Source organism: Micromonospora sp. DT81.3 (assembly GCF_049847225.1).
In the GTDB taxonomy this organism is placed as follows: Bacteria; Actinomycetota; Actinomycetes; order Actinomycetales; family Microbacteriaceae; genus Microbacterium.
This window is the reverse complement of record NZ_JBNCNY010000009.1, coordinates 112,407-170,077: the sequence shown is the minus strand read 5'-3', so window position 1 is coordinate 170,077 and position 57,671 is coordinate 112,407. Positions and strand designations below refer to the sequence as shown.

Annotated in this window: 48 protein-coding genes and 1 pseudogene (2 of these 49 cut by a window edge); 13 read left to right on the top strand and 36 right to left on the bottom strand. The window is 65.7% G+C overall.

What is annotated here, in order from left to right; all coding sequences use genetic code 11:
• The 4 genes from pulA to ACPW96_RS18615 form a co-directional block, all read right to left on the bottom strand.
• Nucleotides 1–25 carry the 5' portion of a pullulanase-type alpha-1,6-glucosidase gene (gene pulA, locus ACPW96_RS18630; protein ID WP_425884855.1) on the bottom strand. The gene continues 5,912 nt to the left of window position 1, outside the view, so only the first 25 of its 5,937 coding nucleotides appear in the window; its start codon is at nt 23–25; its stop codon lies beyond the left edge, outside the window.
• Nucleotides 26–468: 443 nt separating this feature from the next.
• On the bottom strand, nt 469–1,527 hold the full coding sequence (locus tag ACPW96_RS18625; protein ID WP_425884853.1) for a LacI family DNA-binding transcriptional regulator: 1,059 nt from the start codon (nt 1,525–1,527) through the stop codon (nt 469–471).
• 921 nt (nt 1,528–2,448) lie between these two features.
• Entirely contained in the window at nt 2,449–3,021 is a 573-nt protein-coding gene (locus ACPW96_RS18620; protein ID WP_425884851.1) for a hypothetical protein, read from the bottom strand.
• Nucleotides 3,022–3,028: 7 nt separating this feature from the next.
• On the bottom strand, nt 3,029–3,370 hold the full coding sequence (locus ACPW96_RS18615; RefSeq protein ID WP_425884849.1) for a hypothetical protein: 342 nt from the start codon (nt 3,368–3,370) through the stop codon (nt 3,029–3,031).
• 81 nt (nt 3,371–3,451) lie between these two features.
• Between ACPW96_RS18615 and malQ the strand changes: the two genes are divergently transcribed.
• Nucleotides 3,452–5,626, top strand: a complete 2,175-nt coding sequence (gene malQ / locus ACPW96_RS18610; protein ID WP_425884847.1) for a 4-alpha-glucanotransferase — start codon at nt 3,452–3,454, stop codon at nt 5,624–5,626.
• A gap of 40 nt (nt 5,627–5,666) precedes the next feature.
• Here the strand turns inward: malQ and ACPW96_RS18605 are convergent, their stop codons facing one another.
• The gene (locus ACPW96_RS18605; protein ID WP_425884845.1) at nt 5,667–6,005 is read right to left on the bottom strand and encodes a hypothetical protein; all 339 of its coding nucleotides are present in this window, start codon (nt 6,003–6,005) and stop codon (nt 5,667–5,669) included.
• 296 nt (nt 6,006–6,301) lie between these two features.
• On the opposite strand from ACPW96_RS18605, the gene ACPW96_RS18600 reads away from it, so the two are divergent.
• Nucleotides 6,302–7,108 (top strand): hypothetical protein, encoded by an 807-nt coding sequence (locus ACPW96_RS18600; protein WP_425884843.1) that lies wholly within the window; start codon nt 6,302–6,304, stop codon nt 7,106–7,108.
• 305 nt (nt 7,109–7,413) lie between these two features.
• On the top strand, nt 7,414–7,746 hold the full coding sequence (locus tag ACPW96_RS18595; protein WP_425884876.1) for a TetR/AcrR family transcriptional regulator: 333 nt from the start codon (nt 7,414–7,416) through the stop codon (nt 7,744–7,746).
• 110 nt (nt 7,747–7,856) lie between these two features.
• Here ACPW96_RS18595 and ACPW96_RS18590 read toward each other — a convergent pair whose 3' ends face one another.
• From ACPW96_RS18590 to ACPW96_RS18560, 7 genes are all read right to left on the bottom strand, one after another.
• Entirely contained in the window at nt 7,857–8,906 is a 1,050-nt protein-coding gene (locus tag ACPW96_RS18590; RefSeq protein WP_425884842.1) for a LacI family DNA-binding transcriptional regulator, read from the bottom strand.
• A 180-nt stretch (nt 8,907–9,086) separates the two neighbouring features.
• On the bottom strand, nt 9,087–10,781 hold the full coding sequence (locus ACPW96_RS18585; protein ID WP_425884840.1) for a glycoside hydrolase family 13 protein: 1,695 nt from the start codon (nt 10,779–10,781) through the stop codon (nt 9,087–9,089).
• Between the two features lie 99 nt (nt 10,782–10,880).
• Entirely contained in the window at nt 10,881–11,840 is a 960-nt protein-coding gene (locus tag ACPW96_RS18580; RefSeq protein WP_425884838.1) for a sugar ABC transporter permease, read from the bottom strand.
• Nucleotides 11,840–13,318, bottom strand: coding sequence for an ABC transporter permease subunit (locus ACPW96_RS18575; protein ID WP_425884836.1), 1,479 nt, complete (start codon nt 13,316–13,318; stop codon nt 11,840–11,842). Before ACPW96_RS18575 ends, ACPW96_RS18580 begins: the two co-directional genes overlap by 1 nt.
• A 252-nt stretch (nt 13,319–13,570) precedes the next feature.
• Nucleotides 13,571–14,842 (bottom strand): sugar ABC transporter substrate-binding protein, encoded by a 1,272-nt coding sequence (locus ACPW96_RS18570; RefSeq protein ID WP_425884834.1) that lies wholly within the window; start codon nt 14,840–14,842, stop codon nt 13,571–13,573.
• 213 nt (nt 14,843–15,055) lie between these two features.
• Entirely contained in the window at nt 15,056–16,888 is a 1,833-nt protein-coding gene (locus ACPW96_RS18565; RefSeq protein ID WP_425884833.1) for a glycoside hydrolase family 13 protein, read from the bottom strand.
• 299 nt (nt 16,889–17,187) lie between these two features.
• Nucleotides 17,188–18,966, bottom strand: coding sequence for a glycoside hydrolase family 13 protein (locus tag ACPW96_RS18560; protein WP_425884832.1), 1,779 nt, complete (start codon nt 18,964–18,966; stop codon nt 17,188–17,190).
• Nucleotides 18,967–19,196: 230 nt separating this feature from the next.
• On the opposite strand from ACPW96_RS18560, the gene ACPW96_RS18555 reads away from it, so the two are divergent.
• Nucleotides 19,197–19,751, top strand: a complete 555-nt coding sequence (locus ACPW96_RS18555) for a GNAT family N-acetyltransferase (RefSeq protein WP_425884830.1) — start codon at nt 19,197–19,199, stop codon at nt 19,749–19,751.
• A 1,030-nt stretch (nt 19,752–20,781) separates the two neighbouring features.
• Here ACPW96_RS18555 and ACPW96_RS18550 read toward each other — a convergent pair.
• From ACPW96_RS18550 to ACPW96_RS18520, 7 genes are all read right to left on the bottom strand, one after another.
• Nucleotides 20,782–23,073 (bottom strand): TIM-barrel domain-containing protein, encoded by a 2,292-nt coding sequence (locus ACPW96_RS18550; protein WP_425884829.1) that lies wholly within the window; start codon nt 23,071–23,073, stop codon nt 20,782–20,784.
• The gene (locus tag ACPW96_RS18545) at nt 23,070–24,209 is read right to left on the bottom strand and encodes a glycoside hydrolase family 15 protein (protein ID WP_425884827.1); all 1,140 of its coding nucleotides are present in this window, start codon (nt 24,207–24,209) and stop codon (nt 23,070–23,072) included. The genes ACPW96_RS18550 and ACPW96_RS18545 overlap by 4 nt, the downstream gene beginning before the upstream one ends.
• A 107-nt stretch (nt 24,210–24,316) precedes the next feature.
• A complete protein-coding gene (locus ACPW96_RS18540; protein ID WP_425884826.1) occupies nt 24,317–25,570 on the bottom strand; it encodes an ABC transporter substrate-binding protein in 1,254 nt (417 codons plus the stop codon).
• 67 nt (nt 25,571–25,637) lie between these two features.
• Nucleotides 25,638–26,432: a carbohydrate ABC transporter permease gene (locus ACPW96_RS18535; protein WP_425884824.1), complete on the bottom strand. Its 795-nt coding sequence runs from the start codon at nt 26,430–26,432 to the stop codon at nt 25,638–25,640.
• Between the two features lie 112 nt (nt 26,433–26,544).
• On the bottom strand, nt 26,545–27,504 hold the full coding sequence (locus tag ACPW96_RS18530) for a carbohydrate ABC transporter permease (protein WP_425884822.1): 960 nt from the start codon (nt 27,502–27,504) through the stop codon (nt 26,545–26,547).
• Nucleotides 27,501–28,421: an ROK family protein gene (locus tag ACPW96_RS18525; protein ID WP_425884820.1), complete on the bottom strand. Its 921-nt coding sequence runs from the start codon at nt 28,419–28,421 to the stop codon at nt 27,501–27,503. The genes ACPW96_RS18530 and ACPW96_RS18525 overlap by 4 nt, the downstream gene beginning before the upstream one ends.
• 725 nt (nt 28,422–29,146) lie before the next feature.
• Nucleotides 29,147–30,448 carry a dicarboxylate/amino acid:cation symporter gene (locus tag ACPW96_RS18520; protein WP_425884818.1) on the bottom strand — a complete coding sequence of 434 codons (1,302 nt, stop codon included), beginning with the start codon at nt 30,446–30,448 and terminating at the stop codon, nt 29,147–29,149.
• 254 nt (nt 30,449–30,702) lie between these two features.
• On the opposite strand from ACPW96_RS18520, the gene ACPW96_RS18515 reads away from it, so the two are divergent.
• The 4 genes and pseudogenes from ACPW96_RS18515 to ACPW96_RS18500 form a co-directional block, all read left to right on the top strand.
• On the top strand, nt 30,703–31,458 hold the full coding sequence (locus ACPW96_RS18515; RefSeq protein ID WP_425884816.1) for a FadR/GntR family transcriptional regulator: 756 nt from the start codon (nt 30,703–30,705) through the stop codon (nt 31,456–31,458).
• 192 nt (nt 31,459–31,650) lie between these two features.
• Complete coding sequence (locus ACPW96_RS18510; RefSeq protein WP_425884814.1) at nt 31,651–32,418, top strand: YoaK family protein; 768 nt, start codon at nt 31,651–31,653, stop codon at nt 32,416–32,418.
• Nucleotides 32,415–33,500 carry an acetamidase/formamidase family protein gene (locus ACPW96_RS18505; protein ID WP_425884812.1) on the top strand — a complete coding sequence of 362 codons (1,086 nt, stop codon included), beginning with the start codon at nt 32,415–32,417 and terminating at the stop codon, nt 33,498–33,500. The genes ACPW96_RS18510 and ACPW96_RS18505 overlap by 4 nt, the downstream gene beginning before the upstream one ends.
• A gap of 43 nt (nt 33,501–33,543) precedes the next feature.
• Nucleotides 33,544–33,924, top strand: a pseudogene (locus ACPW96_RS18500) (AtzH-like domain-containing protein); the annotation flags it as partial.
• A gap of 239 nt (nt 33,925–34,163) precedes the next feature.
• Here ACPW96_RS18500 and ACPW96_RS18495 read toward each other — a convergent pair.
• Entirely contained in the window at nt 34,164–34,937 is a 774-nt protein-coding gene (locus ACPW96_RS18495; RefSeq protein ID WP_425884810.1) for a thioesterase family protein, read from the bottom strand.
• Between the two features lie 23 nt (nt 34,938–34,960).
• Nucleotides 34,961–35,575: a LysE family translocator gene (locus ACPW96_RS18490; RefSeq protein ID WP_425884808.1), complete on the bottom strand. Its 615-nt coding sequence runs from the start codon at nt 35,573–35,575 to the stop codon at nt 34,961–34,963.
• Nucleotides 35,576–35,681: 106 nt separating this feature from the next.
• Between ACPW96_RS18490 and ACPW96_RS18485 the strand changes: the two genes are divergently transcribed.
• Complete coding sequence (locus ACPW96_RS18485) at nt 35,682–36,134, top strand: Lrp/AsnC family transcriptional regulator (protein WP_425884806.1); 453 nt, start codon at nt 35,682–35,684, stop codon at nt 36,132–36,134.
• A gap of 31 nt (nt 36,135–36,165) precedes the next feature.
• Here ACPW96_RS18485 and ACPW96_RS18480 read toward each other — a convergent pair whose 3' ends face one another.
• The 8 genes from ACPW96_RS18480 to ACPW96_RS18445 all read right to left on the bottom strand — a co-directional run bounded on the left by ACPW96_RS18480 (nt 36,166) and on the right by ACPW96_RS18445 (nt 44,915).
• On the bottom strand, nt 36,166–37,443 hold the full coding sequence (locus tag ACPW96_RS18480) for an ATP-binding protein (protein WP_425884804.1): 1,278 nt from the start codon (nt 37,441–37,443) through the stop codon (nt 36,166–36,168).
• 10 nt (nt 37,444–37,453) lie between these two features.
• Nucleotides 37,454–38,536 carry a transaldolase family protein gene (locus tag ACPW96_RS18475; RefSeq protein ID WP_425884803.1) on the bottom strand — a complete coding sequence of 361 codons (1,083 nt, stop codon included), beginning with the start codon at nt 38,534–38,536 and terminating at the stop codon, nt 37,454–37,456.
• A 17-nt stretch (nt 38,537–38,553) separates the two neighbouring features.
• Nucleotides 38,554–38,967 carry a tautomerase family protein gene (locus ACPW96_RS18470; protein WP_425884801.1) on the bottom strand — a complete coding sequence of 138 codons (414 nt, stop codon included), beginning with the start codon at nt 38,965–38,967 and terminating at the stop codon, nt 38,554–38,556.
• Nucleotides 38,968–39,211: 244 nt separating this feature from the next.
• Nucleotides 39,212–40,216: an ABC transporter permease gene (locus tag ACPW96_RS18465; RefSeq protein ID WP_425884799.1), complete on the bottom strand. Its 1,005-nt coding sequence runs from the start codon at nt 40,214–40,216 to the stop codon at nt 39,212–39,214.
• A gap of 53 nt (nt 40,217–40,269) precedes the next feature.
• Nucleotides 40,270–41,832, bottom strand: a complete 1,563-nt coding sequence (locus ACPW96_RS18460; protein ID WP_425884798.1) for a sugar ABC transporter ATP-binding protein — start codon at nt 41,830–41,832, stop codon at nt 40,270–40,272.
• A complete protein-coding gene (locus ACPW96_RS18455) occupies nt 41,829–42,737 on the bottom strand; it encodes a sugar ABC transporter substrate-binding protein (RefSeq protein ID WP_425884875.1) in 909 nt (302 codons plus the stop codon). The genes ACPW96_RS18460 and ACPW96_RS18455 overlap by 4 nt, the downstream gene beginning before the upstream one ends.
• A 229-nt stretch (nt 42,738–42,966) precedes the next feature.
• Nucleotides 42,967–44,013, bottom strand: a complete 1,047-nt coding sequence (locus ACPW96_RS18450) for a zinc-dependent alcohol dehydrogenase (protein WP_425884796.1) — start codon at nt 44,011–44,013, stop codon at nt 42,967–42,969.
• Nucleotides 43,983–44,915, bottom strand: coding sequence for an aldo/keto reductase (locus tag ACPW96_RS18445; protein WP_425884794.1), 933 nt, complete (start codon nt 44,913–44,915; stop codon nt 43,983–43,985). Before ACPW96_RS18445 ends, ACPW96_RS18450 begins: the two co-directional genes overlap by 31 nt.
• A 416-nt stretch (nt 44,916–45,331) precedes the next feature.
• Between ACPW96_RS18445 and ACPW96_RS18440 the strand changes: the two genes are divergently transcribed.
• Genes ACPW96_RS18440 through ACPW96_RS18425 form a run of 4 tightly spaced genes read left to right on the top strand, consistent with a single transcriptional unit; the run spans nt 45,332 to nt 49,540 of the window.
• Entirely contained in the window at nt 45,332–46,522 is a 1,191-nt protein-coding gene (locus ACPW96_RS18440) for a Gfo/Idh/MocA family protein (protein ID WP_425884792.1), read from the top strand.
• Nucleotides 46,523–46,534: 12 nt separating this feature from the next.
• Complete coding sequence (locus ACPW96_RS18435) at nt 46,535–47,548, top strand: sugar phosphate isomerase/epimerase family protein (RefSeq protein WP_425884790.1); 1,014 nt, start codon at nt 46,535–46,537, stop codon at nt 47,546–47,548.
• Nucleotides 47,545–48,324, top strand: a complete 780-nt coding sequence (locus ACPW96_RS18430; protein WP_425884788.1) for an SDR family NAD(P)-dependent oxidoreductase — start codon at nt 47,545–47,547, stop codon at nt 48,322–48,324. The genes ACPW96_RS18435 and ACPW96_RS18430 overlap by 4 nt, the downstream gene beginning before the upstream one ends.
• Nucleotides 48,325–48,355: 31 nt before the next feature.
• Nucleotides 48,356–49,540 (top strand): Gfo/Idh/MocA family protein, encoded by a 1,185-nt coding sequence (locus tag ACPW96_RS18425; protein ID WP_425884787.1) that lies wholly within the window; start codon nt 48,356–48,358, stop codon nt 49,538–49,540.
• A gap of 69 nt (nt 49,541–49,609) precedes the next feature.
• Here the strand turns inward: ACPW96_RS18425 and ACPW96_RS18420 are convergent, their stop codons facing one another.
• The 7 genes from ACPW96_RS18420 to ACPW96_RS18390 form a co-directional block, all read right to left on the bottom strand.
• Nucleotides 49,610–51,085: a sugar porter family MFS transporter gene (locus tag ACPW96_RS18420; RefSeq protein ID WP_425884785.1), complete on the bottom strand. Its 1,476-nt coding sequence runs from the start codon at nt 51,083–51,085 to the stop codon at nt 49,610–49,612.
• A 110-nt stretch (nt 51,086–51,195) separates the two neighbouring features.
• Nucleotides 51,196–52,062 (bottom strand): sugar phosphate isomerase/epimerase family protein, encoded by an 867-nt coding sequence (locus ACPW96_RS18415; RefSeq protein ID WP_425884783.1) that lies wholly within the window; start codon nt 52,060–52,062, stop codon nt 51,196–51,198.
• Nucleotides 52,063–52,081: 19 nt separating this feature from the next.
• Nucleotides 52,082–53,095, bottom strand: a complete 1,014-nt coding sequence (locus tag ACPW96_RS18410) for a Gfo/Idh/MocA family protein (protein WP_425884782.1) — start codon at nt 53,093–53,095, stop codon at nt 52,082–52,084.
• 20 nt (nt 53,096–53,115) lie between these two features.
• Complete coding sequence (locus tag ACPW96_RS18405) at nt 53,116–54,066, bottom strand: sugar phosphate isomerase/epimerase family protein (protein WP_425884780.1); 951 nt, start codon at nt 54,064–54,066, stop codon at nt 53,116–53,118.
• A 57-nt stretch (nt 54,067–54,123) separates the two neighbouring features.
• Nucleotides 54,124–56,037 (bottom strand): 3D-(3,5/4)-trihydroxycyclohexane-1,2-dione acylhydrolase (decyclizing), encoded by a 1,914-nt coding sequence (gene iolD / locus ACPW96_RS18400; protein ID WP_425884779.1) that lies wholly within the window; start codon nt 56,035–56,037, stop codon nt 54,124–54,126.
• Entirely contained in the window at nt 56,037–56,963 is a 927-nt protein-coding gene (gene iolB, locus ACPW96_RS18395) for a 5-deoxy-glucuronate isomerase (RefSeq protein ID WP_425884777.1), read from the bottom strand. The genes iolD and iolB overlap by 1 nt, the downstream gene beginning before the upstream one ends.
• Nucleotides 56,964–57,045: 82 nt before the next feature.
• Nucleotides 57,046–57,671, bottom strand: partial view of a CoA-acylating methylmalonate-semialdehyde dehydrogenase gene (locus ACPW96_RS18390; protein WP_425884775.1) — the 3' portion only. The gene runs 943 nt beyond the window's last position; only the last 626 of its 1,569 coding nucleotides appear in the window; its start codon lies beyond the right edge, outside the window; its stop codon occupies nt 57,046–57,048.

Sequence of the window (57,671 nt, the reverse complement as noted above, 5' to 3'; positions counted from 1 at the left end):
CAAGGAAGGAAGTCGTCTCCGACACAGGGGCTCCAGAGGGCGCAGGCACGGCGACGTGCGGGGATGGGCTGACGTGAGACTATCGCGCGTCGTCCCCGCTTTGCAAGCGCTTTCACTCTTGGCGGGCCGACCATCTCAATATCCCAAGAGGGGTACCCCGAAACACGGGGAGCGTGGCCGTGGAAACGCTTCCGTACGCGTCACCATCTCGGGCGCCTTCTCGGAAGTAGCGACCGAGGTGGTCACCGACGCCCGCGTCGCCTCCCACACGAACTCGACCTACCCGCACCCGCGCTCGTAGCCTTGCAGCTCGGCAGAGACGCCGCTTCCCTCCAAGGAGATGCCGTCGCGGTCGTGACACCTAATGTCCCGACGCGGGATACTCCTGCCTCGACATGCTGGCGATGAAAGGAGCGAACCGCCCTGCGCGCTGCGACGCAACGGGGAGTGCGCTCGACAGATGCGATGTCAGCCGTGCGGCGGGGGCGGCGCGACCGAGCCGCGCTCAACAAGCCACCCCGGCATGAGGTGAAGGCGTCCGGGAATCTCCGTCTCGGGTCCTGCGATGCGGGACAGAAGCCGCGACATCGCCCACTCCCCCATCTGCGCGTGTGGCAGCGCGACCGTCGTCAAGCCAGGGTCAAGCGCGTCCGCAACCAAACGCAGGTCGTCGATACGTACGACGGAGAGATCGTCCGGGACACGAAGGCCGCGGCGTGCTGCGGCCTGGATGACCCCCATAGCGATCTGGTCATTGAAGCAGATGATTGCGGTCGGGATGTCGGTGGAGTCCAGGAGCTGCGCGCCTGCCACCCGGCCTCCGGCGGCGTCGGAGGCGACATGGGTGATTCGGTGATCGCCGAGGTGTACGCCGGCATTGCCGAGTCCCGAGCGGATGGCGATCAGCCGGCCACGGGCGGCCGGCGTGTCGTCCACCGTCCCCACATAGGCGAACCGTCGATGACCCGCACGCAGCAGCGGGTCGCAGGCCAGCGTGGCGATCTGCGCCTCGTCGGGGACGACCGAGTCGACGCTCCAACCCTCCTCAGGTGCAGCATTGACGAGGACAATTGGAACGTTGAAAGGCCGCACGGGTTGCGCCACGCGGCGGTGGAACATGCGGGCGAACAGCAGTCCGTCCACGCGCTGAGCGAGCAGCCGGTCGATGAGGGACTGCTCGTGTTCGGCGTCTCCCTCAGTCTCCGCGACCAGCATCAACACGTCCTGCTCGAGCCCGGCACGGCGCGCGCCGGCGATCATGGGTCCAGCGAACGGCGTTGTGGCGACATCATCGCCGATGAACCCCACGATTCCCGTACGCTTTCGTCGCAGGCCACTCGCCACTCGGTCGGGTGCGTATCCAAGCGCCTCCGCCGCGGCCAGTATCCGGGCGCGGGTGTCCGCGTTCACGGTCCGTGCTCCGCTGAGCGCGTGTGAGACCGTGGTGGTCGACACCCCCGCCGCGGCCGCGACATCACTGATCCGCGCCCGGGAGAAGGCGCCCCCGTGCTGCGACCCTTCCCTCATCGCTTCAGCGTATGGGACGCCGCTCCACCCATATGAGCCGCGGTGCACCACCGCCGGCGACGGGAGAATGGCCAATTCGGCTCCCGCTACCACGGATCCCTTCTCGTGACCTCGCCGCCGACACGCTGCCGCTAAGCCCGTGGCCAATGCCCTCCATCACCGTCTCACGCTCGGGTCGGTGCCGCCAGGTGCAAGCAATACCTGCCCGGTGCTGTCGAGAGAGATGCGAGCTGCGGTCTGAGTGATTCAAGAGGATGGCGCGCTTGCGTCAGCGCGGTACGACCGCCGGTTGCTCAGTGCTCCACGAAGTTTGGATTTCCAAATCGATTTGTGAACATTGCTCAAAACTGGTACTCGTTGTAGAGCCTGACGGAAGGGAAATGGCCTGTGACGACATCCGAACGCGATGCCGCGTGGGGCGACTACGCTCTTCGACTTGGGCTCCTTCACGTGAAAGGGGAGTCCCTCGAGACCGCGGAGTTCGATTTTAAGGCGGGATTCGACGCCGGGCGGAGAACTGTTGAACAAGCGGTCAAGCGTCCAGGGGCGGCCCCGCAGGTGAATCATGTTGCCGCGGGTCGGATTGAAGAGGGCGCCGCGTTCTCTACAGAAGTCCTCGAGATCTCGCGCACGACATTCTGACCTCGGGGCGGAACATCTTTCCGTTGGCTTGTCGGCGCATGCTGGCTCCGGTCCACTTTACCGCCGTGGACGGGCCCGGGCGCACGGAAAGGCGCGCTTGTCCTCTAGCGCGTTATCCGGCCGACCTTGTGCACGCGGACCTCAGGAGATATTGGGGCCGAGGCCCCGACTGTTGACAACGTGAGTGAGTTCTAAAGCTAGTCACACGTCGCGGACGTGAAGAATGTGCACGGGTTCTGTGTCGACGCCGGGACGTACGAAATTGTGCTCGCCCCAGCGTCACGACTCGTAGATGAACAGGTCGTGGGCGACGAATGTGTCGTTCCACCCCATTCCGAGCGTCGGCATGTCGAGGTGGATCGTCGTCTCGCTTTGGCAGTGCGGGTCGAGGTTGGCTACGACGACGATCGTGTCATCATGACCCGCGGCGCGCCAGGTTTTGGAGAAAACCAGGAAGGAGTCGTCATCGGCGCGGTGGAAGCGCAGGTTGCGGAGCCAGTGAAGGGCTGGATGGGCGCGTCTGATTTCTGCGGCGCCCGGGCGACGTGCTCGTGGAGTTCGTAGCCCGCGTAGATGCTGTAGGTCGGCACGAGCGTGGCCGCCAGCGCGGCGCGCAGGCCGCCAGGCAGTGGGGCCGCCGTATTGCATGTACGGGGTGAGGATGTCGTGCGTGGTCGGCCAAAAGCTGGGCCGCATGTAGGCGGCCGCCGGCCCGGCGAGTTCCCGACAGTACTCCTCGAGCTCTGACCTGTCGTTGCACCAGGCACAGTAGGTGTAGGACTGCTGAAATCCGATCTCAGCCAGCTTCTGCATCATGGCGGGCCCGGTGAACGCCTCTGCCAGCCAGATCACGTCCGGGTCATCCCGAGCAACATCGGCGATCAGCCACTCCCAAACTCCATTTGGTGTGGGGATTGTCCACTCGGAAGGTTCTCACGCCGTGGTCGATCCAAAGTTGCACGACCTTCCTGAGCGCCTGGTGAAGCCCCACCGGCTCGTTGTCGAAGGCGGGCCTTTGCGGTTGATTATGTCCGATCGGGTAGATCGGAGTGAGGTAGACGACGTCGAAGCCCATGTCGGCGATCGCCGGCAGCCGTTCCGCCCCGGTGGCGAAGGTTCCGCTGCGCCACCGTCCGGTCGCTTCGTCGAACGCGGCACAAGAAGATAGCGAAGCAGGTGATCTCCGGTCTGTGCCGCGCAAGACCCCGCGAATGGTCGGTCACATCCGTCCAAATCATGGCGCGGGCTGGCAGGATCGAACAAACACGCCGTTGGGAGGCGCATGGTCAACGACGTCCACACCGAAGACGCCTCGACGCCCGAGCTCACCGCGCTTGCGGAGGCGTACGGCGTCGCCACCGAGTACTGGTCGTTTTTCGGCGACCGCGTGCATGTACCCGCCGCGACACTCCGCGCGATCCTTTCCGCGATGGGCGTCGACGCGCAGACCGGTCGCGACGCCGCAACCGCACTCGCGGATGCCCAGGATCGACCCTGGCGCCGCCTGCTGCCACCATCGGTCGTGGTGCGCGAGGGCTCGGGGGCACTGCATGTGCATGTCGCGGACGGCCACGACGTCTCGCTGACGGTGACCCTCGAACACGCGTCGGTGCGCGACATCCCGATTCCGCCGCAGGATGCCGGGCCCCGCACCGTCGACGGCGAGACGGTGTGGCGCCTGCACGTGCCGCTCCCCGACGACCTCCCACTCGGCTGGCACACGATCCACGCGGCGCAGAGCGCGCACGGATCGAGTCAGGCCGATCGCACAGCGGAGTGCGTGCTCGTCGTCACTCCCGAGACGCTGCCGCCGCCGCCGTCGCGTCCGGACCGCGACGGGCGGTCGTGGGGGCTGATGGCGCAGCTGTACTCGGTGCGGTCGCGGGCCTCTTGGGGCGTCGGCGACTTCGCGGACCTCGGTGACCTGGCCTCGATCGCCGGCGAGCGCGGGGCGGACTTTCTGCTCGTGAATCCCGTGCACGCCGCCGATGTCACCTCGCCCATCCAACCGTCCCCCTACCTCCCGGCCACGAGGCGGTTCCTCGCGCCGCTGTACGTGCGCCCCGAGGACATCCGCGAGGCGGCGTACCTCACCGCATCCGACCGATCCCGACTCGACGCCGTGCGAGGACCGGTTGCCGCCGCCGACACGGACGCCGAGCGCATCGACCGTGACGCATCCTGGGCCGCGAAACGCGCGGCCCTCGAGCTGGTCTTCGCCGTGCCGCGGTCACCCGCGAGACAGGCTCTGCTCGAGGCCTACGTCGCGCGAGAAGGACAACCGCTGTTTGACTTCGCGCTGTGGTGCGCACTCGAGGAGCACTTCGCCACCACGCTCGCCGCCGGCGAGGAGCGTCCGGCCGATGCGTGGGACATCGCATCGCCGCTCGTGCAGCAGCTTCGCGTTGCGCTGACCGCGCGCATTGGGTTCCACGTCTGGCTGCAGTGGATCGTCGACGAGCAGCTCGCAGCCGCGCAATCCGCCGCGAAGGCATCGAGCATGCGCATCGGCATCATGCACGACCTCGCGGTGGGTGTGCATACGCGAGGGTCGGATGCCTGGTCGCTACGCGACATGTACGCGTCGGGCATCACGGTCGGCGCTCCGCCGGACATGTACAACCAGCAGGGGCAGAACTGGAATCAGCCCCCCTGGCTGCCTCACGCGTTGGCCGAGAGCGGCTACGCGCCCTTGCGAGACATGATCCGCACGCTCCTCCGCAACGCCGGCGCCCTGCGCATCGACCACATCATCGGGTTCTTCCGGCTGTGGTGGATCCCGGCCGGTCTCGGGGAGGCCGCCGGTACCTACGTGCGCTACGACCACGAGGCGATGATCGGCGTGCTCGCCCTCGAGGCCCACCGCGCCGGCGCGGTCGTCATCGGCGAAGACCTCGGCAACGTCGAGCCGTGGGTGCGCGACTACCTGTCGTCCCGCGGCATCCTGGGCACCTCCATCCTCTGGTTCGAATACGAGAACGACTCCTTCAAGCCGCCGGAGCACTACCGGCGCGCGGTGCTCGCGACGGTGAACACCCACGATCTGCCACCCACGGCCGGGTACCTCGCGGGGGAGCACATCGACCTGCGCGCGCGGCTGGGCCTGCTCACCGACCCGGTCGAGGAGGCCCGCGCCGAGGCGGTCGCCGAGCGGGACGCGATGCTCGCGATCCTGCGCGAACGGGGCCTTCTCGGAGCAGACGCCACGGAGCAGCAGATCGTCGAGGCGCTGCATCTTCACCTCGTGGCCTCCCCCTCGCAGCTTCTCGGAGTCGCGCTGGTGGATGCCGTCGGGGAGCGCCGCGTGCAGAACCAACCAGGCACCGAGAACGAGTATCCGAACTGGCGGGTGCCGCTCGTCGACTCCGCAGGCACCGCTGTGCTTCTCGACCACCTTGCCAAGAACGAACGGTTCCGGTCGCTGACGGACACCGTCGACTCTGCCCTACGTCTTTGAGGAGAGTGAGGGCGAAGGGCGGGCGAGGTGAACGCTTGGATCAAGACCACACGCGTGTGGGGAAACCGTCCATGCGTACCCTGATCTGGGTGGCGGCCCGGCCGTCGGCAAATCGACATGCGGTCGAGCCCTCGCGTCCAGCCGCCACCCGGGCGCCTTCATCGACGCAGACGACATTCGGCACTTGGTGCTCGCTGGCCACGCGGCTCCGTGGAGCGGCGACGAAGGCGAACACCAGCTCGAGCTCGCGGTGCGTAACGTTGCCGCGGTTGCTCGGAATCTGTCGGCCGCTCGTTTCGACGTCGTCATCGCCGACTTCCTCACTCCGGCTTCGGTTGCCGTGTATCGAAGGGAGTTGCCCGGCTGCTTCATTGTGCACCTCGGGATTTCTCTGAGCGGTGCCCTCGCGCGCGCCGCAACCCGCACGGTATATCTCCCACGACGAGTTCTTGCTGCTCCATCGAATGGTCCGAATTCCTCCTGAAGCCGATCTGGTGCTCGACGTCGAGGAGATGCTGCTCGCAGAGCAGTCGGACGCCCTGCGGTCCGCCTGGACGTTAGCATCCCGAATCTGAGAATGAGTCTTAGATATGGAAGCCCCCGTCAAGCAAACCGCAGTATGGAAGGCCCCACCGAGCAACCGCACCGCGTTCGCGTGTCCTCTAGGCTCGCGCTATGGGCGCCACTGATTCCTCTACGTTCCCCGCTGATACTGTGACCTTCGCTGAGTACACCGACGAGCTCGCGCATCGTGGCAAGGCCTCAGAAGGAGTCCGAGGAATGGTCCTGCTGGGATCCGCCAGCCGAGCGGCTGCCGCCCGGCGAGACGAGTGGTCGGATCACGACTTTTACGCGCTCTTCGAGCCCGGCAGGGCGGACGACCTGCGGCGCCGGCTTCCTTTCCTGCCCAGCCCGGAACGCATCGCTCTCGTGGCGAGGGAAGGAGCCGAGGGCTTCGCTGTTCTTTACCACGACGGTCACCTCTTCGAGTTCGGCGCCGGTACGACCGACGAATTCGGATCCGCCAGATTCGACCAGCATGAGATCCTTTTCGCCGACAACAAGATTGTGGCCTGGGCATCAGAAGCCGCCCAGCGCGGCGCCAACTTCGCGCCAGAGTCCGCCGCGGATGCCGCCGGGCTCACGCTAGTGAAGTTGATGATCGGATTCGGGCGGGCGACACGGGGTGAGGTGATCAGCGGCAGCATGTTCGTACGTGCACACGCTGTCACCTACCTCACGCTGGCCATCCGCCAGCGCATCGCCCCCGCCGCGGAGGATGCAGACGCAGACGCGTTCGACCCGTCACGGCGATTCGAGGTCGACTACCCGGAGATCTCACGTCGAATCGGTGCCGCCCTTGGGGCGCCCGTCGTGGACGCTGCCCGAGAGTTACTAACGATTCTCCGAGGTGTACTCGAGCCAGGATGGGCAGAGTTCCCCACCGCCGCCGCGGACATCGTCGCAGCGCGATTCAATTGACCGGCACTTCGCACCGCGCCGACGTGGCGGGTGCGCCCGCCACTGCCGGCTCTTGACCCGCAGAGCCGCGCCGCGGCACCGCGAGAAACTGTGGCGACGTGGTGCACCCCGCACAGACCGTGAGGGTAGCGTGAGGCTCATGAGTAGGTTCGAGAACCGCTTGCCGCTTGGGTCTCGGCCGCACTTCGCTGAGCATGTCGCAGCGCCGAAGCGGCCCAACCCTTCGGAACGCATGTGCCACCAGCACCTGCTAGAGGCGTACATGGTTGAACCCCCTGGGCGCTGGTCGGCGCTCACCGCGCATCATGCATCGGCAAACGGTTCTGATGGGCAAGTCCAACCGGTCTGACGCCGAGGTCACGCGCGCACGAATCCTCTCTTGGGCGCGGCGGCTCCTTGCCCAGGGATCGTCTGATCAGGGCACGATGAAGGACGTTGCCGACGCGGCCGGGGTCACAACGGGCGCCATTCAGCATTACTGGCCAAGCAAGTCGGCTCTCCAGCAGGAGGCCCTCCAGCCCACTCGCGATCGGACGGGCGAGTCCTTGCCGCGCGTGCGGTGGACCGCCGATGGATATGTCCGTCGGACGGGTGCGGGCGGGCCGCAACGCGGTGGCACAGGTCAGCAAGAGTCGTGATCGTCGGGGATCACCTCGTTGCCGCTCAAGGAGCTGGCATCGCCGCAATTTCAGACGTCGACTCAGTTGCAAACGGGCCCGGGGCGATGCGGCGTAGGCCTTCGAGACAGCTACGCGACACTCCTATTCCGAGGTGGCCCATTAGTCACGCGGGGTGGGGCGGTGCTCGATCTGACGATGAGGTCAAACGGGTGCGACGTGTTGCCCTCCTCGTCTTCTACACGCTCGTCCCCGGCGAGCTCGTTCAGCAGGAGCTCGACGGCTCTCGCGCCCTGGGACGCCGGATATTGCGCGACCGTGGTCAGTCCAAAAAAGCCGGCAAGCTCGTGGTCGTCAATCCCGGCCACGGACAAGTCCTCTGGCACGCGCAATCCAAGGTCCCGAGCCGCCAACATCGCCCCCACGGCCATCTCGTCTGAAACCGCGAAGATCGCTGTCGGTCGCAGGGAAGCATTGGTTAGCAGGCGCGTGGCGGCTTCGAAACCACTTTGTATCGTGAAATAGCCCGTCTCCTGAAGGGCGCCGTCCACGTCGATGCCGTGCTGCTTCAGGGCGAGCTCGTAGCCGGCCTTCCTCTTGAGCGGCATGCGGAAGTCTTTTTCCCCGGGACCACCCCCGATGAGTGCGATGCGGCGGTGCCCGAGGCTCGCGAGGTGCTCCGTCACCAGTCTCGACATCTCTGCATCGTCCACGCTCAGGGTGTGAAGACCGGGAATGGGTCCGCCGACGCAGACGATCGGTTTGCCGACGGCGTGCAGGCTGCGGACTTCCTCAGGGGTCACTTCGAGGCTGATGGCGATGAACCCGTCGACTCTGCCCCTATGCAGAAACTCTTCGAAGACGTTTCCGCGCCTGTCCGCTCCGCCGCCCAGGTTATACAGGGTGAGGTCGTAACCGGCACTGATCAGCGCGTTCTGAGCCGACTCGAGCACGGCCGTGTAGAACCACCGATTCAGCAGCGGCACGATCACCCCGACAGCTCGAGAGCGTCCCGATGCAAGGCCTGAGGCGGTCGAGGACACGACGTAGCCGAGTTGCTGGGCCACCGCGAGCACGTGCTTCTGGGTACGACCGGCGACGGAACCGCGGCCGCTCAGCGCGCGCGATACCGTGGCTCTGGAGACGCCGGCTGCGCGGGCGACGTCGTCGATGCCGACCATGATGCTTCCTTTGATCCCGGAGACCGCCCGGCCGGAGCCTAGTGACCTCTTCGTACGCTGCAGCGTCGACTGATCCAGGCGCGGGACTGCTCGTTCACCGATCGGACGCCGACGGCACGTCTGCTCAACGGTAGCTGATGAGAATATCCGCGAGGGGGGCGTTCGAACATGAGCATGATGTCACTCCTCGGGGGGCGCCAGCCACACCGTCGTCTCACCCGCTACCTCCCCGAGACGCACGGGCCCACTCGAGATCACGATGTCGGCACGATCAAGGGGATACTCCCCCGCGCCGAAATTCGTCACCACTTCCCAGCCGTTCGGACGGCGAAAACGGAGCACCTCAGGGTCGCCTGTCTCGATCCACTCGAGCCGTTCGCTCGACTGCAGCGAACGCCTCAGGGCGAGAGCGCGACGGTACATCGTCAGCGAAGAGGTCGGATCCTTCTCCTCCCGCGCGACGGCATACCCGGCGAACCACGCCGGCTGCGGCAGATGAGCGCCGGCCGACCCGAAGCCGAACGACTCACCCGATTCCTTCCACGGCAGCGGAACGCGGCATCCGTCCCTGCCCAGACCGTCCGTCCCGCCGCCGCGGAAGAATGTCGGATCCTGACGGGCGTTGTCGGGGATGTCGGCAACCTCTTGCAGACCTAGCTCCTCGCCCTGGTAAAGGTACGCTGACCCCGGCAGCCCGAGCAGGAAAAGCGTCGCCGCACGGGCACGCCGCGCACCGCCGGCCAGGTCGATCATCTCGGCTGGACCGCCGGCGAGTACCCATTCGGTGCCGTGCTTGACGGTTGAATGGCCATCGTCGTCGCGCGTGGGGCGCGGAAGTCCGTATCGGGTGGCGTGACGCGTCACGTCGTGGTTCGATAGCACCCACGTGCTGGAGGATCCCGATCGCGCCGCCAGATCGAGGTTGTCTGTCACGATGCGGCGGAACTGCTCGGGGTCGAAATCGGCCTGCAACAATTCGAAGTTGAACGCCTGCCCGAGACTCTCAGGGCTCGCGTACAGCGGTACCCGCTCGCGATCGACCCACGCCTCGGCCACGGCAGTGCGTGGCGGTTCGTAGGAGTTGAACACCGCTCGCCACTCGGCGTACACGTGGTGCACATCGTCTCGGTCAAGGGTGGGATGGTGCCCGTCTTGCGGAATCGATTGCAGCTCGGCGTGGGTGGGCAGCGGCTCGGTGAGGTCTTTGGTGAGCATGTGGGCAACGTCGATGCGAAACCCATCCACACCCCGGTCGCTCCAGAACCGCAGCGTGGAGACGAAGTCGTCGCGTACCTCTCGGTTGTCCCAGTTCAGATCGGGTTGCTCTACCGCGAAGTGGTGAAGGTACCACTGCCCGTCGTCGACGCGTTCCCAGGCCGAGCCGCCGAAGATACTGCGCCAGTCGCTGGGCGGCTCCGCGCCATCGGGCCCGGTGCCCTCCCGGAAGATATACCGGTCGCGCGCCTCGGACCCGCGGCCGGCTTGGAGCGCCTCCTGGAACCACTCGTGCTGATCCGAGGTGTGGTTGGGCACGATGTCGACGATGACTCGGATCCCGCGGTTATGCAGCGTCTTGACGAGATCATCGAAGTCCCTCAAGGTGCCGAGCCGCGGGTCAACGTTACGGTAATCGGCGACGTCGTATCCGCCGTCGGCGAGTTCGGAAGGATAGAAGGGACTCAGCCAGACCGCGTCTATCCCTAACTCCGCCAGGTGGTCGATGCGCGAGGTGATCCCGGGGATGTCGCCGAGTCCATCGCCGTTCGAGTCGGCAAAGCTCCGAGGGTAGATCTGGTAGACGACCGCCTGGCGCCACCATGCGGCGTCGTGCTGGGGATCATAGGTCGATGCAGGTGATTGATCGACGGTGATCATACAAGTCCTTTGCTGGGTGCGGGCAGGGGCTGCGGCCAACGAGGTCGCGCCCGCGCAACCTTGACGCCGCTTCGAATGGCTCTTGAGCCGAGGGCCTTGTCAGCCCTTCACCGAGCCCGCCGTGATGCCCCCGACGATGAATCTCTGCAGGTACAGGAACAGCGCGACGACCGGGATGGCCGTGAGCACGGCAGCAGCGCAGAAGATTCCGAGGTTGTTGGTCTTGTCGGACTCGAGCAACCCGTAGAGACCGACCGCCAGTGTCTTGACCGCTGTGTCACGCAGGAAGATCGAGGCGAGGATGAACTCGCCGATGACTCCGATGAAGGCGAGCAGACCGGTGACGGCGAGGATGGGCGTCACCAGGGGCAAGATGATTTTGAAGTAGATCTGGGTATGTGTTGCCCCGTCCATCACGGCCGCCTCATCGAGCTCCCGCGGGATCGAGTCGAAGAAGCCCTTGATCAGCCACACCGAACCCAGCGCACCGCCCAGAAGCACCAGGATGTATCCCGCGATGGTGTCCAGCCCAATCGCAGGGATCGCCTCACCGACCTGCGTGAACATGAGGAACAGCGCCACTGCCGCGAGGAACTGCGGGAACATCTGCACGAGAAGAAGCGCGAACAGGCCTCCCCTACGGCCCCGGAATCGGAAACGAGAGAACGCGTATGCGCCCAAGGCACTGCAGAAGATCGACACCCCCACCACCACGACGGCCACGATGATCGTGTTCCGGTACCACAACGGGAACGGAACTGCCGGATCCGTGAACAGGCGGGTGTAGTTCTGAGTGCTGAACGCCCGCGGGAGAATTGACGAGGACGCCACGCTACCGGTGGGGTTCAAGGACGCCGACACGATGAACAGGACGGGGATCATCGCATAGACGATCGCAAGCACGGCAATGATGTAGCGCCAACCGACCTCCGCGAACCACCGACCGCGCGGGATTTTGTTGATGCCCGGTTCGGTGTGGAAGACCTCCCCGCGCTCGGCGGGATCTGTCAGCGCTGACGGCGGGATGACCCCACCCGCCTGGGGGTTGACCTGAGTCATTAGCTGAGCTCCTCAAGCTGTCTGGTGGCACGGAACTGAATGGCGGCGAGGATGCCGGTGAGGATGAACAGAAGCACGGAGACAGCCGCGGCGAACCCGATCTGCTGTGCCCCCCCGCCGAACGCCAGGCGGTACGTGTAACTGATGAGGATGTCCGTCCCTCCGGCTGTCGGATTGTCCGGGGTGAAAGGCCCGCCCTCGGTGAGCAGGAATATCGCGCCGAAGTTGTTGAAGTTGAACGCGAAGGACGCCACCAGCAGAGGTGCGATGGAAACCAGCATCAGCGGAAAGGTGATCTTCCGGAAGTTCGTCCAGCCCGTCGCGCCATCGATCGACGCCGCTTCTTTCAGGTCCGACGGGATCGCCTGCAACGCCCCCGTGCAGACCAGGAACATGTATGGGAATCCCAGCCAGAGGTTGGCCATCAGCACCGCGACCTTGGCCCAGAATGGATCCCCGAACCAGTCGATGCTGAGACCCAGCGTGGTGTTGATGAGACCGAATTCGCTATTGAAGAAGCTGGACCATACAAGAAGGGAGATGAACGCCGGGATGGCGTAGGGCACCAGCAACACGGCACGGAGCATCTTCTGGCCCCGCAACCGCGGGTCGTTCAACACCGTCGCGAGAAACATCCCCAGCACGAGGGTGGTGGCCACGGAGAGGACTGCGAACGTGAGGGTCCACACGAAGATGCCGACGAAATCTCTGGCGATGGTCGGGTCGGTGAACGCGCGGATGTAATTGTCGAGGCCGACGTTCTCTCCCCAGGAGAGGTCGGAAAGACGCTCGCCGTCCTCGCTGGTGAAGTATTTGCGGTCACCGGTCTGGACCGGGGTGTACTCCACACCGGTCTCGGTGTTGGTGATCGTGTCGGTGGCCTCGTCGTACTCGAGCGGAGAGGACAGCTCGACGGCACTGAAACCCTGAGCGGTGATCACACCGTCCTCGGTGGGGACGGCGAAACCCGCAAGAGGACCGTCTGCCTGACTCAGCTCGTTCACCTCACCGCGGCTCAGGATCGTGTAGCCGTCGGCGGCGGTGATCGCGCCGTCCTCCACCGTGACCGCATCCGGGTCGAGCTCTTCAAGCCCGTCAGGGGTGCCCGCGTAGACATCTCCGGTTTCGTTGTCGACGAGGAGGAAGGTGTACGGCCCCGCGGTGGAAGCCCCCGCGCTGCCGACCGCCAGGTCGAAGGTCCGCGCTCCCTCCACCTGTACGGCGGAGTTGGCGATGATTCGCGAGATCGATACCTCTTTGGTCGTGCGCGTGCCGTCGCCGAAGTTCGTCACCGAGAGCTGGAACGTCACGATGATCGGGTAGATGACGAACACGATCAGAAAAAGCGTTCCGGGGAGCAGGTACTTAGCCGGAAGGAACCTCCGGGTCGCGTAAACCACCACCAGGATGATGACGATGCCCCAGATCACGGCGAGGAAGACCCACTGGCCGCTGCTGAGCAGCGCTGGGGTCAGCATGAACGCCAGAGCGGCGACGATGCCCAGGCAGATGATTTTCAGGATCAGGCCACCGACGCTGGATGACCGAGACTCCCCAGGAGAAGCGGGGTCAAGTCGCCTTCCCCTGCTCCTTGTGGTCCGATTGTCTAACTGAGTTGCCACGCGGTCACGCTCCGAAGGTTGCTCCGGGACCCCCAAGAGGGTCAAAGGGTTCTGAAACGGGGGTATGGGTGCTGGGGTCAGGGTGATCTGACCCCAGCACCGACGGCGTCAGCCGCCGATCGCGGTAGCGATCGTGTTCTGGGTCGTCTCCATGGTCGCGGCCGGGTCATCCCCGCTGATGATCGCCGCCCACGCCAGACCGAGCGGTGCGAACACCTCAGCCATTTCGGGGATCGCCGGCATCGGGGCCGCGTTGTCGACGGCGCTCGCGAACGCGAGCACATCCTCGTCCGTGACGCCGTCTACCACCGCCTTCATCGCGGGAGGCTGCCCACTCAGGTCGTAGAGCTCCTGCATGGCCTCCTCACTGTTGAGGTAGTTGGTGACGAACTCCTGTGCGAAGGCTTTGTTCTTCCCCTCCGAGGCAACCATAAAGCCCTGAGCCCCCATGAAGGGCTGAGCGGTCGCGGCACCGGCGAAGCCCGGAACCGGCTGAATCGAGTACTTGTCGCCCAGGGCCGTCTTGACGTCCGGCAAAGACCACGGACCGGACACCATGCACGCCGCCTTTCCCTCGGTGAACAGCGACAGGTAGTTGTCAGGGCCGATCGAGGTGCGGATCGTGTCGACCCCTGAACTTCCGAGGCCCGCGATCTTCTGCGCCGCCGCGATTGACTCAGGCTTGTTCAACCCCAGATCCGCGGGGTCGTAGTTGCCCTCGGCGTCGACACCGAAGACGTACCCGCCCGCCGAAGTGAACATCGGCTGCATGTGATACGCGTCGCCCGGGTCACCCTGCTGGAGGATCAGCGGAACCTCCAACTCGCCGGAGTCCACCCCGGCCTGTCCAGCAGCGATGACGTCCTCGATCGTGGCATACGTGTCGGGCGCGTAGTCGGTGTTGCAATACAGCGCCACCGACTCCACCGCGTACGGCAGCGCGTACAGCTGGCCGTCATAAGTGGTGGCCTGAACGGCCACCGGGGAGTACGCCTCCAGATCTGATGCCGAGAGCTGCAACGGGTCGATCGAACCGTTCTGGACAAGCTGTCCGAGCCAGTCGTGAGCACCAGCGACGACGTCGGGGCCATTGCCGGCAGCGTTCGCGGTGACGAAGTCTTGGCGTGTATTGACGATGCCCTGGACACCGACCGTAATGCCGTTCTCTTCGCCGAACGCGTCGGCAAGCGGCTTGATGTAATCCACTCGGGCAGCTTCCGCCCAAATGACGAGGTCCTCGTCGCCGCGGACGGCGGGAGCCTCGGTCTCTTCCGAGCTAGGCGCGGCGTCCCCCCCACCGTCTCCACCTCCTCCGCTGCATCCGGTGACGAGCACGGAGACGCCGGCGAGGACGACGACTGCCCGGGCGAGTTTGCGCATGAATTCTCCTCGTGAGTTCGGTTAGCACAGGCCCCGATCCTCTCGAGCACGCTGCGCTGCGTAACAAAGGACAATAGCGGGGCGCCCGCAAAAATGGAAGCGTTTCCAAAACTCCGCCAGGTTACGGATTGATCACGGCTCGTCGCTAGATCGTCACGGGGTCTGAGCAGAGTGCCGGATCTAAAACCGGCACCGGCGGACACCGGAGAACGCTTATCGCAACCGCCAGACTTGAAACGCGGGGCCCTCAATCGGCACCAGGACCGTCCCGTCGGCACGGACGCGGAGCTCGTCGGCGCCGCCGTAGACGGGAGTCGCTTCGGCCTGCTCGGCGAGGCCGAGGAGCGAGCGGGGCACCGCGATCGGCGGCGCCGACGCACGAGCTGCCAGGCACACCAACGCCTCGTCCGGCGTCTCGCGGATGTACAGGAGGAACTCGTCGTCGGCCGCCAGCCAACGCATCGCACCACGGCGAAGGGCCGGCGACGCCGCGCGCAAGGTCGTCAGTTGGCGATACCGCTCCAGCGTGACCCGATCCCAGGTCTCCGGTCGGTGCCACGGCATCGGGCGCCGGGCGTCCTCACCGATGACGCCTTCGCCGCCGAACTCGTCACCCATGAACACCATCGGCGCGCCCGGAAACGTGAACAGCAAACCGGCCGCGACGGCGACGACGTCTCGATCACCGACGACGGTCCGGATGCGGGGGGTGTCATGCGAGCAGAGCAGCGACCAGGAAGAGAGGAGCGACCGCCACGGAGTCACGGCCTGAAAGGCGCGGATGGTCCGGTATGTCGACGTCCCACTGAGGCGCGGCACGTTCACCGGCAGTCCGAGGAACCCTGAGCGGTAGTCCTCTGCTCGGAGCCAGGACCACAGCGGGCGGAGGAAACCCGCGTAGTTCATCGCGCCGTGCCATCCTTGGCCGGACAAGTCTCCGGACGCGTCATGACAGTGCTCCGCCACCAGCAACGTGTCGGGCTTCACCTCGGCCATGGTTCGCCGGAGCGCTCGGGCAATGTCGAGGTTGGTGTCTTCGGAGGTCCGTCGTCCCGTCATGTTGGCGACGTCGATCCGCCAGCCGTCAAGATCAAAAGGTTCCCGAAGCCACATTCCCACCACCGAGTCAGCACCCTCCAGGAGTCGACTGTGCAGCTCCGGGCCGAACCGAAACTTGGGGAGCGTGGGGACGTCGAGCCAGCCGAGGTAGGACCCATCCGGATTGAAGTAGTAGAACGAGCGTTCGGGCGCCGACTCGTCCGTGACCGCGGCCTGGAACCACTCGTGCGTGCTGCCGGAGTGGTTGGTTGTCAGGTCGCCGATCACCCGCATGTTTCGCTCGTGCAGCGCCGAGGTCAGCCGTGCCAACGCAGCATCGCCACCGAGCAACGGGTCGACCCGGTCGAAAGACGACGCGTCGTAGCGATGGTTGGAGGCCGCAGGAAAGTACGGAGTCAGATACACCGTGTCGAAGCCCAGCCCCTGTATGTGGTCAAGATGCTCGACGATCCCGTCGAGATCACCGCCGTAGAACTGACGAGGAACCCGGGGCATCTCATACTGCACCGTGTCGTCCCAGCCAGCCGGGATCGCCCAGCTGGGCACCGACCGGCCGTCAGCTGCGGCCGATCGCGCGAACCGGTCCGGGAAGATCTGATAGACCTGCGCGTCGGCCGCCCATTCAGGTGGCGGCGGATGAGCGGACAGTGTGAAGTCGTGCGCGTCTGGGACGTCGTAACTGTGCCGGCCTGTCCCCGAGAACCACGCGTACGCTCCTGATGGCCCACCCAGAAGCCAGCGGTATCGCGTAATCGGGTTGTGGATATTCACGTCGGCGCGGTACCAGAGGACGTGTTCGTCCTCGCGATCTATAACGGCTTGGTCGTAGTGCGGCTCGGCGTCTCGCGTGCTGCGCACCCACACGCCGTCGGGCGCCGTCACGCGCGGCACGCGCAACCATACGGGGACGATATCGCCAAGTTCGGGTCTGTCGGTGCCGGCATACAGGGGCGAGCCGTCGTGGTGCAGGCCGTCATCCAGAAGCATTAGTGTTCTTCCTTCCGCCTCGCGGCGCATCTCCAGGCGAGCCCGATGGTCGGTGTTGGATTACCAATCCATAACCCCGCGCACACACCACAGAAGGGATGTTGGTGCTGGGTAGCCTAGAGGGGCGGCGTAGACACGGCAAGATCTTGGAACAGGGCTCTACTCAGCGGTCAACGCGGGGTGAATTGGCCAGATGATGGGTGAGCCTTGCCCCGCAGACGTCGCGGCGCGTGCCGCAAGCGGGCGGATACGGATGCCGGGTGAAGCGCACGGACAGAGACCGAGGCACCAGCGCAAGGTCATCGAACCCGCCACATCGAGAAGGCTGGCCCGTAAGCGGGCAACGTGACGACGCCGTCTCGATCGGCCAGGATGTTCGCCGCCCCCGCGAGACCGGCCAACTCCCCTCCTGCAACCGCGCGCGAAAGGTGAACCGGCGCGTGAGGGGCACGGGCGGCGTGGATCAGCACGCTCTCATCCGTGGCCTCCCGCAGGAAGGTCACGGCGTCATCGCTCACAGCCAGCCAACGGAGGCCGCCGTGACGCAGTGCAACACTCGCGGCCCGTGCGTTGAACAGCGACTGCGTAGTCGCGAGCCTGTCCATCTTCCAACGACCCTTGTCGTGCCAGGGGAATGGGCGACGCCCATCCTCCCCGTTCACTCCTTCCTGGCCGATCTCATCGCCGGCCCACAGCATAGGAATACCCGGCATCGATGCCAGCATCCCGAACGCGACGGTGATCAGGCCCTCGTCCCCGTCCAAGAACGTCGCAATACGTGCGACGTCGTGCGACCCGACCAGGGTGAGCGCATGCGCCCGGACCCGCCAGGGGATAGCAGCATTGAACGCGCGCATCGAAGCCACCATGGAGTGCGCGCTGAAGTTGGGCACCGGTGTAACGGGACCCGGTTCAAAAGGCACAGACCCAGGCGTCTTAAGCCACGCCCACAACGGGCGGGAGAAGCCCGCGTAGTCCATGACGCCATGCCAGCCATCACCGCTCAGGTCCGCGGAGGCGTCATGAGAGTGTTCGGCAATCAGCAGTGACTGTGGATTCGCCTCCGCCATTGTCGCCCTGAGCGTGGTCGCAACCATATGGTTGAGGTCCATTGTTCCCAGACGCCCGGTCATGTTGGCGACATCGATGCGCCACCCGTCCAGTCCGTGCGGGCCGAGCCACTTCGCGACCGTCGACCCCGGTCCCTCGTAGAGAGCTCGACGCAGAGCTTGGCTCCGGTGGTCGAACTTCGGCAGTGAGCGATGACCGAACCAGGACACATACTCGTCAGGATGGTCGGTGAAGGTGAAGTAGCCCGCTTCCGGTGAGTTGGCGTCCGCGACCGCTCGCTGGAACCACTCGTGAGCCGCGCCGCAATGGTTCGTCGTCAGGTCTCCCATTACCCGCATGCCTCGGGCGTGTACTGCGTCCGAAAGCCGACGCAGCGCCTGGTCGCCGCCGAGCAGAGGGTCGACAGCGTCGAACGTTGAGGCGTCATAGCGATGGTTCGAACGCGCCGGGAAGATCGGCGTCAGGTAGAGCGTGTTCGCTCCCACCGAGGCGATGTGATCAAGGTGCGCCGTGATGCCATCAAGGTCGCCGCCGAAATACTGAAAGGGAGTCTCCGGCCCCGCACCCACCACTGGGTCGTCCCAACGCTGTGGTATCGCCCAGTCCGGCGCGAGGCGATCGACCGACTTGGCGAATCGGTCTGGGAAGATCTGGTAGAGCACGGCATCGGCGGCCCATGGCGGAGGCGCAGCGTAGGTCGTGATTCTGTAGTCTGCCGCGTCGGTGACGTCACGCGTATGGGAACCTTCGCCGTTCAGCCACTGGTAGCCATCCGCAACACCATCAATCAGCCACCGATAGTTCATCACCGGGTTCTCCACCCGAAACTGCCCCCGAAGCCATACCTCGTTCTCCGACTCGCGGTCGACAATCGTCTCCGTCAGGGCTTGTTCACCGTCGACGAATGTGCGCAGCATCGCCCGCGTGACGCCGCTCTTCTTAGGTACGCGCAGGAACACCGACACGACGTCACCGATATCCGGCGAAGGATTCGACACATATGCCACTGATCCGTCGTGGTGAGGCGTGGTTGAGAGATCGGCTAGCACGTTTCCTCCTGCTGAATCATCAAACCTGTCGAGATCATATTGTTAGGGTCGACCGACTGACAGCCCTCCTCGCCCGGTCCCTCATACTTGGGGTCGTCGGCAATCGCGTTATCGACGCGGCGCCGTGCTTGGATTGTGCGACGGCGTCACTGCGCTGCTGACCCGCGCCGACGGAAGTGGTGAAATCCATGCTCGAAGGACCCCGAACGGTATTGCGTCCGCTGAGATCCGCGGATGCGGAGAGGCAACACCTCTTCGACCAGGACATGGAGTTGTGCGTGCTCGACAGTCGTTCGCCCGTGCCAGCGCGGCGCGAGCAAGCAGATGATTTTGTGGCGCAACGATTTGAGAGCCAGCTCGACGTCGCGCGGCTGGCGATCGAGGCTGACCAGCGGTACATCGGCCACTGCTCCCTCTCGGGCCTCCGCGATGCGCATGGCAATCTGGAACTCGGAATCGTCATCGGTGACCGCGAGTACTGGTCCCGCGGTTACGGAAGAGAAGTAGTTCGTGTGCTTCTGGGCTACGCGTTCCAGGCGCGCTACGCACGCAGGATCGCTCTGACAACACATGAGGACAATCCGCGAGCCATTCGATGCTACGCGGCTTGTGGTTTCGTGGAGGAAGGGCGCCCCCGTCAGGCGTTCTGGACCGGCCATCGCTACGCGGATCTCGTTGAAATGTCGATCCTTCGTGAAGAGTGGGCGGCGGCGAACTCGGTCGCCGATACCGTCACGCGCTGATAATCACGTTCACGCGGTTACCCCTTGGGCGTTTGGCTCCTGACGTGCATCGTTGCGGACGGTCCCGGCGAAGCTGCGGCAGCGGAAATGTTCGCCCCTCCCCGTCCCGGTTTCGATCGGCCGACCACATGAAAACCTCGCGTCGGACGCCGTCGGTATTCTGCTCGCTCACCTCCACCAACACCGCGAACTGTTCACCGACGTCCCCCGATGGCCGTGTCTGACCCCGACCATGCAGCTCGCGGTCCACGAACAACGTCTGGGTCTCACCACCACCCCGGCCGACGAACCCGACCACTGCTTCTTGGCCGGTTTCCGCGATACGCAGATTCTGCATTGCCGGCAAATAGCCGAACTCCCCTCGCGCCAAAGGTGTCGTCAACGCGAATCAATGCGACCAACTCCCAGCGCCAGCCGGTGCTGGGACGGCACCCTTACGGGCGACAGTCCCTCCAGGTAAAATGGGCGCCGTCCGAGCAGCACGACCCCGTCGCCGCGCGCAGGGCGTCGGACGCCGCGGGGACACCGTTCCAACAAGCGCCGGCACCGTATCGACCGGTGCGCGCAACCCACCGGGCCCGCGCGCACAGTTGTGGTCGCCAACTCGCCGAGGGGGGTCGGAGGAAACGTGAAGTGGCAACGAATCATCTGCCTGTTCGCATTTCACAAGTTCGTGCGCCGACCGACGCCCGGGGACCCGTCCGGGTTCCGGCATGAGTGCGTTCGTTGCGGGAAGCTGCACGAGGGGGTGGAGGTCGACCCTCGTTTCCAAGGCCTGGGGTGATGGGGGCTTCACCATCTTCGCGGACAGCGGCGGTGCGCTGCTCTGAACAGTCAGCCGCTGACCGGGTGCGCGGCAAATCTTCAGGGGTCCGTACGCCGTGCTCAAGAAACGGCGGTGTAGATCTCCAGGCCGCTGATGTCTTCCGGAACGCACTCCAGCGCGAACGTCTCCCAAACCTTCGTTCGGATACGGTGTCTCAGAGCCTCACCGCACCGTTCAGGCCCGCGACTCGGCCGCCGAGGGCCACTACATAGTCGCCCCGCCGTTGAAAACCGGGGTCAATTGCTCCCAGGCCGCGGCTCGCGCATAGACCGGGATTTCGTCGATCGGCACTGCACGCGCCACAAGCTGTCCGCCGCTGAACGCAGCGCCCGTCCACACGTCGACCCACTCGCCCGCTGGCAAGTAGGTCTCCCATGAGGTCGCTCCTGAAGTCGTGACGGGCGCGATGAGCAGGTCGTCGCCGAGCAGCCATTGCAACGGGTGCGCCCACACCTGCTCGTCGGCCGGGTACTCGAAGTACAGCGGGCGCATCAGTGGCGCGCCGGTCTTCACCGTCCGTGCGGCCTGCTCTGCGAGGTACGGTACGAGCCTTTCCCGCACGTGCGCGAGCTTGCGAAACGCCGGCAGCACCCGATCGTCACTGTTGCGCTCGGCGATGTTCCACGGCGTGCGCTGGCCCGACGGCGATCGGTGATGGTTGAACTCGGCGTGGTACTGCATGATCGGCACAAACGTCGCGGCCGCGGCTGACCGGAGGTACAGCTCGCCGTCCGGAACCTCTCCGGAGAAGCCGCCGAAATCCCACCCCCAGTAGACGATGCCACTGGATGACGCGGACAACCCCGCGAACAACGACCACCGGAACGCGTCCCAGGTCGAGTTCTCATCGCCGGCCCAGAACGCGCCGTGCGCCTGGCTTCCGACGAAACCGGCCCGGCTGAACGTCACGGGAGCTTTTCCCGCCGACTCCAGCAGGTCGCCATACGCCTTCGCGTAGTGCACGGGAAACAGCGCGTTCCCCTCGTCGCCGTGCGTCCCGTTCAGGTACCGCAGGTCGCGACCCCACGCGTGCTCCCCGCCATCGGTCTTGAACCCGTCGACGCCCATCTCCTCAATGAGATACCGCCGCTTTTCGGTCCACCACGCGGCAGCCCGCTCGTCGGTGAGGTCGGGCATCAGCCCCAGCGGGAACCACCATCCGCGGTTCCGGTACGGTCGCTCGGTACCGTCGGCCGCGACCTCGTTCACGAGCACCCGCTCGCGGATGGCCGCCTCGACATCGGCCTTCAGCTGCCCGTTTGGGTGCGGTCGCATCTTAAGTAGAGGGATCTGCCACAGGTGTGTGCGGATGTCGCGCCGGTGCAATTCATCGATCATGCCCTTCGGGTCGGGCCAAGCGCCCTCCACCGGGAACCTGAAATCGCCCAGCGCGTGAGGCGCACCGTCCGCGGTGATCTCGTACTGCGAGTCGCGCCATGCGGTGAACGTGCTCTCGTCGCTCCACGCCTCAATGACAACCGACCCGACCGGGATGTCATGCTTCCGGTGCAGGTCGATTTGCTTCATAACCTCGGCCTGCGTGTTCCATTCGTTGGCGCTTGCCCACAGCCGGAACACCCAGTCGGGCAGTTCCTTCGGGCGCCCCACCTCGGTGAGGAACGCGTCAAGCACCTCCGTCGGGGAACCAAGATACGTCGAGACTTCCAGCACAGAACTGTCCCTCACGGTATTCACCTCCGCCTCGACCCAAATCCGGTCGTCCGTGCTCTGGCCTAGGTCGAACCAGACGCGGCGCGACGTGCGCACGTGGAACCCCCAGCCTTCGCCGCCGACCACGTGCGCGAACGGCATGGGTAGGTACGTCTTCCGCTCGGCGCCCTGACTCTTGTACTGCTCGAACACGACCGAATCAAGGCTCGACCCGCGGTGGTCGAGAGCGTCGTACCGCTCGCCGAAACCGGTGAGGTGCTCGCCAGGCTTCAGCGGCAGGGCAAAGCGCACGCGGCTGATGCGCGCCCCGTCATCCAGAACGGACACGGACCCGTTGATGACGCGTTCCCCCACCACCGCGTCGTCAGCATCTCGCCACGCCGCTACCCGGAACTCGAACCACCGCGTTGCCTGCGGTTGTCTGCCGGTCGAGGTGAAGCGGTACCGGTAGCTGTCCCCCGCCACCAGCGGGGTTCCCCCGCCACCCGGATCGTCAGCACCAGGACTGTCCGATTCAGCGTTGGCAGCGGAGTCGTCGCCGAGGATCATCTGCCACCCGCGGGATGCTCGGGCGAGTCGTGCCTGCGCTGAGGCGAGGTGTCCGCCGTCGACGGTCTGCCCGCGTGACTGCCGAACGACTGGAGCCAGCGGCAAGAACTGAGCGGGCTCTCCATTCCGCGAGATCTCGCACGTGACCCCGGTGACGTCGGCGCTGGAGCGCACTCCGAGCACCACCGGCTCGCCGGCGACCGGGTCGATCGGGGAGCGCTGCTCAGTGTCAACGGAGTATGGGTGGCCGGAGCCGAATGGGCGGTGCCGGATCATGCACGCACCTCGACGATCTCCAGCTCAACCGCCAGACGGATATACATGGCGTGGCTCCACAGCAGCGGTTGTGCGACGGTGCCCCACCGGTCGATCCACACCTGCGTCATGGATCGGTCCAGGAGGTGCTCGCCCACCTGCTCGGGCAAGGCGTTTGATGAAGAGGCAGTACTTGCCGCCCAGGTCAACAGTGCGAGCGCGCGGGCTCGGTCGCCGGCGGCCGTGTAGGCCAGCCCGAGGAAGCAGCTGAGCAGAGGCCACTGCCCTCCGCCGAAGAATGTGTCGGCAAGGTAGCGGTGCGTTCCGTCACCGACCGTGAGCTCGGTGTCGACCGCTGAGATGGTGCGGCGTCCGATCAGGTCGGATGCCGCAAAGACTCCGAGCGGCGCGATGATAGCCACCAGGCTCGCATCGACCTCGGACGACCCGAGCCACTTCGCCAGATGTCCGTCGGTCAGCCCGCGCTCGGTGAGCGTCGCAACGATCTCCGATACCGCCGCGCGCACGTTGACCGCCTGCTCATCGCCGAGAATGCCTGAGTCGGCGATGGCTGCGAGTCCCGCCGCGATGCAGCCCAGCGTCGAGCCGTGCACGAGCGCGGCGTTCTCTTCCCACCAGTCGAAGCAGGGGCGCTGCCACGAGCTGAGCAGGTAGTCGACGGCGAGACGGATGCCGTGGCTCCACCTCCGGAGGTCGAGGTTGTGGCGCTGGGCATGGACGGCGACGGCCCACAGCCAGGTGCCGTAGCCGTCGAGCTGGAAGTCCCACCACTCGTCGGTGCCATCTCCGCCCGCGAAGGTGAATCGTGCGGCGAGCATCTCACCATCTGGGACCGGATTTCCGGCCGCGGCACAGGCATTGATGCGCTCGATCTGTCCCTCGCGGGCGAGCAGGATGCTCGAGCACCAGTCGAAGAACTTCGTCGCCGATTCGGCCTCACCGACAGCTGACATCGCGTCCGCGATAAACGCGCCGTCACGGAACCACGAGTACCCCGCGTAGGCCGAGAAGGTCGGGCTGGCTGGGTAGGCTCCCGAGGCATCCTGCAGTTGGAGGATCAGCTCGACGCTCGACGTCGCGAGCGCCCGGAGCGCGGCAGGGTCGGCGTGTAGCGGCACGTGGGTGGTGTCGGTCATCGGATTTTCTCCCGGTGGTGAGGGTGGTTACAGACAGCAGTGGTCGAGCGGGGGTCCCGAAGCTGTTCCAGCTCCGGGACCCCATTGGTTGCGAACGGCGACCGAACTTAGCCAGCGAGCAACGCGTTGATCTTCTCTTCGGCGTTGCTGAGTGCTTCCTGCACGGTGATGCGTCCGGCCTGTGCCTCAACGAGCTCGCCCGTCATGACGTCCTGGATCTCGGCTCCGTTATCGCCGAGCGCGGGTGCCGGGGCGATCTCGTCGGCAGCGTCGAACACGGCCTGACGATTGGTCGGTTTGCCCTTGTCGAGGAAGGTCGCCAGCTTCGCATCATCCGAAATGGCGGGCAGCTCCCAGCCGGTGTCGAGACGAGTGTCGACCATGGTGTCGGACGACGACATGAACTCGGCCCACAACTGGGCTTCGGTGGGGTGTTCGCTCGCGGCCGAGACGCCGATCGCGTTCGAGAACACGGCGCTGGCGTGCTGTGTGTTGCCGGGTTCGACCACGATGTCCCAGTTCGCGGGGGTTTCGGCGAAGGCGCCGAACATCCACGTCCCGGTGTGCAGCATGCCCAGTTTGCCTGATGTGAACAGGTTGGTGTCGAAGTCGGCGGTGCCCTGACCGTCTTCAATCGTCGGCATCACGGAGCCGCTCTTGTTCACGAGCCATCCGGCTGCCTCGATGCCGGCGTCCGTGTTGAACGCGACGGACTTCCCGTCCTCGTTGAGGAACGACGCGCCGTTCTGCACCAGCACCTTGTAGAACTCGTTGTAGGTGACCGGCTGGTGGTCGCCCCAGATTCCGGCGGCCTGATCGGTGATGGCTTCGGCCGCTGCGGTCTCGTCCTCCCACGTCCACTCGGCGGTGGGGTAGTCCACACCGGCCGCGTCGAACAGGTCGGTGTTGTAGTACATGACCACGTCGGAAAAGGAAGTCGGCAGCGCGTACTGCGTGCCGTCCGTGGAATACGACTCGAGCAGGCCCGGCGCGTACTTCGCCGAGTCGACACCCTCCAGCTCCGCGAGCACTCCACTCTGTTGGAAGGTGCCGTACTTGGATGACCCGTCGATGTCGAATACGTCGGCCTGGGTTCCCGCGGCGAGGTCGGTCTGCAAGGCGGTGTCGTACCCGTCGTAGGGCAGTGTCTTCACCTCGACCTTGATGCTCGGATTCTCCTCCTCGAACGCCGCCACGATCGTGGCCAGGTTTTCTTCGTTTCCGCCATTCGAAATGAAGTTGGAGTACGTGATCGTGACAGGACTGTCGGCGCTGCCCTCGTCGCTTCCGCCGGAGCAGCCGGAAAGGGACAGGGCCGCGACCCCGGCCAGGCCTATAACTGTGAACAGCTTGCGGTTCATGTGATGCAATCTCCCTTGATTCATGGTGCGTGGGTGCGTGGTGCGGGTTCGTTCCTCGCCGCCGGGGTTACTTGATCCCGGAGCTGGCGACGCCCTGAATGATGTACTTCTGGGCGAAGATGTAGAGCGCAAGCATCGGGATGATGCTGACGACAGAGCCGGCCATGATCACGTCCCAATCGGAGACGTACTGGCCCTGCAGCCCGGCCAACGCGATGGGCAGTGTCTGCAGTTCGGGCGAACGCAGAACGACCAGTGGCCAGAGGAAGCTGTTCCAGCTGCTCATGAACGAGAAGACCACGAGCGTTGCCAGGGCCGGACGGATGTTCGGGATGATCACCTGCGCGAAGATGCGGAAGTGCCCGGCGCCGTCGAGTGTGGCCGCCTCGTCCAGTTCCTTCGGCACCTGGTTGACGGCCTGCCGCAGCAGGAAGATACCGAACGCGGAGGTGAACGCGGGGAGCAGCGCACCCAGGTAAGTGTTCAGCAGCCCAAGCGTCTTCAACTCAACGAACAGCGGAACGATAAGCACCTGCAGCGGAATCATCATGGTCGCCAGGTACACACCGAAGATCACGCCGCGTCCACGAAACGGCAGCCGACTAAACGCGTAGGCGGCAGTCGAGCTGGTGAACAGTTGCACAAGCGTCGTAATGATCGCCAACGCGAGGCTGTTCAGCACCACCCGGCCGAACGGGCGCTCCTCGAACAGGCGCTCGTAGGCGCCGAGCGAGGGGTCCGTCGGGATCAGCGCCGGCGCATTAGTCAGGGTCGCCCCGGGAGTGATCGAGGTGATGACCGTCCACAGGAACGGAAAGAACATCGCGACGGCACCGGCGATGACAACGACGTGCAGCAGCACCGAGAGCGCCAGCGTGCGGCGGGCCGCCGATGAGCGTGGGGCCCTCGGATGCCGCCGCGCACGGGATCCGTGAGCGCCGCGTGCGGTCGAGCGGTCCCGGACCTGAGTCGCCTCATCCATAGTTCACCCACTTTTTCTGGCCGCGGATCTGGATGAGGGTGACGGCAAGCACCACCACAAAAAGCATCCAAGACAGGGCGGACGCCTCGCCTGCACGCCCGTAACGGAAGGTCAGGTCGTAGATCTGTTGCACCACGACCTGGCTGGCTCCATTGGGGCCACCGCCGGTCATCGCGTACACCTGGTCGAACACCTGGAAGCCGTTGATGAGCGAGATAACCAGAACGAAGAAGCTGGACGGCGACAGCAGCGGAAGCGTGACGGAGAACAGCTTGCGCCACCAGCCTGCGCCATCAATCTTCGCCGCGTCATAAACGTCGGTGGGGATCGCCTGGAGCCCGGCGAGCAGGATCACCATCACAAAGCCGAGGTCTTTCCACGCGGAAGCGATGATAATCGACGGCATGGCCCAGTTGGGGTCGGTCCACCATCCGGGGCCGTTCACTCCTAGGAACGCCAGCACCGTGTTCACAACGCCCGTGCCCGGGCTGAGCAACCAGCGCCAGACAAGGGCGACGACGATCCAGCTCGTAACGACCGGCAGAAAGTAGATGCCACGCAGGAACGAGCGGCCCTTGAGCGCCGTGTTCAGCGCGAGTGCCAGGGCGAGGCCGCCGACGAACACGATGGGCAGGTAGCCGACGATGTAATAGATGGTGTGCAGGAAGATCTCGCTGGTGGTCGGATCCGTCAGCAGCTTCGTGTAGTTATCGAGTCCAACGAACTCCAGCGGGGCGATCAGGTTCCACTCGTTGAGGCTCACCCACGCCGCCGCGATCATCGGCACAAGCACGAACAGGACCAGCGGGATCGCGCTGGGCAGCAGGAACGCCAGTACGATGAGGGGGTAGTTCAGCGTGATCCTCTTGCGGCGGCCACCCCGCACAGGCGGTGCCTCCGGAGGCGGTGGCGCGGACTCGGTCGGCGCGACGGGTGCCGTGGCGAGCGTCATCGCTGCGCCCCGGTCGGGGGTGTCGCCTGCTCGAGGAGACGCTCGCGCACGAGGCGTCCTTGGTCACCGGCGACGCCGTGAGCGTCGAAGGGGGTGGCGAGCACGAGGGCGGCTGCGCCCTGTGCCCAGCTTTCGTCCTGCCAGCTCTCAACGGTCACGCCCAGGCTCCGCTTGCTCGGAACGAGCGACGTCCGGAAGGCGGGCTCGAAGCCGAACGACCAGTGATCCCAGGCGGCGATGCCTTCACCGAGCAGGATGACAATCTCCGGGTCGAGAACGTTGACGATGCCACCCAGCGCCCGGCCCAACAGGTGGCCGGCTTCACCGAACAGCGCTTGCGCTCGTGCGTCCCCGCCATCCGCCGCCCCCCGAAGAGCAGACATACCGACGTCCGTGCCGATGATGCCGCGCTCGTGGGCGGTGCGCACAAGCCCGGCTTCGCCGACAAGCGCTTCCAGGCAACCGTGGTTACCGCACTGGCAGAGCGGACCGTCCGGGACAACGGGGATATGTCCGATCTCACCGGCGCCGCCGGAGTGTCCGCGGAAGACCCCACCGTCGGCGACGATGCCGGCGCCGATACCGGTTCCGATCGTGACAGCCAGGAAGTCGCGGTAGTTGCGGCCCTGACCGAACAACCGTTCGGCAATGCTCAAGGCATTGACGTTGTTCTCGATGAGCACGGGCAATTGCAGCGCACGGCGAAGGGCGTCGCCGAGGGGTACCTGGTTCCAGCCAAGCTGAGTAGAGTCCACGACGCCAGCACCCTGTTGGTCGACAGTTCCGGGAACGCCCACGCCGACACCCAGCAGGGGCACATCGCTGCCGCCCTCGATGAAGTGCTGCAGCAGGGCAGTAAGGTTCGAAACGGCGAGAGGCGATGACGCGTCGAATGGCTCGCTCGCCGACCGCAGCACTAGTCCCCCGATGCCGACCTCGACGAACGCGAGGTGGTCCGCGACGACCTTCATACCGACGGCGCGGCCGGTGCGGGTAGCGAGCCCAAGGGTACGTCCGGGACGGCCGCCCTGCGAGGGCGCACTATCGAACTCGATGACGAGCCCATCGGCGATAAGCACCTTCGTGAGTTGCGTTATAAGTGCAGGGGACACACCCAACGCTCGCGACAGATCAGCACGCGAGGTAGGACCCTGCACCCCGATGTGCGCCAGGATCGCCGAGCGGTTGATGTCCGCCGGTACTCGAGAATGAGACGCCATTGTTTCCTCGTTTATTTAGTCGTGAACAAAGCATAGGAGGGGATACTGCTGGCGTCAACATCCTCCGTACGCAGAGGCACCCACACAGCAATGAGCTGCCCCTCGCAGGGCGCTGGTCGTTGCACGTTGTCTTCGTTGGAAGCTGGCCCCTGGCGCCTCCACCCGAAGCAGACGCCGGCAGGACTTTCAACATATTTGCCCCCGGTTGCCGCACATCAACCTTGTTCGGAAGTGTCTCTTATCCCTTGAGATACGAGACACCTCGGGCGGCTCACAGAGTGAGCAGCAGGTCGGCGGCGAGAATCAGCGTCAGCACGACAAGCGAGCCGACTTCGAATCAGAGAGGGAGCTGGAGGTCCAATGCAGGTTTTTCAAGGATGCGGAGGGGCTGCGCGAGCCTCCTGCCTGACTGTGCGGATTCGTCAATCGGCGGCGTCTGCCTTCTCGAACTGCTCCTTCAGCTTCTCGAGGTCCAGGGCATCGGTTGTGACTTTCTTCTTGTCGTAGTAGACCTCGCGGTCGATCTCGTTGCTGGCGTTGGCGACGAGCATGGAGACGAACGTGTCGCCGTTGACGTTGAGGAAGGTGCGGAAGATGCCGGCGAACCAGTCGACCGCGATGAGCAGGCCGACGGCCTCGATTGGGAGCCCGAGTGACGTGGCGAGGAACATGGCTACGACGGGGAACCCGCCGGGCACGGTGATGGTGCCCATGTTCAGGAGGATCGCCAGCGTCATGCCGAGCACGATGGCGCCGAAGTCGAGCGTGATGTCCCCGGATTGTGCGAGGAACATGACAACGATCATGTAATTGAGAACGGCTCCGTAGGACCCCATTGTGAGGCCGACCGAGAGTGTGAAATTCGCCACCCGCTGGCTGACGCCGACCTTTTCGATCGCTGTCTTGAGCACGGTCGGGAAGGTGACCGCCGAGCTCGTGGTCGTGATGGCGATCATTGTCTGGTCGGTGAGTTTAGCGGGGAGTTTCGCGGGGTTGAGGCCGGTGCGCAGCCACACGACGAGCACGAACAGCGCCAGGATGATCAGCACGCCGAGGAGGGTCGATCCGAGGTACTTCAGCGCGCTCGTGACCACCGCGAAGCCCACGGTGCCGGCGAGGTTGGCGAGCAGGCAGAAGACCCCGATCGGCGCGATGAGCATCACGAACCGGATCATTGTGAGCACGACCTGCTGGATCTGGTCGAAGAAGTCGAGCACCAGGCTGTTGCCGGTCTTGGTGATGTACGCGTTCAGCGCCACGCCGAAGAGCAAGGAAAAGATGATGATCGGCACCATGGTCGCCGTGGACATGGCGGCGAAGATGTTCGTTGAGACGAAGTTGAGCAAGGTCTCCTGCCAGCCGGTTGCCTCACCGGCGGATTCCTGCAGTGCCGGGTCAACGCCGCCGGAGAAGTCGATGCCGGCGCCGGGTTGAATGATGACGCTGATGCCCCATGCGAGGAACGCGGCGACGATCGAGAAGCCGATCATCCATTTGAAGGTTCGGAAGGCCATCTTGCCCATGCCGGAACCAGTCATCGCTCCGGTGGCGACGATGACCGATGACATCACGAGCGGAACGATTGCCATCTGGATGAGCCGGATGAACAGATCGCCGATGAACTTGAGGTTCGCGGCCCACTCTCCGACGATCAAGCCGAAGACGATGCCGAGGATGGCGGCGACACCGATCTGCAGGGCGGGGTTCTTCAGAGCCTTCTTCATGGCATCCTCCACTCGAAGCCGCGGTTCACGGGTGCGACCGCTGCGGTTAGACCAAAAGTAGAGCGAGGAGCAAGGAACCCCCCCACGAATTGGTAGGACCGTAACAGGGTGTTCACGTAGCGGAGGAAGCCGTAACAAGCCAGTCACGTGGGTTCTTCCGGCCGACCCGAAACGCCCGTCTGAGAGCCGTGCGAGAATTAAGGGGTGGTGACGGTCGCCACGCTCGAGCCCGCGAGAGCAGGTGACACCCGCACGTGGCCGACAGCGAACGGATGGTCCTGGGCCCGCTTCCGCGCACTCATTCCCTCATCGCGGATGACATCGTGCGCCATCTCGAACGCCTCATTGTCACCGGCGAACTTGCCTCCGGGGTGTCGCTGCCTCCCGAACGAACGCTCGCTCGGGAGTTGGGAATCTCGCGCAACGCACTCCGAGAAGCGCTCACCCGGCTCGAAGGACTCGGCCTTCTAGAGCGACGCCAGGGCAGCGCCAATCGCGTGAGCCGAACGATTCCGCTTACGGTGACTCTCGCGGCCCGCCTGCAAGGGGTCGCGGCGGAGTTCGAACACTCGGCGGAGTTCCGTGCCGTGATAGAGCCTCGGATAGCCCGGCTCGCGGCGGACCGGATTGATAGCGCACAATTAGCTGCGCTGAGCGATCTGCTGGAGCGATCTTCTCGCGCGACCGACGCGGATCTGTCCGCGAGCTTGGACATCGGCTTTCACACCGCCATCGCTCAAGCCACGGCCAACCCGCTGCTGGCTACACTGGGGGAATTGACTGCGTCTTGGACGGTGGAGGCCCGTGTCTTCTCCCACCTTGAGGGTGAGGGTCGACGCCTTTCCCATGCTGGACACGCTCGCATCCTGGCTGCTCTCGCCGCCCACGACGCCGAAGCCGCCGACTACGCCATGCGGATTCACCTCTCGGAGATCCGCGACGTGATCGAACGCGTTCGAAGCTCCGACCTCAGCGTGCAAGCAGCCGTATCGACAACCCTCAGCTCCTGACCTCGCCCATCGATCGTGGCTAACGGAGGGATCAGCGCAGTCGGCCGACGTGCCTTGCCGCTGTCTTTTTTGGGCGGCGTGCGAACTCCATCCCGACCGTTCGACACGCGAGCAACAGGGCGGTACCGCGGCCTTTCCCGCAACGGCCGCTGATCGTTTCGGTCCAACCAATTCGGGTAGGCTTCTGAGATCTTGGGCAACGGTCCGAGCGTCTCCGGGGAGATGCTCGACCTAGGAAGGAACGGCGTGCCGGGAGACGGAATCCGCTCAACCAGAAGCGCCACCGCGCCTACGGTCGCGTTGTATCTGCTGATGGTGCTGACGTTTGTGACGGGGGTTGTCGATGCGGTCGGGTTCCTTGCGCTTGATCGGGTGTTCGTCGGAAACATGACAGGAAACATCGTCATTTTGGGGATGGCAGTTGCCGGAGCAGATGACCTCCCGATCGTCGGACCGGCGATCGCACTTGTCACTTTCACGCTCGGCGCCCTCGTCGCCGGGGTCTTCCTCCGTCGGAGGCGAAAGGAGTGGGGCGCTGCGGTGACGTCGTTGCTCACCGTCGGTGCAGCGATCCTGGCAGGGCTGGGTGTGGCATTCCTGGTGCCCGCGTGGGCGGGGTCTTCGTCCCTGGAGCTGGTTGCCTCGTCATTGACCGCTGCGGTGATGGGGGTACAGGCTGCTGTGGCGCGCAGCCTGGCGGTAACCGACATGACAACCGTGGTCGTAACCTCGACCCTCACCTCTCTGGCAAGTGAGTCACTCGTGGACAAGGGGGTGAAAGGCATGTGGAACCGACGGTTCGCTGCCATCGCAGTGATCTTCCTCGGCGCTCTGATCGGTGCACTGCTTCTGGTGTTCGGACCGTCCGTCCCGCTTCTCCTAGCGGCACTTCTCACCGCCGCTGTTGTGGCAGTGGGACACGGGCAGCTTTTTGCCCCAACGAGGGCGGGGATCGCGTGAACATCCTGCAGCCCGGTGTCGGCGAGATCCTGGGTGACCACTACTTGCGTTCGACACCCGAGACAGTGCTTTGGGGCCGGCTTCCGTGTGCGACGGATGCCGCGGTACTGGAGGTCACGCCGGGTGCGACCGTCACGATCGACACCGTCAGCCACGAGGGGATCCTCGAGGACCAGGGCAAGGATCCGCGGGTTTATTTCGGCGGGCACGGTGTGAACCAGGCATCCGTCCTTGAAGATGTCATCGCGATCGCCGCGGCCCTTAACCGCGATCCGGCGTCGGATGGACCTCACGTCGTGACGGGCCCCATCTTCGTCGAGGGCGCTGACCCCGGGGACCTGCTAAAAATTACGGTCGAGCGCCTTGTCCCGCGCGTGCCGTACGGCGTCATCTCAAACCGGCACGGAAAGGGTGCGCTTGTCGGCGTCTTGCCGCGTGGTGAAGGGAGCGTCAGCGTGTTCGCGCCCGTGGAGGATCGCGGGGCCGGGCTCGTCGGGGTCCTGCCGGTGCAGCACGGCGGAGAGCGTGTCGTCGAGTTCCCGCTCGCTCCGTTCCTCGGCATGATGGGCGTCGCCGTCGACTCGAACGAGCGTCCGCATTCCGTCCCGCCCGGGGCGCACGGGGGGAACATTGACATCAAGCTCCTCACCGAGGGGGCAATTTTGTACTTACCGGTGCAGGTCGCGGGTGCTCTCGCGTATGTCGGCGATCCGCATTTCGCGCAGGGCGACGGCGAGGTCGCGCTGACGGCGCTTGAGGCGTCCCTCCGCGCGACGCTGCGGTTCGACGTCGTGCCGCGTGCGGAAGCGCTGCGCGAGTTCGGTGAGGTTGCGGGTCCGCTCGTGCGGACCGACGAGTACCTTGTGCCGACGGGCCTGGACCCTGACCTCAATGAGGCGATGCGCAAGTGTGTGCACGCCGCGGTCGAGCTCATCTCCGCCCGCTGGGGGATGGACGAGCACCTCGCCTACGCGTATCTCAGCGCCGCGACCGACTTCAATGTTTCGCAGGTCGTCGACATCGTGTGCGGCATCCACGCCCGCATCCGCGAGGCCGATTTCGCTGGGGTGACCCGTGACTGACGCCGAGACCCCTGGATCGCCGTAAGCCGAACCTCCGGAGGTCCCCGCCGACCTCTTGTCGGCGTTCCAGGAGTACGAGCGCGCGATCCTGTCGAAAGACCTCGACACGCTCGACGCCTCCTTCGCCCCCGGGCCCGACACATTACGCGGCGACGGTGCAGGCCTCCTTATCGGACACGACGCGATCAGCGCGTTCCGGGGGCGTCACAGCCCTGTGCGGCGTCGGGAACGTCTCCTGGATTGGTGCGCAGCGCAGTCAGACGTGTATGCATCGGTGCGGTCATCCTCGCTGCAACGCTGTCTCACGCCGGGTGTTCGCCATTTCCGGAGCCACCCGCCCGTTGCAGATGAGCCGACGTTAGCTCAGGGCACCGACAGTGCGTATTGGCGCGTGCGGGCGGCGCCAACTCCCGTATGCGAGTGATTGGCGGGAGGCGAGCCGTGTGCAATCTCGCGCCAACGGGAAATCGAAGCTTCCGCCATCAGTGCTTCAACCTGCTTCAGCCGCCGGCGCGATACTCTCCCGCCACACGACGCGTTGAAGTGTGGTTTCGTTCACGGGCACGGGTTCACTTCTGAGCGTGGAAATGAGGCGGATCAGGGAGTTAGGCGAACGGGCGCCGGCCCGAGCGTATCGCGCCCCGCGCCGATCCAGCCGCGGTCTCAGCGCGGACGGATCGTCAGGATCTGTTCGGCGGTGCCGATGGGTCCGTGGATGTCGTGCAGGACTGTGTGCGTGAGTCCGATCCCGTTCGTTCCGAATGTGACGGTGGTGTCGTAGCCGATCCAGTCGCTGCGCGGCCGCTCGAACAGGTGCACCGTCGTGTCCAGGTTCGGGAAAGCCATGGCGACGGGCGGGAGCCGTGGGGTGATGCCGTTTGCGATGTCCAGGACGCTGAGCGCTGCCGCTGTGCTGCTGATCGGCTCCCCGGCCAGGAGGGGAACGCGTGGGCGCAGCCAGTACTGGGCTCTGCCGGGGCTGATCTCGAGGCGGCGCGCTTCGACGGTGCGCACGAACTCGCCCGGCCAGATCACGCTCCCCTCCCACGGCTCGAGGTCGTCTCGCGGCCGAATCCGAGGGAGTGCCGTTCCGGAGATGCTCCCGGTGTCGCCCGGCTTCTGCAGCCAGGCTCGGAGAATCACGGCGACTCGTCCCCGAAGATCGAGCGTGGCCTCGACAAGTTCGATGGTGCGCCCGGGTCGGAGGACCCGCACGTCGATCCTCACCTCGTCGATCGGCATGGTGCCGAGGATGTCGAAGGACAGGCGTGCGACGTGCAGGTCGTCGTCGCGGCGCGCGGCCCGGTCGGTCTCGACGGCGTGGGTGAGCAGGCCGAGCGCCGGTGCGATGTGCTGCTCGGCGATGTTCCAGGCGCCTTGGACCGCCGGCGTGGCATGGAAGCGGCCGGGCGCGAGTCGCTGGAAGTATGCGGTCACCATCGGATCTTGAAGGCGGATCGTCACAGGATCAGCCGCTCGATGAGCAGGAACGCCCCGATCGCGATCATCGCGATCCCCGAGATCCGGCTGACGATCCGGGCGGCGGTAGGCCGCGAGCGGAGGAGGCCGTTCGCCCCGTAACCGACGAGGAGATACACGACCGCGCAGCTGGCTACGTGGAGCAGACCGAGGGCGAGGATCTGGGCGGCGAGTGGCCAGTCCGCCGTGCTGTCCGTGAACTGCGGCAGTACGGCGAGGAAGAGCAGGAACACCTTCGGGTTGAGCCCGCTCACGCCGAAGCCCTTCAGCCACCACCGGAGCGGTGAGCCCGCCGCGAGCTGCTCGCCCGCGTGCACGCTGCCTGGCCGCGTGAGGGTGGTCAGCCCTAGCCACATCAAGTACAGCGAGCCTGCGATCGTCAGGATGGTGAGCGCTCCCGGTATCCCGGTGACCAGGGCGCCGACGCCAGCCGCCACGACCACCGTGGCGACCAGATGCCCCGCCAGCAACCCGGAGACGGCCGGGACGGTGCGCTGCCTCATGCCCGCGCTGATCGCGTACGCCCAGTCCGCTCCGGGAGTCACGACGAACAGAATCGACACCGCCCAGAACGCTGCGATCGCTCCTGCCATCATCGCTTCACCTCCGGATCGGACCCTCGTGGCAAGAATAGGAAGTAATCGATGGAAGGTGTTCCCGATATTGCACTGTGAGACGACGCATTGAGCAAGGATTAGTCCCATGGACGCAATCGACCGGAAGATTATTGCCGAGTTGCAGCGGGACGGACGTCAGTCGATCACCGACCTCGCCGAACGGGTGAAGCTCAGCATCTCGCCTTGTCACCGCCGGCTCCGCGAGCTCGAGCGGCAAGGCGTAATCACAGGCTATCGCGCCGTCCTCAACCCCACGGCCCTCGGCCTGGGCTTTGAGACCCTGGTGTTCGTGACCATGCGCGACGCGATCAAGGAGAGCCTCGAGGCGTTCGAAGCGGCTGTGGGGAAGGTCCCGAACATCACCCTCGCGCAGCGTCTCTTCGGCGACCCGGACTACCTCCTCCGCGTCGTCGCAGCGGATCTATCGCACTTTCAGCAGCTGTACGACGAGCAGCTCAGCACCCTCCCGGGAGTGCAGCGCCTCAACACCACGCTTGTGATGAAGCAGATCGTCAACGACCGCCCTCTCCCCCTCTGATTCACCTCTTCGCCCGCAGGTGCGCGACGGTCTAGAGCCGGCCGACTGTTTCGATGTCCTCGAGGAAGTCCGCGGCGACATCGGCCGACACCGTCGCCCGTGTCGCGGAGATCGCCGCGACATAGTCTGCGAGGAACGGCCCCTCGGGCTCTTCGGCTCCCGAGCCGACGGCGTTCTCGAGGGCCGCCTGGGATGCCTTTCGCGCGGCGTATTCGATGTCGGCCGGCGAGAATCCGTGCGTCATCTCGACGAGCGTCGGCACATCGATGTCGACCGCCGCCTCGGGGATGTACCGCTGCCAGATCGCGCTTCTGGCCTGCTGATCGGGCAGCCCGATCGGGATGACGTAGTCGAACCGTCCATGACGGAGAAAGGCCGCGTCGAGCGCCCGGATGAAGTTCGTCGCGCAGATGAGCAGCCGCCCGGGCTGTTCGCGGAAAGCCGGGATGATCTTGAGCAGCTCATTCGTCACGCCCTGCGTCGGGGACGGCGGCTCACCCTGACGGTGCGAGGCGATCTCCTCCACCTCGTCGATGAAGACGACGGCGTGCTGCAGTTCGGAGATCGTCGTGAACGTCTCACGCAGCGCCCCGGCCAGGCCTCCCGGGTGGGATGCGAGGCGCGAGGGGAACACTTCGACGAACGACCACTCGAGGCGAGACGCGATCGCCTTCGCGAACGTCGTCTTCCCTGTACCGGGCGGCCCGAAAAGCACGATCGCGCGGGGCGGCACGACTCCGAATCGGTCGGCGAGCTCCGACTGCGCCAGGGGCATCACCACCCGCCGCTCGAGCAGGTCCTTCTCCGCGGTCATGCCGCCGACGGCATCCCACAGTCCGCGCGGAAGCACGCGCCCGCCCAGTTCCGCGAGGCGCTTCAGCTCCTCGCGCTGCACGGGGATGTGCCGCTCGAAGTAGTGCAGGTCCTGCTTCAGGACGAATCCCTGGTGCAGAAACGCTCCGACCCTCGTCTCGGCGGCCGGCATCAGCGCCGACATCTTCGATATCCCGTGCGCCGCCATGCGCGCTTCGAGCGCCCCCAGCAGCGACGATCCGATGCCGGTGCCGCGGACGTGGGACGCCGTGGCGAGGAAGACGACCCATCCCTGCGCGTGGGCGGCGCGGCCGATGGCCGCGCCGACAACCTCGTCGCCGATCACCGCCACCACGGCGTGGTCCTTGGCGCACGAGGCTAGGACATCTGCGAGGCCGTAGACAGGCTCGGCGTTGGCCGCCAGCACCTGCTCCCAGAGCCGCAGTATCCCGTCGACGTCGTCGGCGTGGTAGTCGCGGATGCGCCAACCGGTCATGGAGTCTCCGTCACGCGGCGGGGACCAGGATGTCGCGCACGAGGGCGTCCAGCTGCGCGTCGGCGTCGAGGAACTGGCGCAGCGTGTTTCGCGCCGCTCCGAAGTCCTCGAACTCGGCCGGCGTCATTCCATTCACCTCGTAAGCCCGGCGGAATTCGGAGAGTTTCTCAAGCTCGGCGAGAATCTGTGCGGGGACGGGAACGTCGATGCGGTTCGCGACGGGGATGCTGTTCTCGTTGATGCGCGCCTGCCAGTCGAAGGGGGGCGAGACCACGAGGTCGCCGCCGACGAGTTCGGACCACTGCAGGTGGTTGCGGAAGGCGGCCGACAGGATGCGGCTGTGGTACCCGCGCTCCGTGAAGACGTGGTGGGCACGCTTGAGTGCTGCGACACCGGCCCAGTCGAGCACGCCGGGATTCGTGAGGATGCGCTCCGCTCCCGTCCACTTCTTGAGCCAGTCGTCCAAGCGGCCACCCATGATCGTGACGACGTGACCGAATTCCTGCTCGGGGAGTCCATCTGCGGCGCGACGGTCCAAAGCGCGCTCGAGCGCCTCGCCGACGGCCACGGCCTGAGGCACTGTGAAGCTGAGGGTGGCGTTGATGCTGACGCCCCGGTACGCCGCCTCCTCCATCGCGGCGATGCCGGTCGCAGTCGCGGGGATCTTCACGATGATGTTCTCGGCGAGCTGCGAGAACTCGACGGCCTGCGCGACGAGCGCGTCCATGTCGCGGTGCAGGCGGGGGTCGGTCTGTATTGAAAGGCGGCCGTTACGACCACCACTCGCTTCGAACGCCGGTTCCAGCAGCTGAGCCGCTGCGATCGAGAGTTCCTTCACGGCCTGCCAGCCGAGCTGCGACTCGCCCCAGGTCGGATGCTCGGCGGCGAGTTCACGCAGGCGAGGGCCCCAGACATCCGGGCTCTTCTTGATCGCAGCGAACGCGATGACCGGGTTGCACGTCGCCCCGACGGCTCCGAACTCGATCGAGCGGCGCAGCTCCGAGGGGTCTGCAGAGTCGTTCCAGAGAGCGGTGGGCGTGCTACTCGCCGCGCGGGCGAGCGGGGCGAGGTCGGTTTGGAGAAGTGTCGACACGGTGGAATCCTTCTGGGTCAAGCCTGGACGGCGGCGGGAGAGGCGGGAACGGCCAGTTCCCCGGTAATGTACTGAGCGCGTCCGAATCCGAACGACCAATCCTGCGGGCCGTTCTCGACGTAGCCGATGAAGACGTCCTCGCCGGCGACCCCGACCGTCTCGAGCCGCTCCGCGATGGTGGCGTACAGCCGCTGCTTGGTCTCGTCACTGCGACCACGCTGCGTGAAGATCTGGATGACGACGGGGTCGCTGCGATCGAACCCGAGCCCGGCATCCTCGGCGACGATCGTCGTCGCCGGACGTGACGTGATCACTTGGAATCGATCGCGGATGGGAATGCCGTACGTATCGACGATGGCGTCGTGGATCGCGCCGGCGATCTCCGTCGAGTTGGTGCGGGCGTCGCTGTGATCGATGCGGACGAGCGGCATATGAGCCTCCTTGCAGAGTTGACGTTTGTCCTATCATACTAACATGCGGCTTCCTAAGCAACCTGGGCTAGGAGGAGGCGTCTCACCGTCGTCACGCGCTGCAGCGGGCGATGCTTGCGCACCCTGACAGTGCGAGGCGATCCGTGCGATTCGCCGATGAACACAACTACGGGCAACGGCATCTCTGCCTCGTTGGGGCCTCCGGACTTGGCCACCGCTGTTCGCGGTAGCCGGACGTTGCCTGCTAGGCGTCCCGACTCCGCTTCGCTCGGCCTCCGGGCAGTAAGCCGCCGAATGCACCGCGCACTTGGGTGCTGCCAATGAGAAGCGCTCCGAGGATGATTGCGCCGTAGGTGGCATCGATCCAGAACGACGGGACAGCCGATAGCACGAGGATGTTCTGGATCGTCCCCAGGAGCAGGACGCCGGTCGCCGCCCCGATGATGGTTCCCTTCCCGCCGTCCAGGCTGATGCCGCCGATGACGGCTGCCGCGAAGACGGTGAAGATGATGTTGTTGCCCTGGCTGGCCGTCACCGCCGCGATGCGTGCGGACAGCATCATCCCGGCAAACGCCGCCATGACGCCGCTGAATACGAAGAGCCCGATAGTGAGGCGAAGAGTGTTGATTCCGGCGGCCCGGGCCGCCTCCTTGTTCCCGCCCATTGCGTAAATTCGTCGTCCCGTTGGCGCATACCGCATGAAGACCGCGCCCACCGTGACGACGAGAACGAGGATGACCACGTCGATGGGGATACCGGCTATGTTCGCGAAGCCGAGCGCGGCCACCGGTGGTGGCAGATCGGTGAAGGTCTGTCCGCCCGAGATGCCGAGCGTGAAGCCCTGCAGAAGGATGAGCATGGCGAGGGTCACGATGAACGCGTTCATTCCCAGTCGACCGACCAGCAAGCCATTCACGAATCCGACCACGGCTCCTAGCAGCAGAGCGACAAGGATAGCCATCCAAGGGTTCGTAACGAGGCCGACGCCTCCGTCTGTCGTGTAGAGCCAGACCATGAACATGGGAGCCAGACCGATCACCGACTGGGCGGACAGGTCGAAGTAGCCGCCGATCAGCACGATGCTCTGGGCGACCACCGCGACGCCCAGCACCGCCGACACGCTGAGGATGTTGGAGATGATGTTGTTCGGCGTAGCGAAATTCGGAACGAAGATCGCGCCGTAGATGAAGACGATCAGGATGACCGGGATTAGAGCCAGGTCGCGCAATATGCTTCTGGCTCGGCTCACGGGCCGGGCTCCGGGAGCCGTTGGCACGGCCTTGGTCAGGGCGGAACGGGACATCATCGTGACTCCATTGGCTGTTCGTCGGACGGATTAGAACCGGGCGTGAGGTCGCCTTGCACGGCGGCCGCAAGCTGATGCTCGGTCCACGGAGAGGTCAGCTCGCCTATGAGGCGGCCTCGGTAAAGAATCAGCACCCGGCTGCAGGGCTGGAACTCGGACTCGTCGGTGGAGACGATCAAGCAGGCTGTGCGGTCTGTGGCGACGCGGTGCGCAATCGACTCCGCGATCGAGGCTTTCGCCGAGACGTCGACACCCGCGGTCGGGTTGGAGAGCACGAGAACGTCGGGCTTCGAAGCGAAGGCGCGGGCAAGCGCCACCTTTTGCTGATTCCCTCCCGAAAGCTCTTTCGTAGTCTGGGTGAAGGACGCCTGCTTGATCTCCCATGCATCGGACAAGGTTGCATACGCAGAACGCCGTGCCGAAGGACGTATGAATCCCGCTCGGTTCTTCAACCGGTGAAGGATGCTGAGTGTCGCGTTCTCTTCATTCGCCATCTCAGGGACGAACCCACTCTCGTGCCGGTCCTCCGGGAGGAAGCCGATGCCCTCGCGTATCGCTTGCATGACATTGCCTGCGGGAACCGAGCGGCCATGCACCGTGACCGTTCCGGAACGAGGTTGTAGACCTGCGATTGCTCGGGCGACGTCGAAGATCCCCGAGCCTTCCAGCCCGACCAATCCCACGCACTCGCCAGGCCGGATCTGGACGGCGAAGTCCTCGACGGCGCCTTCGACGCCGAGTTCGGTGACGGCTAACAGGGGCGCATCCCCGGGGTCGGCGCCGGCAAGCACCGGAATGTCATCCTCGCGCTCCGCTAAGACCTCGCCGACCATCGCGTCGACCAGATCTACCACCTTGAGGCCCGCAAGGGAGTCTGTCATCACGACCCTTCCGTCTCGAACGATCGTCACGGTGTTACAGACTTCGAACACCTCTTCGAGGTAGTGAGAAACGTAGATGATCGTGAAACCCTGGCGGGTCAACTCACTCATCCGCTCGAACAGCGTGCGCGTGGCGTCGCCGTCCAGGCCAGCCGTCGGCTCATCCAGCAACAGGATGCGTGCGCCGGTGCCCAGCGCACGGCAGATCTCCACAATCTTGCGCTGCAGCAGGTCGAGGTCTTCAACGAGTACGTCGACGATCTCGGCGGCCCCCCACTCGTCGAGGAGCGACCGGGCTCGCTCTCGGGCCGCCTTCCAATCCACTAGTCCGAGGCGGTTCTTCGGGTAAGCGTCCAGAACCACGTTCTCGGCGGCGGTGAGGTACGGGACGAGGGTGCTCTTCTGGTAGACGCAAGCCACACGCTGCTCCGGGCGCAGCTGATCCAGTTCTGCCGACGGGAACTGGAGCGTCCCCTCCTCGGGGGTCAACAGGCCCGTCACGACGGCGATGAGAGTGGACTTGCCAGCGCCGTTTCGGCCGAGCAGCGCGCGGACCTCACCCTCGTTGACTTCCATCGTCACCGAGTCAAGGGCGAGCGTGGTGCCGAAGCGCTTGGTGATCCCCTCCAGCCGCAATGCCAGCCGCGTCGTCTCCGGCCGCTCCTCGACGGAGGTCATCCCGCGTTCCCCCAGAGGGTGTCCTCGTCCACGTTTTCTCCCGTAACGAGTGGGGCGGGCAGCAGGTCGGCGAATCCGGTCTCGACCTCGACGATCTCGCTGTCGTGATCGGTGGGGCCAGCGGTGAACTTCTCCCCCGCCGCAGCCGCAATGGCGTACTTGATGGCCCATTCCCCGTAGAGATTGGCGGGCTGTGAGACGGTGGCGTCCTGGTAGCCGTCACGGATCAACTCGAGCGCTTCGGGGGCGCCATCGATGCCGACGAGGGCGACGTGATCGTCTTCGCCCGCGGCGACCCAGCGGTTGAGGGAGGTGAGGACCTTCTGTACACCCGGGATGAAGAAGTCACTGGCCATGAAGATGCCGTCGATCTCCTGGGTGCTCAGCACGGTCTGGACCGCGTCCGTTGCCTTGTCCATCATCCAATCGGTTGGCTTCTGTACGACGGTGATGTCCGGAAAGTTGTCCGCCATGCACTCTGAGAAGCCGGTCGACCGGTCACGACCGTTGGTGGAGCTGAGTTCGCCCTGCAGCTCCAGGACCGCGCCCTCACCCTCGAGCAAGCGACCCATTTCCTCACACCCCGTCGCGCCCATGGCGACGTTGTCGGCGCGGACGACCATCGCGACTTCACCGCCCCCTGGCGCCTGGTCGATCGTGATGACGGGGATACCCTGCTGGTTGGCCTTCGTGATGGACGGCACGATCGCCTTCGCATCCACGGGGGCGACGATGATGGCATCCGGCGACTGGGTGAGAGTCGTCTGGACATCCGTGGTCTGCTTGGCCGGATCGGAATCGGCATTGGTCGGCGACATCACAGTAGCCCCGACTTCCGAGGCGGTCTGCTCGGCGTAGTCGATCATCGCAAGTTGGAACGGATCAGTCAGCTTCGCCACCGCCATTCCCACCTTGACGTCGCCTTCGGAACCGGAACCGGAGCTGCCTCCGGTTGACGCACACCCGGCAAAAGCCAGAGTCAGGATCGCCAGGCCGGCGAGCGCCGATGCGCGGGGCAGGGGCTGGGTGTTACGAACTGGACGCACGTTGTCCTCTTCTCGGTCATGGAGCTACTGCGCTCCTGTGATCCACTATTTTGAACGGCTTATGTACGTATGTCAAGACATTCAGTCATCAGCTTCCATGGCGATCACTGATCAGGTACTTCACCGCGCCTGCAGACGTACGCATCTGCGCAAAGGCCTCGCCGGCCTCCTGCACTGTGACTACCCCGGTGATCAACCTCGAAACGTCTGCGCGTCCGCTCGCGAGCAGATCCACGGCTTCCTCGAACTCGTCCACGTAGATGAAACTGCCCCGGATCGTCACTTCCTTGAACAAGAGGTCCGCTGCGTTGAAACTCGGCGGCCTCCGCGAGAAGCCAGTGATGGTCAGCGTGCCGTGCGGACGGACGACACCCACGGCTTGGCCGACCAATTCGGCAACCCCGGAGCATTCGAACGCGAATCGTGGTGCGAGCGCGGCATCGGCGAAAACCTCTTCGACCGGCGTCTGCGCCGGATCGATGACCGCTGTCGCACCCTGCAGGAGTGCGATCTCCCGACGCACCGGAGTCGGCTCGACAACCGTGATGCGCGCCGCACCCGCCGCGCGGAGGATCGTCGTGACGAGCAGCCCTATGGGACCGCCACCGAATACCACCGCGTCTTGACCGACGGAGAATCCGGAAGTGCGTACCGTTCGCAACGCAACCGCCAGAGGCTCCACGAGGGCGCCGGATGCGAGATCGACCGAATCCGGCAATCGATGCAGCGTCTGCGCTCGCACCGCAGCCAACGGCGCAAGTCCGCCGTTACGAGCAAGCCCTACCGCCGTCTCCTGCAATCTGGCGCACATATTCCACTCGCCTCGGACGCAGGATCGACAACGACCGCACCGGTCGCCGTTCGGATTCACGACGACGCGGTCTCCCGACACGAATCCTGTGACGCCACTCCCCGGTTCGAGCACCGTGGCTGAGAACTCGTGGCCCATCGTCGCACCCGGGTGGAAGTCGGGCTGACCGGCATGGAGATCGCTTCCGCAGATCCCGCAGTATTCCACCTGCAGAAGGACCTCATCGGCTTCCGGTACCGGCTCGGGGCGGTCTTCGATTCGCTCGCCATCGGGGGTGAAGACAACAGCGCGCATCAGTTGTTCTCCTCGAGGCCCATCTTCCACTGGCGTCGCCCGACGGGGGGCCGCAGGGCCAGGACGGAGGCGAGCAACTCTTCGTCGATAGGAGTGCTCGCTGCACGGATCGCGGACTGCAGGTTGCGGGACTTACCCGCACCCACGACGGTGGTCGCGGTACCTGTTCGCTGGATCGCGTACTGGTTGGCGAGGAAGGCGATGTCCGCACCTCGATCGTTCGCGTACGACACCATACGACGGGCCGCGTCCTGCACCTCGGGCGGAGCGGGGTGGTCGATGTTGATCGTCGAACCGCGCGGCGTCAGCAACCCCAGTGCAACCGCCGCAGCGTTCATGAGCCCGACGCCGCGGTCATCCGCGATCGGAACCAGGTCGGTGGTCAGGGAATCATCGAGAAGCGTCCCCTTTGCGTAGGTGAGAACTACATCCACATCGGTCTCGCGCATCACACGTGCGAACGTCTTGATCGGGTACCCCGTCATGCCTACGAAGCGCGCCTTGCCGGCATCCTTTAGCCGCTCAAGCTCGGCGAAGCCGTCATCGAGCACGGGCCCAAGCGGGACGAACTCGACGTCATGAAGCTGGAGGACGTCGATGTAGTCCGTGCCCAGAAGACGCAGGCTCCGGTCCAGACTCTCGCGGATTCTCCGGGGGCTGAAATCGAAGTCGTCGAACCCATACCGGCCAGCCTTCGTCGCGAGTACCACCTGCTGCCTACGCCCTCCGGCGAGTGCCTTACCCAGGCGGTGCTCGGCGCTGCCATAGTACGGCGACGTGTCGATCAGGGTGATCCCGCTGTCAATCGCCTCGTGGACAAGCCCGATCGCGTCGGCCTCGTCGAGGGGTCCGAACATCTCGCCCAGCGACCCGGTTCCGAGCGAGACCGCCGAGACCGTTAGTCCGGTGCGTCCGAGGGGGCGATACTCCATCGTTGACTCCTTTGTGCAAAATCGTCCCTGAGACGTAGACGAATAATGACAGGACATTACTACTTGCGTAGGAACTCCGCACGCCTAGCGCTTGCCAACCAACCACGACGTCCAAGCTTTGCATCGCACCGACGGCCGAGAACGAAGCGAAAACCTTGCACCGCGACAAAGTGCTGCCCCTGGCCGAACTCGGCCTGACCAGGCCTTCATGGCGCCTCCGATGAAGCGCGCCGCCGCTCATCACATACGCAGCTCGGCGCAGTCGGGCTTGACACGCGCTGATTCCCGGATCAAGGAAGGAGAGGGGGGCATTTGACAGGACATTCGAACAACTATAAAGTCGCCTCGAGCGCTCCACATGGAGTCTTTCACCGCACCGGGGCCGTGAGGACCGGATCGTCTCATCTGGAGGACTGTTGGCCAACTCAAGCATCGGCGTCGCCGTCATCGGCGCCGGCATGGCGGGCAAGGCGCACGCCGCGGCGTACCGCAACGCGCCCGCCCTGTACGAAACCATCCTCCCCCCCGTGCGCCTCGTCTCCATCGCCGACGCGTACGAGCCGGCCGGTGAAGCAGCGGCCAAGCGGTTCGGCTACTCGCGCCACGACACGTCGTGGCAGGCGATCGCCGGAGCGGACGACATCGACGTCGTGAGCGTCGTCGTTGCCAACCACCTGCACCGCGAGATCGTCGAGGGGCTGCTCACCGCAGGCAAGCACGTGCTCTGCGAGAAGCCGCTGTCCGACACGCTCGAGGATGCCCGTGCGATGGCGGACGCCGCCAACCGATCATCGACGATCGCACGGATCGGACTCACCTTCCGCCGCTCACCCGGCATCGCCTACATCCGCCAGCTGATCGAGTCGGGCCAGCTCGGCAAGGTGCTGCACGTGAGCATCCGCTATTGGACCGACTACGCCGCCGACCCTCAGTCCGCCATCAGCTGGCGGTTCAAGGGACCGTCCGGCTCCGGCGCCCTCGCCGATGTAGGGAGCCACGCGAGCTACCTCGCAGAGTTCCTCGCCGGCAACACGACCGAAGTGAACGGCGGCCGCTTCAGCACCGTCATATCGCAGCGTCCAAGACCGCTCGGCGCCGTCTCCGGACATGGCCATGCCGCGGTCTCCGATGATTACGACACCGTCGAGAACGATGACTATGCCACGTTCTCGATGGGGTTCGATAGCGGCGCCGCGGGGACGATCGAGGTGTCGCGCGTTGCCGCCGGCCACGCCAATGACCTGCAGATCGAGGTCTTCGCCGAGCGCGGCGCCGCGAAATTCAACCAGACACGCCCCGCTGAGATCGAACTGTTCCTCACCGAGGGCGACCAGGCGCAGCAGGGATACCGCCGCATCCCGCTCGGCCACCCGCACCCTTATGTCGCAGGCGGCATGCCGATCGATGTCGCTGGTGTCGGCTTCGGCCAGAACGAGGGCTTCCTCTTCCAGGCACGTGCGTTCCTGGAAGAGGTCGCCGGACTCGCGGACTCGATCTCGCTCCCCCGCAACGCGGGGTTCGGTGAGGGCGTTCACAACATGGAGCTGCTGGCCGCGGTGGCCGAGTCCGAGCGACTCGGTGGCACTGCCATCAAGATCGAGAACTGAGGAGAACAGCAAATGCGACTTGGACTGTACAACGCGATCCTGCACGACCGCTCCCTGCCTGAGGCCCTCCAGGTCATCGGCGATCTGGGCCTGACCGGGATCGAGCTCAACACCGGCGGCTTCCTCCCCGCGGTGCACGTGCCCACCTTCGACGACATCCTCGTCAGCGACGCCGCCCGCGACGACTTCCTGGGTGTGTTCGAGGGCACCGGCGTCGAGATCGCCGGGCTGAACTGCAACGGCAACCCGCTGCATCCGACCACCGCGATCGGCACAAAGCACGCCGAAGACATCAGGCGCGCCATCCGCTTGGCGGAGCGGCTCGGACAGCACCGGGTCGTGACGATGTCAGGCCTGCCCGGCGGAGAGGCGGGCTCGACTCGAGCCAACTGGATCGTCAACGCCTGGAACTCCGCGGCACTGGACGTGCTGGATTACCAGTGGGGAATCGCGGCCGACTTCTGGCGCGAGACCGACCGGCTCGCCCGCGACCACGACGTCAAGGTCGCCCTGGAGCTGCACCCGCAGAATCTCGTCTTCAACTCTGCAGATGTGCACAAGCTGATCGAGCTGACCGGCGCGACGAACGTCGGCGTCGAGCTCGATGCGTCCCACCTCTTCTGGCAGCAGATGGACGCGGTCGCCGTCGTCCGGCACCTCGGGCCGCTCGTGTTCCACGCCGCGGCAAAGGATGTGCGCATCAACCCCGAGTGGGCGGCGCTCAACGGCGTGCTCGACAACAGCTTCCGCCGCCTGTCGCCCGATGAGCCGCGCACCAACCTCGGCGGAGACGAGTGGGCGAACGAGTGGCCGAAGAACTCCGCGTGGGACTTCGTCGCTCTCGGCAAGGGTCACGACGTCGCGTACTGGACGGAATTCCTGCGCGCCCTGCACGAGGTCGATCCCGAGATGATGGTCAACATCGAGCACGAGGATGTCGAGCTCGGCCGGATCGAGGGCATCGCCGTGGCTGCCAAGGTTTTGAAGGCGGCGGACGCTGCGCTGCAGGCATCGCTCGTCTCGTGATCGCCTGGGCGCGCTACCCGTACCAGGGCACCGTAGTCCTGGTGACCGGCGCCGGCACCGGCATCGGACGCGGGATCGCGCGCGCATTCCTCGAGCAGGGCGCCTCGGTGGCGCTCGTTGGACGCACGGAGGCGTCGCTGCGCGAGGCTTCGAAGGAATTCGATGGCGAACGCGTGCTGCTCGTACCCGCCGATCTGACCGATGGACCGTCGTCCGAGCGGATCATGGCGGCCGTGACAGAACGGTTCGGACGCCTCGATGTCGTCGTCGCTTCCGCCGGCACGAGCGAACCGAGCCCCATCGACACGTTCGACGATGAGGCATGGGCACGGCTGCGCTTCATCAATCTCGACGCCGTGATCTCCCTCGCCCGTGCGAGCACCCCGGCGCTCCGACGCAGCCGCGGCAACCTCGTCGTCATCTCATCGGTCGCCGGGATCCGGGGCGAGTGGGGCATGTTCGCCTATGGGGCGACCAAGGCGGCGGTCAACGTGCTGGTGCAGGGGCTCGCGCTGGACCTGGGCGGCGACGGCGTCCGGGTGAATGCGATCGCGCCGGCGTTCACCGAATCCCGGCTGACCCAAAAGCGCCTCGACGACCCCATCTTCCTCGCGCGCCTGCTCGACCGGGTCGCGCTCGGCCGGGTGGCCACGCCCGATGACATCGCCCGAGCGGTGCTCTTCGTCGCGAGTCCCGATGCCGGCTACATCACGGGCGCGATCATCCCGGTCGACGGGGGCACGTCCGCCTCGAACGGCGCGCCGCGACCGCTCTGATCGCCAAGGCGACCACCCGAAGGAAACGCACATGGCGCAGGGCACGCCGCTCAACATCGGTCTCATCTCCGTCGGTTGGATGGGGCGCCTGCACTCGCGCGCTTATCTGGCCGCCGCCCACCACTATCCCGACCTCGCGGTGCGACCGGTGCTGCGCGCTGCCGCCGACCCGGACCAGGGCGGGCGGCGCCATGCGATCGACATCCTCGGCTATGAGCGCGCCGTCTCGGATTATCGCGAGCTGCTCGCCGATCCCGATATCGACGCCGTGTCGATCTGCTCCCCCAACTTCCTGCACCGCGAAGTGGCTCTCGCCGCCGCGGAGGCGGGCAAGCCGTTCTGGATAGAGAAGCCCATGGGCCGCAGCGCGGCCGAGTCGCGCGACATCGCCGAGGCGGCATCTGCGGCGAAGGTGGTGACGTCGGTCGGGTTCAACTACCGGCACGTGCCGGCGATCGCCGAAGCGCGTCGTCTCGTCCGCGAGGGGGCGCTCGGAACGATCACCAACGTGCGGGTGAGCTTCCTCGCCGACTACTCGGCCGACCCCGCGGGCGCCCTCACCTGGCGATTTCTCGAGGAGCGGGCGGGCTCCGGCGTGATGGGCGATCTGCTCTCGCACGGGATCGACCTCGCACAGTACGTCGTCGGCCGAGTGCAGAGCGTCACCGCCGCGAGCGAGATCTTCATCTCCGATCGACCCCTGCCCGCCGCCGGCGCCGCCAGCCACTTCAGCAGCGGCAGCGCCGACGGACCCGTGGGCGCCGTCGAGAACGAGGACTACGCCGCCGTGATCGGGCGATTCGATTCGGGGGCCATCGGGGTCTTCGAGTCGAGCCGCATCGCGGTCGGCCCGCGCGCCGAGTATGTCCTCGAGGCATACGGCACCACCGGATCGCTGCGCTGGGATTTCCAGCGTCTGAACGAGCTGCGCCTGGCCGATGACCGGTCGGGCTACCGGACGATCATGGCGCAGCCCGGTTTCGGCGAGTTCGCGCAGTTCCAGCCCGGTCCGGGCACGAGCATGGGTTTCGATGACCTCAAGACCATTGAGGCATCACTCTTCCTGCGCTCGATCGCCGAGGGGCGCCAGCTCGCACCGTCGGCGGCGGACGGCTGGGCCACGGCCGAGGTCGCCGACGCGGCGCTGCAGAGCGCGCGCACCGGATCGTGGGTCGACGTGGCTGTCGTTTGCGGCAGAACGACGTACGACGCCTGAGGCCGGGGGAACGCAGAACCGCCCGCACCCTCTCGGATGCGGGCGGTTCTTCAGGTCTCAGGATCTGATTCAGGCTGAGGCCCGGTTACGCAGCTGGTCGCGCTTGCTGACCGTGTAGATCGCGCCGGTCGAGACGTCCTCCTCGAGCGCCTCCAGCGTGCGCCCGCGGGTCTCGGGCACCTGTCTCCACACGAAGATGAGCGACAGGAGGCCGACAACGGCGAAGAGGAAGAACGTGCCGGTGATGCCCACCGCCTCGACCAGGGTGGGGAAGTAGAGACCGAGGAACGCGTTGGTGATCCAGAGGAAGAAGACCGCGACACCGATGCCGAAACCACGCATGTGCAGCGGGAAGATCTCCGACAGCATCACCCAGACGGCGATGTTCAGGAACGTCTGCATGGATCCGACGAAGGCCACCACAAGGAACAGGATCACGTAAGGGCGCAGCGGGTTGCCGACGGGCAGTGCGATGGATGCGATGCCGATCAGCACGTGGCAGATCGTCGTGAGCGTGAAGCCGATGATCAGCGTCTTGCGGCGGTTGATGCGGTCCATCATGTACAGGGCGATGAAGCCGCCGACGACCGCGATGACGCCGGGTGCGACGTTCGCGATGAGGGCCGCGCTTTCCGAGAAGCCGGCTTCGATGAGCACGATCTGCCCGTAGTACATGATCGAGTTGATCCCGGTGAGTTGCTGCGCGACGGCGAGACCGATGCCGACGAGAAGGATGCGCAACAGCCACTTGTCCGTGAGCGCAGCGCGCCAGCCGATGACCTGTGCATCCTTCTCCTCCTCCGCAATGTTCTCGACATCCGCGAGCTCGGCCTGCGCGCGATCGAACGGGCGGATCGTCTCGAGGACGGCGCGCGCCTCCTCGTCACGACCCTTCTCGACGAGCCACCGCGGCGACTCGGGTACCCGGAGCATGCCGAAGAAAAGCGCGATCGCGGGGAGCGCCGCAACGGCCAGCATGTAGCGCCACACGCTCGGGTGGTCCGCCCAGACGGTACCGATGATCGCGTTCACGACGAAGGCCGCGAGCTGGCCGATGACGATCATCAGCTCGTTGCGCCCGGCAAGCGATCCGCGGATCTCGAAGGGGGCGAGCTCGGCCAGGTAGACGGGCACGACGGTGGATGCGCCGCCGACTGCCAGCCCGAGGATGAATCGGCCGACGACCATGACCTCGAAGGATGGCGCGAAGACACAGGTCATCGTGCCGATGAAAAACATCACCGCGAGCAGGATGATCGTCTTTCGGCGACCCCATCCATCCGAGAGCCGGCCGCAGACGAGCGCGCCGGCCGCCGCGCCGAACAGGAGGGAGGCGGTGACAACGCCCTCCGTGAATGCGTTCAGGCCGAGCTCCTCGGCCATCGGGCGCAGAGCGCCGTTGATCACACCGGTGTCGTAACCGAAGAGCAGCCCGCCGAAGGTGGCGATCAGTGCAACGACGAAAAGCCGCTTGCGGTAGACGCCGGGGGTGAGCGGCGGAAGCTTCGACTGGGCTTCGTTGCTCGATGTATGGGAAGTAGCCATCGTGACTCCTTTGTCGTATCGCGCGGCTGGGCCCGCGCTTCATCTCTCATAGATTGGCAGATGTAAGTATGTCCTGTCAAACTTACATGCGGGCTTGACTCTGGTCTCGATCAAGCGACGAGCTCACGCAGGCGCGCGAGCTGGTGCCGCGAGACCTCGTCCGCGTTCTCATCTTCCGCGAAGACATTGGAGACGACGAGGGCGTCGTCGCGGTCGAGGTACCCCGTCGAGCGGAGCAGGCCGAAAAGCGTCTCGAAGTCGACGTCGCCGTCGCCGATCGTGAGGTGCTGGTGGATGCGCGCGGCGTTGCCGGGCGGGTTCGAGATGTACCGCAGGCCGTGGGAGCGGCGGTGGTCGAAGGTGTCGGCGGCGTACACCGCACCCAGCCGCTCGCCCAGCTCGGGGAGGAGGGTTTCGGCGCGATCGCCGTAGTGGAATGTGTGGGACGCGACGTAAACGAAGCCGACGCTCCGCGAGTTGAGCCCGCGCAGCACCCGCCACGCCTCGGGCCCGTCCTCGACGAAGTCGTCGGGGTGCGGGTCGATGTTCAGCTGCAGCCCCTCCGACTCGACGAGAGGCAGGAGCTCCTCCATCGAGCGGTAGAACGCGGCTTCCGAGTCCTCCGAACGGTCCGGGCGACCGGAGAACTCCGTGTTGATCACCGGGATCTCCAGCTCGACAGCGAGTTGGATGACACGCCGGAAGTTGCGCACGGCGGCCTCCCGCTGCGGCTCGTCCGGCCAGGAGATGCGCTGCACCGGGAGGATCGCGGGGATCGTGACGCCGGCATCCTGCACCCGCTTCTTGAGCGCAGCGACCAGCGCGTCATCCGCCTTGGGATAGCGGAAGAAGGGGCTGAAGTCCGCGTGCGGCGTGAGCTGGAAATGCTCGTAGCCGAGTCGGGCGGTGATGTCGGGGAAGTCGAGAAGACCCGCGTCGTGGTGGTACGGCGTGGGGTCGAGTGCGATGCGAACCATGGGATGCTCCGGTGTTTTCTCAGGCGTAGAACGCGGGACGGTCGGGGGCCTCGACGGGGATGATGCCGCCGTCCAGTGCCTGCACGCCGGCCTCGCACGCGAGCGCGACGCGATAGCCGTCCCACGCGTTGGGGCCGTCGACGAGGTCGCCGGCTTGCACGGCGTTCACCCACCGCTGGATCTGCGCGTCGTAGGCGGCGGCGAAGCGCGTGGTGAAGCTCAGGTGGTCGGAGACCGAGAACGATCCGTCGCGCCAGGTCTGCAGGCCGGATGGCTGGCCGATCCGGGCGAGACCCCTCTCGAACACCGCTTCGGTAGCGACCTGGTAGCCGAACTGCACGCTGACGTTCATCTCGACGTCGACGAGCACGCCGTTCTCGAGTTCCATGAGCACCAGGATCGGCTCCCGCAGGTGCGCGGGAGACAGGCTGTTACGGCGCGGGAACTTGACCTCGACGGTCTTGATCGGGGAGCCGGCCACCCATGGCACGACGTCGAACTCGTGCACGACCGAGTCGGTGATGAGCATCTTCTGGGTGTAGCTGTCAGGCACCGACGGGTTGCGGTGCACACCACGCAGCATCATGAGCTCGCCGGACTCACCCGATTCGACGAGCGCGCGCAGGGCGGCGTACTCGGCGTCGAAGCGACGCATGAAGCCGACCTGGATGTGCGGCTTGTCGAGCGTCTGCTCGAGTTCGAGGATCGCCCACGACGACGCCGAGTCCGGAGTCAGCGGCTTCTCGCACAAGATCGGCAGTGCGGCCCCCAGGGCTGGCACCAGCACCGGCTCGTGGAACTGACCGGGCACCGCGATCAGGACCGCGTCCACGGCGTCTGCGGCGATCGCGTCCTCGATGCGGGCGAAGGATGCCGCGCCCGGGGCGTTCGCCGCGGCTGCCTGAGCGCGTCCCTGGTCCGGCTCCACGACGGCCGACACGACCGCGCCGCTGATGCGGTCGGTGATGCGGGCGATGTGGTCGGCGCCCATGAGTCCGGCGCCGACGACGCCGATGCGGAGGTCGGTTGTCATGGTGCTCTCTCCAGGATGGGTCAGTGGACGCGGGCGAAGTGCGTGCAGGCGAAGATGTGCTCGCGGGTGCGCTTGGCGATCGGGAACGGGTGGTCGACGTCGCAGCCGTACATGTCCTGCTCGACGATCGCGAAGATGTCGTGGTCGATCGCGGCCACCGCCTCGATGATCGGCGCCAAGTCGGGCACCCCATGAGGCGGCTCGATCATGATGCCCTGTGCGACCGCCTCCGCGAACGGGACGTCGTTCTTCAGGACGTCGAACAGAAGGGAGGTGTCGACCTGCTTGAGGTGCAGGTACCCGATCCGCTCCGGGCGCTCCTCGATCAGCTTCACGTTGTCGCCCCCGTAGTACGCGAAGTGGCCGGTGTCGAGGCACAGGTTCGTGTAGCGGGGATCGGTCTCGTCGAGGAAGCGATTCACCTCCCGGGTCGTGCCGACATGGCTGTCGGCGTGGGAATGGAACTGCTGCTTCACGCCGAACTCCTCGAGGAGCGCCTTGCCGAGCCGGTCGTGACCGGCCGCGAGCTTCGCCCACTGCTCGTCGGTGAGCGTGCGGGACTCGAGCACCTCGCTCGTGGCGTCGCTGCGCCACAGATCCGGGATGACCACGAGGTGCTCCGCGCCGAGCTTCGACGCGAGACCCGCGACGGACAGCGCCTGATCCCAAGCGCGCTGCCACTGGTCCTCGCCCTTGTGGAAGCCCGTGAAAACCGTGCCGGCGCTGAGCTTCAGGCCACGGCTGCCCAGCTCGTCCTCCAGCTGATGCGGGTCGGTCGGCAGGTAACCGTAGGGGCCCAGCTCGATCCAGGAGTAGCCCGCCCCGACCACCTCGTCGAGGAACCGCTGCCACGGAACCTGCTTCGGATCGTCGGGGAACCACACTCCCCAGGAATCGGGGGCGGTGCCGATCCGCAGGCCGGGGCCCTTGTTGACGACGATGTCGGCGTCGGGGGGAATGGTGTCGGTCATGGTCTCCTCCGTGGGTGGTGTTCGAGTCTCGGCTTCAGCAGGTGCAGGCTTCGACGTTCAGCCGAGCAGCGGCTTCTGATTCGCCTGTTCGAGCAAGTACTGCTCGCGGGCCCGCTGCGTCGACGCGAGGGTCGACGTCTCGGGCACCGGCACGTCCCACCAGCCGTCACCCTCGGGCGCGTAGATGAGCGGGTCGCTGTTGATGTGGATGAACGTCGAGCGATCGGATGCCTTCGCCGCTGCGACGGCCGCCTTCAGGTCGTCGATCGACGAAGCCCCCGGGTCGATCTCGACCACCTTCATCCCGTAGCTGCGGGCATTCATCGCAAGGTCGACCGGCAGGATTTCCTCGCCCTGGAAGTTCCTCGCGTCCGGGTCGTACTCGCGGTACCAGGTGCCGAAGCGCTCCGACCCGACCGTCTCCGACAGGTGCCCGATCGAGGCGTACCCGTGGTTCTGGATCAGGATGACGATGAGCTTGATGCCTTCGGCCACCGCCGTCACGAGCTCCGTGTTGAGCATCAGGTAGGAGCCGTCGCCCACCATCACGATCACATCGCGGTCGTCACCGGCTGCGAGCAGCCCGCGCTTGGCGCCGAGACCGCCGGCGATCTCGTACCCCATGCAGGAGAACGCGTACTCGACGTGATATCCGAGCGGATCACGGACGCGCCACAGCTTGTGCAGGTCGCCCGGGAGCGAGCCCGCGGCCTGGACGACCACGTCCTCCGGCGCACTGACCGACTGGACGGCGCCGACGATCTCGGGCTGCCCGGGCAATGCGAGGCCGGACGGCGCGAACGTGTCGTCCACCGCGGCATCCCACTGCGCCTTCTCACGGGCGGTGCGCTCGGCGTACTCCGACGGCACCTGGTATCCCTCGAGCTCGACGGCGAGAGCGACCAGCGCCTCCCGCGCGTCGGCGATCACCGAGAGCTGCGTGCCGTGCTTGTAAGCGTCGAATGCGGCGACGTTGATGTTGACGAACCGCACGTCGGGGTCCTGGAACGCGGTGCGCGACGCCGTCGTGAAATCGCTGTAGCGGGTGCCGATGCCGATCACCACGTCGGCCTCGGCGGCGAGCCGATTCGCTGCCAGCGTGCCCGTCGCGCCGATGCCCCCCAGGTTCTGCGGGTGATCCCAGTCGAGCACGCCGCCGCCGGCCTGAGACGTGCCGACCGGGATGCCGCTGGCCTCGACGAGAGCACGCAGTTCGTTCTCGGCGCTGGAGTAGAGGACGCCGCCGCCGGCGACGATCAGCGGCCGCTTCGCGGAGCGGATGGCGGCGACCGCGCGGGCGAGCGGTCCGCGCTCCGGGAGGGGCCGGCGGATGTGCCACTCGCGGTCCTGGAGGAACTCGAGTGGCACGTCCAGCGCCTCGGCCTGCACGTCCTCGGGCAGGGCGATCGTGACGGCGCCGGTCTCGGCCGGGTCGGTCAGCACGCGCATGGCGGCCAGGGCGATCGAGTAGAGCTGCTCGGGTCGCTGCACCCGGTCGAAGAATCGCGACAGCGGCCGGAACGCGTCGTTGACGGTGAGGCCGATGTCCCACGGCTGCTCCAGCTGCTGCAGCACGGGGTCGGCCACTCGCGTCGCGAACGTGTCGCTGGGAAGGAGGAGGGCGGGCAGGCGGTTCGTCGTGGCGAGGGCGGCGCCCGTGAGCATGTTCGCTGCACCCGGGCCCACCGAAGCGGCCGACGCGAGAGTGGCGCGACGTCGGTGCATGCGCGCGTATCCGACCGCCTGGTGCACCATCGCCTGCTCGTTGCGCGCCTGGTAATAGGGCATCAGGTCGGGCTGCTCCACGTTGGCCTGCTTCAGCGCCTGACCGATGCCGGCCACATTGCCGTGGCCGAAGATTCCGAGCATCCCGGGAATCGTGCGCTCGCGCACGTCGCCGTCGACGGTCCATTGATGTCCCAGGAACCCAACCAGCGCCTGGCTGACCGTCATCCGCTTCGTCGTGGCCATCAGTGCCGGCCTTCCTTTCCGGTCGTGTCGTCGGTGTACGGGAGGCGGGAGTCGAACTCCTGCCCGTTCCATGATTCGCGCACCCACGCGTGCGCGGGGTCGTCGCTGATGAGCCATTCCCGCTCGGGGTCGGGTCCGGCCATCACGTTGAGGTAGTACAGGTCGTAACCGGGCGCTGCGACCGCAGGCCCGTGGTAGCCGTACGGGACGAGGGCGATGTCGCCTGAGCGCACCATCGCGTTGATGTCGATCTCGCCGGCGGGCGAAGAGTATGTGCTGAACATGCCGAACGCGGCATCCGCCGATCCGCCGGTCGCCCCGCGCGCGGGGGCGGTCTCGAAGTAGTAGATCTCCTCGAGGCGGGACTCGTGGCCGGGTACGTGCTCGTCGTGCTTGTGCGGCGGGTAGGACGACCAGTTCTCGGCCGGTGTAATGACCTCGCACACGATGAGCTTCGCGGCATCCAGGGCCTGCGGTGTGCCGAAGTTGTGCACCTGCCTGCTCGATGCGCCCGCACCGCGGAGCTCTACGGGGGTATCGGCCGCGGGGATGTACTGCCACGGCCTGCGCTCGCGCGTCGGCGCCTCCGCGATGGCGACGCGACCGTGCCCCCGCACCTCCGCCGCCGTCCCCGTCGGGAGATACAGCACGTCGGTGGGACCGTCGAACACCGACGGCCGGCCGTGCAGCCGCGTCTCCCACTCCCCCGGGAAGTGGTGGTGCGCGACCGTGAAGGATCCGGCCAGGGGCACGACGATCCGCTCGACGCCCCGCTCGCCCAGGGTCAGCTGGTCGCCCTCCACCAGATCGGCGACGCGGATGCCGGTGTGCTCCCAGCCGGGGGTGGTCGCGTCTACGACGCTCTCCCAGTCGCCGTGGGTGAGGTCGCCCCGGCGGTGGAACCAGCGCTGGTCTGTCGTGCTCATGTCGGCTTTCGTGTGTCGGTGGTGAAACGGATGCCGCGGCCCACGTGTCCCTCGAAACGCGGGCCGCGGCATCCCGCTCGTGTCAGGTGTTCTGCGGGAATCCGAGGTTGATGCCGCTGTGCTCCGAGTGGTGCCGCGTTGCGGGGTCAAGCCAACGGCTGGTGATGGCCTTCTCGCGTGTGAAGAAGTCGAAGCCGTGCACGCCGTACGCCTTCGCGTCGCCGAACAGCGACTTCTTCCAGCCGCCGAAGGAGTGGTACGCGACCGGGACCGGGATGGGGACATTGATCCCGATCATGCCGACCTGCACCTCGTTCTGGAAGCGTCGCGCGGCCCCGCCGTCATTCGTGAAGATCGCGGTGCCGTTGCCGAACTCGCCCGAGTTGATCAGATCCAGCCCCTCGTCGTAGCTGTCGACGCGCACGATCGAGAGCACCGGTCCGAAGATCTCCTCCTGGTAGGCGCGAGAGGTCGTCGGGATGTCGTCGATCAGCGTCGGGCCGAAGAAGAACCCGTCCTCGTGGCCCTCGACCGTCAGGCCGCGACCGTCCACGACGATCTTCGCGCCGTCCTGCTCGGCGATGTCCACGTAGCTCGACACCTTCTCGCGGTGCACGTCGGTGATCAGCGGACCCATGTCCGGCTCGACGCCGTTCTCCCCCGCCCCATTGCCGATCTTCAGGCGAGCGATCCGCTCGGTGATCTTGG

What these genes read in the sequence shown, in the direction of transcription:
- ACPW96_RS18625 (WP_425884853.1), bottom strand. Translation starts at nt 1,527, where the DNA reads ATGAGGGAAGGGTCGCAGCACGGGGGCGCCTTCTCCCGGGCGCGGATC.
- malQ (WP_425884847.1), top strand. Translation starts at nt 3,452, where the DNA reads ATGGTCAACGACGTCCACACCGAAGACGCCTCGACGCCCGAGCTCACC.
- ACPW96_RS18600 (WP_425884843.1), top strand. Translation starts at nt 6,302, where the DNA reads ATGGGCGCCACTGATTCCTCTACGTTCCCCGCTGATACTGTGACCTTC.
- ACPW96_RS18595 (WP_425884876.1), top strand. Translation starts at nt 7,414, where the DNA reads ATGCATCGGCAAACGGTTCTGATGGGCAAGTCCAACCGGTCTGACGCC.
- ACPW96_RS18590 (WP_425884842.1), bottom strand. Translation starts at nt 8,906, where the DNA reads ATGGTCGGCATCGACGACGTCGCCCGCGCAGCCGGCGTCTCCAGAGCC.
- ACPW96_RS18585 (WP_425884840.1), bottom strand. Translation starts at nt 10,781, where the DNA reads ATGATCACCGTCGATCAATCACCTGCATCGACCTATGATCCCCAGCAC.
- ACPW96_RS18580 (WP_425884838.1), bottom strand. Translation starts at nt 11,840, where the DNA reads ATGACTCAGGTCAACCCCCAGGCGGGTGGGGTCATCCCGCCGTCAGCG.
- ACPW96_RS18575 (WP_425884836.1), bottom strand. Translation starts at nt 13,318, where the DNA reads ATGCTGACCCCAGCGCTGCTCAGCAGCGGCCAGTGGGTCTTCCTCGCC.
- ACPW96_RS18570 (WP_425884834.1), bottom strand. Translation starts at nt 14,842, where the DNA reads ATGCGCAAACTCGCCCGGGCAGTCGTCGTCCTCGCCGGCGTCTCCGTG.
- ACPW96_RS18565 (WP_425884833.1), bottom strand. Translation starts at nt 16,888, where the DNA reads ATGCTTCTGGATGACGGCCTGCACCACGACGGCTCGCCCCTGTATGCC.
- ACPW96_RS18555 (WP_425884830.1), top strand. Translation starts at nt 19,197, where the DNA reads ATGCTCGAAGGACCCCGAACGGTATTGCGTCCGCTGAGATCCGCGGAT.
- ACPW96_RS18550 (WP_425884829.1), bottom strand. Translation starts at nt 23,073, where the DNA reads ATGATCCGGCACCGCCCATTCGGCTCCGGCCACCCATACTCCGTTGAC.
- ACPW96_RS18545 (WP_425884827.1), bottom strand. Translation starts at nt 24,209, where the DNA reads ATGACCGACACCACCCACGTGCCGCTACACGCCGACCCTGCCGCGCTC.
- ACPW96_RS18540 (WP_425884826.1), bottom strand. Translation starts at nt 25,570, where the DNA reads ATGAACCGCAAGCTGTTCACAGTTATAGGCCTGGCCGGGGTCGCGGCC.
- ACPW96_RS18530 (WP_425884822.1), bottom strand. Translation starts at nt 27,504, where the DNA reads ATGACGCTCGCCACGGCACCCGTCGCGCCGACCGAGTCCGCGCCACCG.
- ACPW96_RS18520 (WP_425884818.1), bottom strand. Translation starts at nt 30,448, where the DNA reads ATGAAGAAGGCTCTGAAGAACCCCGCCCTGCAGATCGGTGTCGCCGCC.
- ACPW96_RS18490 (WP_425884808.1), bottom strand. Translation starts at nt 35,575, where the DNA reads ATGATGGCAGGAGCGATCGCAGCGTTCTGGGCGGTGTCGATTCTGTTC.
- ACPW96_RS18485 (WP_425884806.1), top strand. Translation starts at nt 35,682, where the DNA reads ATGGACGCAATCGACCGGAAGATTATTGCCGAGTTGCAGCGGGACGGA.
- ACPW96_RS18480 (WP_425884804.1), bottom strand. Translation starts at nt 37,443, where the DNA reads ATGACCGGTTGGCGCATCCGCGACTACCACGCCGACGACGTCGACGGG.
- ACPW96_RS18470 (WP_425884801.1), bottom strand. Translation starts at nt 38,967, where the DNA reads ATGCCGCTCGTCCGCATCGATCACAGCGACGCCCGCACCAACTCGACG.
- ACPW96_RS18460 (WP_425884798.1), bottom strand. Translation starts at nt 41,832, where the DNA reads ATGACCTCCGTCGAGGAGCGGCCGGAGACGACGCGGCTGGCATTGCGG.
- ACPW96_RS18455 (WP_425884875.1), bottom strand. Translation starts at nt 42,737, where the DNA reads ATGGCGGTGGCGAAGCTGACTGATCCGTTCCAACTTGCGATGATCGAC.
- ACPW96_RS18445 (WP_425884794.1), bottom strand. Translation starts at nt 44,915, where the DNA reads ATGGAGTATCGCCCCCTCGGACGCACCGGACTAACGGTCTCGGCGGTC.
- ACPW96_RS18435 (WP_425884790.1), top strand. Translation starts at nt 46,535, where the DNA reads ATGCGACTTGGACTGTACAACGCGATCCTGCACGACCGCTCCCTGCCT.
- ACPW96_RS18425 (WP_425884787.1), top strand. Translation starts at nt 48,356, where the DNA reads ATGGCGCAGGGCACGCCGCTCAACATCGGTCTCATCTCCGTCGGTTGG.
- ACPW96_RS18420 (WP_425884785.1), bottom strand. Translation starts at nt 51,085, where the DNA reads ATGGCTACTTCCCATACATCGAGCAACGAAGCCCAGTCGAAGCTTCCG.
- ACPW96_RS18415 (WP_425884783.1), bottom strand. Translation starts at nt 52,062, where the DNA reads ATGGTTCGCATCGCACTCGACCCCACGCCGTACCACCACGACGCGGGT.
- ACPW96_RS18410 (WP_425884782.1), bottom strand. Translation starts at nt 53,095, where the DNA reads ATGACAACCGACCTCCGCATCGGCGTCGTCGGCGCCGGACTCATGGGC.
- ACPW96_RS18405 (WP_425884780.1), bottom strand. Translation starts at nt 54,066, where the DNA reads ATGACCGACACCATTCCCCCCGACGCCGACATCGTCGTCAACAAGGGC.
- iolD (WP_425884779.1), bottom strand. Translation starts at nt 56,037, where the DNA reads ATGGCCACGACGAAGCGGATGACGGTCAGCCAGGCGCTGGTTGGGTTC.
- iolB (WP_425884777.1), bottom strand. Translation starts at nt 56,963, where the DNA reads ATGAGCACGACAGACCAGCGCTGGTTCCACCGCCGGGGCGACCTCACC.